Below are 53,101 nucleotides of genomic sequence, written 5' to 3' on the forward strand. Positions count from 1 at the left end.
TTAAATAGCAGACCAAGAAAACGATTGGGATTCAAAACACCAAATCAGGTATTCTATAACATCATTTAGCGTTGCACTTGGTGTGTTAATCTAGGGGGTGATATATGGCGTAAATCGTGAATTACTGTTTTGTTAAGATAATAATAAAGCCAAAATACTTAAAGATTGATGTTTATATAGTAGTTATTGAATATTCATCGAATGGAGACAGGAATTGGATCAACTACGTGCAATACGTTATTTTAGTAAAGCCGTCGGAACAGGGGGTTTTACCAAAGCAGCAAAGGTATTTGATGTGCCATTATTGGATGAGTTTGGTACGTTGTATCCCCAGATTGTTCTATTTGAGCATAAATTAACAATCACTTAGAACTCTGATATGGCGGTTTATTTGATTTATCAAAAACAGCGTTATTCAGTGCCCAAAGTAAAAGCAGCAGGATATTTTTTAGCCGAAAGAATAAAAGCAACCTATGAGCGCTAAAAGACAAAGTCACAAAACAGACTTCATTTAACATAATATACATTATGCGAAAACAAACCAACGGTCTGAGGGGGTTACTAAAAACAATTACTGTCACAAATTCATTGGCTTCTACGCAATGGCCTTTAAGATATAGCTTTTCTAAATTTATTTCACGACTAAATTATTCGTACTGTATTTTTTGAAAACTTCAAAAATACTTATCGCTATGGGCTGTCAAATATAAGAAACCAGTTTCGATTGATTGCTAACAGCTATCTAACTAAAACTGACAGTTACCTTGGCTAATAACTTACTCAGTACTTTACTTAACAGCCACTTTTTATTAACCACAAGCCTCCATTAAATAATCTTTTAATGAATTGCCTTGGTCATCCAAAATAACATCGGTTACTTGGCAATTAGAATTATCACAGGATAACTCATAATATACGTCGCTGCCTTGTGCCAAGCTGACTTTAACCAATCCTTGCTCAGTCACTGAAAACTGCTTATCTTGCTCATAATTAGGATCTTGCGAATCCCATAAAACGTCATAACCGATATGACAGGACATTTGCTCTCTATCGAAGTAATCTCGCTCAAGTTTCATAGCCGCTTGTAGCTCTTGACTGCCGTATTGCTGCAGCACCACAGGATCATCCATTCCTTGATTAATGACATCCTGTTCGTACATTTTTGTGATAGTAGCCTCTTTTATGGCGGAATTTGGCTGCGACGGCTCAGCTATATTTGCTGTGGCGGTACTTATAGCCACCAGTCCCATTATTAGTGTCAGTGTCAGCAATCCCAACTTTTGCATAGTAACCTCTATAGACCCTCAGTTATAGGCTATCAAGATCTAACCTTATGATTAATATTACTTATTGCACCGTGTCTACCTCATAAATTTTCTGCATTATCGTATGAGATCAATTTAAGGGCTAAAAACAATAGTCTACATGGCTCTATTATAAATATTCGTAAATTATTTTTATAATGATATTTAATATAGTTAACTCAACATTTGCTTTTCTATTTCTGCGGTAAGGGCGATCTTATGGCAATGTTATTTCACTAGTAACTAGTAGCTGTTTAGAGTTCCTGCTCGCAGCCACTGGCTGTCAGTCTCTAGCTGAAACTTATTATACCGACTGCTAGAAACAACACTCAGAGTAGCAATCAAAACAACGACCCACCTACTCTAGAAAATACACAGCCAACACAGCAATCGCTTACCCAGCAAGCATTACGTATTCAGCGCACATTGGCTAATAACAACTATGCCAGCATTGTTGATGATATTCATCCGACCCGTGGCGTACGATTTTCGATGTATGCTTATATACGCCCAGAAGTTGATAAGACCTTTAGCTGTGCCCAATTCGTACAATATCTGCAACAGTCAAAAACCCGCTTCACTTGGGGTGACTTGCATGGTACTGACGAGCTATTAATCGTTCCGTTACCAACATACTTAGAGTCTTGGGTTGATGGTGGTAACTATAATGATGCTTATATAACGGTCAATACCTTTGCATCTAGAGGTAATATGATTAATAACGTCAAAGATATCTATCAAAAATCAGATGTCGTTGATTTTTATTATAAAGGCAGTGATGAGTATGTGGGTATAGACTGACGTGGAGTGCTCTTAGCATTTAATAAATATCAAGGTAAGCGTTATCTGATTGCTATACACAACTTTTTTTATTGTGAACTGACTATATATATGTATTTGATATAGGCTGTGCTAACACACCTTATGAAACCTAGATCATAAACTTACGATCTCGGTCTTAATGGATTCTGAATAAAAAACTTGACCATAATATCGTAAATCTCAGGATAAGCATCAACCAACTTTTGAGGAGTCTCAAAGAACACCTCACTAAGAACTGCAAAAAACTCAGCCGGATTGGTAGTGCCATAACGATTCAATCCTGATTTTCGGTGCTTTTGAAAGTCTTCAAAATCTCGCGTCATAATCTCAGTCCATCTAGCAGGATCCATGTCAGGTTGTAGCGGCGGAAAGCCGTTGGCTCGTCCATTTAGCATGTCTAGTTTGTGTACAAACTCGTGAATGACGACATTGTGGCCATCACGCTCGCCTGAATGTTTAGCATCCTTCCATGACAGAATAACAGGGCCTCGAACCCAGGCTTCACCGCTACGATGTTGGTGACCTTCATGGACGATACCGAACTCGTCTACGGTGCTGCTTTCGCTGGTGTATGAACCAGGATAGATGATAATCGATGACCAGCCAACGTACCATTCAAGGCTTAGATTCAAGATAGGTAGACAGGCTTGCAAAGCAATGGATTGTCTTACTTTATCTGTGATTACAAAGCCTTGAGCACCGGTGATCGACTTATCATCCAAAAACAAGGTTGCCAACTCAAACAGCCGGCTCATCTCTTCCTCGTTCAGCCTATCCAGTATCACAATGCGCTTGGCAGCTTGCATCCAGTCGGCATTGGTAAATTCACTGTTGTCCAATACACGCTGCTCGCGCCAGTCTTTTATCATGCTGAACATTGGTCTATTTTTCCTCTAATATTGACGTTTAGATCGCATTTTTTGCTGCTGTTGCAACGCTATACGTAGAGAGCGCCCAGCACACCTATTTTATAATAGGTGTATATTATAATGCTACGTAGGGCGTACCCTACCCAATTGCTTAAAACACATGTCTTAAAATACAATATAATCAGCTATCTAAACAATCTTTATCTCATCAATCTGCTGCATAATCTTATCAGTTAGACTCAGTACAGCGATAATATTCATATAGTGTTTGATATCTTTGAGCAGACTTGATGGTCTGACCACCGTAAACACAAAAATCGCGTAGTAGCTCAACTAAGCGCGCAAATTCACTGTCATAAGATGTGACCACGCCAGCAACTAACTCACCGACGCACACCTCATGAACGCGATCGCCATTGACATAAAATTCGAAGTGCAAGTAGTCGGTGATGATTAGATTGTCTAGTACCGCCTTATAGCGGTCGAATTGCTCTTTATATGGTCTGGCGCGCAAATCTTTGCCCAGGTCTTTGGCTTCTATAAAGCCGATAGGAATGTCTTTTTTGCTGATTAAAAAGTCAGGGTTGCCGCAATCAATGAAAAGTATTCTTATTGTTTGAAGAAGATTAATATTATAACCAAGAAGTCAAAGCTTCCAGCCGAGTGACTGATTTAAATTAATCTAAATGTACCACAGCGTGATGACCCTATTCTACACCTTCACCTACTGCGATTCTTAAAAAGCATCAGCTTACCTTTAACCGCTTATTCTCAGTTTATCAGAACCTATTACCTAAAGCTTGTTGTGAAGGACACTATAGACGATGTATAGTTTATTTCAGACATAGGCTATACATTGGAGGTATTGCCTACCTTATAATAAGGTCAGTCTGATAATTATAATCAATAACTTTACCAAGGATGCGTGAGGTATTTATGAATCAGAAATCAGCCCAGTCTCAAAGTCAGTCCCAGAATCAGACTCAAAATGACAATAAAAATGGTGGCCAAAGCCAAGATCAGGCTCAAGGACAAACTAAACATACAGCCACAGATGCTACCAAGTCCACTGCAAAAGACGCCCCGCAAAAAAATATAAAAAAGCTGCCAAGCTTTGATGAGTTGCAAACCGCCAAAGGTCAATATCGACCCGTGGCTCAAATGGTTGGCAACTGGTTAGACAATATCAATATTGATGCCCTCAACCATCTAAACGAACAAGCAGAAAACATCTTTTACCGCAAAGGTGTCACTTTTACCGTCTATAGCGATGCTAAAAATATCGAGCGTATGATACCGTTTGATATTATTCCACGGATCATTGCTGCTAGCGAATGGCAACTGATAGAAAAGGGTTGTAAGCAGCGAATCACTGCACTAAATGCTTTTCTTCATGACATCTACCATGACCAAGCTATTATGAAAGCTGGTATCGTGCCAGCCAGCTACGTCTATGCCAGCGGCTGCTATGAGCCTTGGATGATGGGCATTGAGCTGGACAAGCCTATCTACTCGCATATTAGCGGTATCGATTTGATTCGTGATGAGACTGGTAGATTCTGTGTATTAGAAGACAATTTACGCACCCCTTCTGGTGTCTCTTACATGCTTGAGAGCCGCAATATATCAGAGACATTATTGTCTGATATGTTTACCCATACCCCTATTTTGGGTATCAGTGATTACCCAACGCGTCTCAAAAAATGCCTCGTCAGCTCAACCAGTAAATATGACCCACAAATTGCAATCTTGACTCCAGGGCGTTTTAACAGTGCTTATTATGAGCATGCCTTTTTAGCACACGAGATGAATGTACCGCTGGTACATGGCTATGACTTGGTGGTTGAAAACAGCAAAGTTTACATGCAAGGCATTCGCGGTAAAGTTCAGGTCGATGTTATTTATCGGCGCATTGATGATCCTTATATTGACCCACTAGCGTTCCAATCCAGTTCTATATTGGGTGTGTCAGGGCTAATGAGTGCTTATCGAGCCGGAAATGTGGTTATCGTCAATGCTCCGGGCACTGGTGTAGCAGATGACAAAAGCCTATATCCATTCGTCCCTGACATGATTAAGTTTTATTTAGATGAAGACCCTATTTTACCTAATATCGAAACTTATCAATGTCGCAAGCCTGATGAGTTGAGCTACGTTCTCGATAACCTAGACAAGCTGGTGGTCAAAGAAACCCAAGGCTCAGGTGGCTACGGGATGTTGATTGGACCCACTTCTACCAAACAAGAAATCAGCGATTATCGTAAGCGTTTACTTGACAATCCATCTGGTTTTATTGCCCAACCGACCATCTCACTCTCCACTAACCCTACCGCTGTCGCTGATGGTATCGCGCCGCGTCACATCGACCTGCGCCCATTCATACTCAGTCATGGTGACGGCTCAGTAGATATTGTGCCTGGCGGCTTAACTCGGGTGGCAATGGTTGAAGGCTCCTTGGTGGTCAACTCCTCCCAAGGTGGCGGTATCAAAGACACCTGGGTCATTGATGACAGTAATTTAGACACTGTTAATTCAAATAATGCCTTGTCAGCGTCTGCCAAAACACCGCCACATAACCACTCATCACTAGAGAATGGTGCCACTGATCACGCCAACTACTATGATCGTGTACAGCCTATAGAGGCTGGGTATGAGCATTTGGGTGATGCCTCGATGATACTGCTATTATCCACCGCCAGTCATCTAATCTGGCTGGGTAGATATAGTGAGCGGCTCTATTATTACGACAGCATACTGAAACAGCTGATCAAAGGCGATCTCAAAAAGTCACAAGTACAGCATCTAATAAGCCGTTTGGGCTTTGAGGCGGATGAAAATGAATCATTAAAAGTGATGAAAGCGCAGATGATGACTGATTTGGAACAAAAAATAATACCCAATGTGGTCCAGTCGATTGAGACCAATGTTCAAGAGGCTAAGGGCGTGATCGGCAAAGACACCGCTGAGCTGTACAACCTAATTAAAAGACTTTCAAGCGCGGGCACTTATCGGGCGGCAACCCTGCAACTTTATGCGTGTAATGCCGCTATGAAACAAGAGCATGCCACGGTTACTTGTTTTTGGCAGTTAGGACGACACTTTGAGCAGTTGGAGCGTGCTGTTTTATTAAATGAGGACTCAATGGCAGCCAGTCTTGAGTTTAAACATTGGATTAATGAGCTACCAGAGAATACACGCTGGCGTGAGCTGACGCGCCTGACCAACCAGATGATCAGATCAAAGCGGTTTAGTGACTTTAAGCTTATAAGCCAAGAGTTTAATATTATATTGCGGCAAGGTGTTTAGCAGAAGATAGATCATAAATGTCCCGTGATGAACACTAGACATTAGAATGTTCGACCAGACAATATAAATAGCTCGGATAGCAGACCAAACAATGGCTACGATAAAAGGATGATATTATGAAACTTCAAATCAGCCACCAAACTAATTACTATTATGATGAGTTGGCGCAGCGCAGCGTACAGTATATTCGTATGACCCCCATGCAACTACCGCACCAAATTATTCATCGGTGGGATGTTATGCTGCCTAAGGTAGCCACCAATCAAAAAGACGGTTTCGGCAACGATTGGCTAACCCTCAGCCGCAACGAGGCGCATAACAACTTACAAATGCAGGCTTCAGGTATCGTTGAGATTAATACCGATACCGAGCGATTAGAGGATATGGACAACGTCCCCTACTTGTTATTCACCGTACAAACTCCCTTGACCAAATGCTCAGAGGCAATGCGTGAATTTGCAGCGCCTTATCTAAAAGACCCCACCCATGACAGCCTAAAAGCGATGGCTAATGCACTTATCATGAAAATGCCTTTTGTTAAAGATGTGACTAATGTGGGTACAACCGCTGCTGAATCTTTTGAGACAAGTGCTGGCGTGTGCCAAGACCATACGCATGTGTTTTTGAGTCTCTTACGAGATCAGCAGATTCCAGCACGCTATGTGTCGGGGTATCTATATGATGATTCCGAAAACCATATGGCCAGTCATGCGTGGGCAGAAGCTTGGTTAGAGGGCTACTGGTATACTTTTGATATCTCCAATCAGGCGTTTCAACCAAACTCGCATGTCTATGTGGCCATTGGACGCGATTATTTGGATACCGCACCGGTACGTGGTGTCAGAATGGGCGGCGGTTATGAAAATCTTTACAGTCAAGTGCTAGTCACACGATTATCATAGGTCCGGATATTCTAGTGCCAGATACTTGAGTATCAGATATGTTGTTGTTTATTAATCTTATCTTCCTTAAGGATACGTTATGACTTATTGTGCGGCTATTCGTCTAAAAGACGGTATGGTCTTTGCTAGTGACACCCGTACTAATGCTGGTGTTGATCACATATCGACATTTAGAAAGCTGTATCAATATGGTATCGAGGGCGAACGCTTTATAGTCTTACAAACTGCCGGTAGCTTGGCCACTTCGCAGGCGGTGTTCACTAAATTACAGAACGATATTGACCAGCGTACAGAGAGCAACCTCAATACCGTATTGACCTTATTTGACGCCGCGCAAATGGTTGGCGAATGTATGCGTGAAAAGATGAACCATGCAAAATCGGTCGCTAATACTGATGTCGACGGCTCCTTTACTAGCTCGTTTATGCTCGGCGGCCAAATAAAAGGCCAACCGCCTGAGCTGTATATGATTTACCCTGAGGGTAACTGTATCAAAGCCACTGAAGATACGCCGTTTTTTCAGTTGGGCGAGAGCAAATATGGCAAGCCTATTCTTGATCGTTCTGTCAACTATAATACTGAGGTCAGGCATGCTGCGCGCGCGTTGATGCTGTCATTTGACTCTACGATTCACTCAAACCTATCAGTAGGTATGCCGATAGATTTTGTGCTTTATCAAAATGACAGTTTAACCCTACCTAATGGCCGCCGTGTCGATGAGCGTGATGAGTACTTTAATACCATTCGTCATCAGTGGTCAGAGGCGCTACGTCGCACTTTGATTGAATTACCCAAGTGCCCTGATGGCTATTGGGAATAGATGACTTTTGAGAGCGAAGTAATGTAGATCATGGCTGCACGCCTTTGCGACAAATGCTTCTTTATCTAGCTCTCCTTCTTTAAACACATTATTCATGTGCTTACCCAGCGTTTTTGCATCACGGTCAAACAACTCAGATAGCTGCTGACGGTTTAGCCAAACACTGTCATTTTCGATATGTACACGGATATCAGACCGCCCATCTGCTAACTTATATATCTCTATTTTCGAGTTTTCAGCAGTTTTATCATTTTCAGTAACTTTCATTTATTCACCCCCTATTTATACAGAGTTGGTATTGACCGACTATTGCTTAGCTCTATAGATAGTACATGACGTTAAGCGCAGTTGACACCGTAGCTATTTCAAGGTTTTGGACGATATTTATAGCGCGTTGCTTGTGCTATTTTATTCAGGTTAAGTCACGACTAAACGCATCAACTGAGTGCTGATATAACCGCCTATCGTGCCCATCGCATAACCTAGAATCCCCAAAAATACCCCAACTGGTGCCAGCGAAGGATGAAAAGCAGTGGCAACAATCGGTGCTGAGGATGCGCCGCCAGTATTGGCATTAGAGCCGACCGCTAAGAAGAAGAAAGGTGCACGAATAATCCTTGCGACTATAAATATAATCACTATATGAATGCTCATCCATACCAAACCAATCAGTAGCAGTCGCCACTGCGATACGATACCCGCCAAATTAATTTGCATACCGATAGCGGCAATCAAAATAAAAATAAATACCGTACCGATTTTGGACGCGCCCACGTGATCCAGACGACGTATCTTAGTAAACGAAAAGCCCACACCTAATAAAGTGACAATCACTACCATCCAAAAGAAGGAGCTGGCAAAGCTATATTGCACTGCCCAATCATAGGGCGCAAAAAGTCCAGCAATCTGTCCGCCGGCAAAATGTGCCAATCCTACCATCGCAAAACACAGCCCAAACATCACCATCAAATCGTTTAAGGTTGCCGGACGTGCATGATCACGCTCATAGCTTTCAACGGCTTTGATGACTTTATCAATGCTGCTGGTATCGGCCTTTAAAAATCGGTCTATTTTATCGCTATGCTTGGCCATGACTAATATTGCCAGCAGCCACAATGACGCATTGGTGGTATCAACCAAAATCATCATGCCGAACAAGTCATCACTGACCCCAAATAGCTCTTTCATGGCCGCTTGGTTGGCAGCCCCGCCTATCCAGCTGCCGGCCACTGCCGAAAACCCGCGCCATAGCGTATCATCAGTAAACATCTCTGGTGATACCCATTTAGCCAACCCCAAACTAATAGGCCCACTAATAACAATCGCGACACTAGCGGCGACAAACATGGCAATGGCCTTCCAGCCTAGGCCTAAAATCTTAGGTACATCCATAGATAAGGTCATAAGCAGCAAACTTGCTGGCAGTAGATAAGTGGCGGTAAAGCCATATATCTGCGAGCCGATACCATCCGCGAACACCCCAAGGCTGTTTAGCGTTGCGGGTATAAAGCAGCACAGTACAATACCCGGCAATACGGCATAAAAACGCCGCCAAAACTTACCAGGTAAGCCTTGAGTATAGAATACCAACCCAATAATGGCCATAATTACGCCAAACGCTACTGGTAGACTATCAATAGCTAAATGAGAAATAACAGGCATCTCATGACTCCAAATCGTTGTAAGTATAATGAATAACTACAGACCTGATATGGTATTGGACTCGTTTATTGAGCCTACTTTGATAAGCGAGCTACTATTCACGTTCAATACCCTACTATAGTTAAAACACCTTAAAAACGCGACGGTACTGCGGGTATCAGCTTTTTGCAGCCTCTGTCTGCGTAGGCACAGCAAGCAAGAAAAACGTATGCCAGCAGTAGGTTATGTATCGATATTACTTTTCATTGACTATACTTGCGCTCAATACCCTACTACCAGTGTTATGTGTGATGCACCTTAATGAAGGGTTGCCAGTATAAACAAGGCCAAAATTACGCGCAAGTAAGGGTTTTAAAAAATTCTGGCATAAATAATGATGCCTTTAAACCTAACAGACACAAAAAAGCCAGATAACAAGTATCTGGCTTTTTTTGTTCATTTTATAAGCTATTTTTTAGTCACTAAACTGATGTTAGTAGCTAAGCAATCGCTTATTATGAATTTTTGTTGCGATTACCGCCAGTTGGACGGCCGCCTTGACTGTTACCTGAACCTGAACCAGTACGACCTTGGCTGCCACTTGGACGACCACGACCGGTTGCAGCGCGTTCACCACGTGGGGCGCTTGCGCCGTCACCACGGCTAGGAGCACGTTTGCCTTGATACGGCTTGCCACCTGAACGCTCATTCGGCTTACCAGATGAGTCACGTGGCTTACCTTGATAACCGCTGTCATTACTGGCGCGTTGACCAGTACCAGTGCTGCTATCGCTTGAACGACCACGGCCTTGACCATTGCCACTAGGCTTGCCAGCATAACCACCCGCTGAACGACCACGGCCTTGACCGTTACCGCCGCCGTTAGAGCGACCACGGCCACGACCGCGTGTGTTGCCTTTATTTTCGCTTGGGACATAAGTCTTTTTAGGCTCCATGCCTTCAATGACACATACTTCCATTTTGCGATCTAAATAACGATTAATAGCGTTTAGCTGTGGACGATCATCCATGCTACATAAGCTGATGGCCACACCAGTACGACCGGCACGACCACAACGACCGATACGATGCACGTAATCTTCAGTTTGGCGTGGCAAGTCATAGTTAATGACATGTGATAGTGCTGGCACGTCAAGACCACGAGCGGCAACGTCAGTAGCGACTAGGATTTTGCATTTACCATTACGTAGGTCTTGGACAATGCGGTTACGTTTGCTTTGTGGCAAATCACCATGTAGGAAGCTGGCTTTATGACCGTCTTCTTGTAGCGATTTAGCAAGCTTTTCAGTGCTACGCTTGGTGGCAGCAAAGATAATGACTTGTTCCACATCTTGTTGGCAAACTACTTTGTCTAAAATTCTGTTTTTATGATCAAAGTCGTCACAGTAATAGACTTTTTCGTCGATATGTGCTGATTCTACCTTGATCGCAACGCGTTCAGGGTTCTTGGTGAAGTTTGCAGCAATCTTGCCAACAGGACCATCCCAAGTTGCAGAACACATGATGGTTTGACGATCGCTAGGCGCAGCTTTTAAGATATCGCTGATGTCATCAGCAAAACCCATGTCTAGCATGCGATCTGCTTCATCAAGTACCAACACTTCTAGTTGTGACAAATCAACACGGCCAGCATTGATATGGTCAAGTAGACGACCAGGAGTCGCTACAATAACTTGCACGCCTTTTTTCAAAGCCGTAATCTGACCATTATATGGTGCGCCGCCAACTAGAGGCACGCAGAACAAACCACGCATGTCTTTAGAATAAGTACGGACACTATCATGTACTTGCTGAGCAAGTTCACGCGTTGGCGTTAGGATAAGGGCTTTGGTATATTTATCGAAGCTAGTGGCACGGCTTAAACGATCGAGCAGTGGAATGACAAAAGCAGCTGTTTTGCCACTACCCGTTTGCGCTGACAATAATAAGTCACGACCGGCTAGAGCAAAAGGAATGGCTTGAGCTTGAATAGGAGTAGGGTTGGTATAACCACTACGCTCAAGTGCGCTAAGAATGGGCTTGGCAATATTAAGATCAGTAAAACTGACTTCATTAGCGTCAGTAGTAGCCGCTTGAGTGTCAGTACTGGTATTTTGAGTGGTATCGGTGTTTTTATTTTCAGTATCTTGAATAATACCGTTTTGTGATGCGATTGTAGATAAGATGTCAGTCATGAGTAGCCTTAGTAGTATAAGCTGCTGTGCATTCAGAAGCTTGTTGCATACCACTGATAACCGTTCACCACGTTACCTAATTATTAACAATTACCAAACTTTAATATAAATAAAAAGTATCGATAATCAGAAGTTCAGCTACCATGAGCGTATCACTTCTATAAAAGGCGTTGCGTGCTGTCTGACGTATTTTGGTGGTAGTGCCGAGTGTCTCATCCTTGTCCGTTATAGGCGATTTATCTGTGCTTTATCTAAAGCTGACAAATGCAAACAACAACCAATCTAGTCCATAATATATGGAGCCAGTAGATAAGATATGAGTCAAAAATAATAGGATTATTTAAGTACACAAAATCATCGGCAACAATTACTCTCGGTCATCCTAGACCCAAAATCGCAGGCGATGTTATCAATCTCATAATTCACGTCAGTCGAAGCTAACGTGGCGACGCAGTATAGCACAACAAAATTGCTATCTGTGTTTAATTTCTAATTTTTTATAAAGTTTCAGGTATTTGCTGCTAATAATCACTTTCTAACAATGGTAAATAATGGCGACGCCACACTTATTTGCCATAAAGTTAGTGTCAGTTAACGCGATGTGGTTACTTCAGAGACGTAGGTTGGCATCTGCCACGCGCCGCCAGCTTCTATTAAACGACAAAGTCCAGTGGTACTTTCATGACTTTTAACGAAGTGGTTGCCGGTCCATAACCAGTCAGTTCTAGAGGCACAGTCGCCAATACCGCGCCCCTTTTGTACTGAGCTTATCTTACCATTGCTATAGTCTGTTGCACTGCTAGTGACCAGTGTTGGTTTATGGGGCTTGCTGTCGTTCAACAGCCATATGCCTGTGCCGGTATTGTATGCACCCGTCCAACAACTGTGCTTCGCTAATAACTGGGCGCTGTTTAGGCGACTAACACGCCATGGTGACTTGTCAAACAGGTTTGGACAGTCACTACTCGCATCTTTCATCGTATTTTGCATCAGTGTAGACAGCTGTGAGGACTTCATACTAAAACTTTTATTGCTACTCGAGGTTGCTTTGGTATCGGGTATTACTAAACGTAACGACGGTGCAGGCTCAGAGGCTAGTATGCCATTATTAGATTTACGAGTGTTTTCATTACTAATAAAGGCGCTTGTTGTCCCTATCCGGCCTTGTGCTTCATCAGCTTTGAGCATCATGGCGGTTGCCCCTTTATCAGACAGTTGCCAACGCGAATTACGCAGTACCAGCTCGATCTTGCTGGATTTAGTTAATGCTTCTAGCAGAGCGGTTACTTGAGATGGGGTGAGATCTGCATCTCCAGCAGCAGCTGAGAAGGGCTTGGTTTCTCCCAAGTCTTTATCATTAATAAATAACGAGATGCGGTGGCGATTGCCCAATTGCATCAACGCCTTCGACGAATTCTCTTTAGCACCACCAAGCTTAACTTTGCCGTCTACGCTAGCATTAGCACCAGCGCGGCGAGTCAATAATATAGATACTGGAAATTCGCTGTCATTCTCAGCCTGATAGCCAGCCAGCCGGCATGTGCGTGTATTATCACAGACTACTTGCCAGTCTTGATAGTTAAACGCAACAGGCGCCGCTGCAATACTCATAGGGCTGATTAAAGACATGCCCATCGCAGTAAAAATAGGCAGCAGGAGTTTATTTTTGAATATCGATTTTAGTGTACTATTTAAATCAAAACAGCTATCAACATGATTATAGTGGTCAGCATTATTATCGTTTGTTAGTAACGGTACCTTTACAAGCTTATTATAGTCATTTTTTCTTATCATCAAACATCCTCATTAATCGAAGAGATATGAACGTCTACCCCTTATGATGGCAGGCAGCCATCTTAGCTTACCTATGTAAGCTATCTGTCTAAGCCATGTATCGCTATATAAGTAGCAATGTAAGTAATGACGTAAGTAATGACGTAATTTGTAAATTTATATTCTTTTATATGGATATAATTACCATAAAAATTAATAAAAGTGAAGGTTAATAAGTAACTTACTTATTAACCTTATTATTCGTATTACTTTTATTATCGACGTTTATTAACTGGTTGCCAATTAATCAAGGGGTTTCAACGTTAATGCTGCGGCTCGTTTTACCGCTGGGCGTTCAGCTATTTTTTTCGCCCAACGTTGTACATGTTCATAACTATCAACCTGTAAAAATTCAGCTGCATTATAAAGTTTGCCAAGTACCAGCTGGCCATACCATGCCCAAATAATGATGTCAGCAATGTTGTAGTCGGTTTCCTCGTTACCACACATATACTCATGATCTTTTAAATGGATATCTAATACATCGAGTTGACGTTTAGTCTCCATAGCGTAGCGATTGATAGGGTATTCCATCGGTTCGGGTGCATAAGCATAAAAATGCCCAAATCCGCCACCTAAGAAAGGCGTACTACCCATCTGCCACATAAACCAAGACAAGCATTCTGCCCGCGCCTCACCTTGTGACTCATTATGCATGGGGACAAATTTGCCAAATTTTTCAGCTAGGTACCATAAAATGGCACCCGACTCGAAAAGCCTGATAGGCTTGCCAGATTCAGAGTGATCCACTAGTGCAGGAATTTTAGAATTAGGATTAATAGCAACGAAGTCTGAACCAAACTGATCGCCTTGAGAGATATCGATTTTGTAGGCATCGTAGGCCGCCTCTTTTATGCCAAGTTCAGCCAACTCTTCTAGTAGAATATTGACCTTAACGCCATTCGGCGTATTCAACGAATAAAGCTGTAGCGGCGCCTCACCTACTGGCAAGTCTTGCTGTTGGCGTGAACCGGCCGTTGGACGATTGATACTAGAGAACTGGCCTCCATTTTCTTTATCATTGGTCCAAACTTTAGGTGGCGTATAGTTATTATTCTGTGCACTGGTATTCGTTTGGTTACTATCATTACTCATAAGATATCCTGTAGCTTGATGGGTGCCCTACTATAGTTAACGGTTAGCTACTTCATAAAGCCCTCTCATGTAATTAATGTATCTATTTTTAAACTGAGTTTTACAACAGACGGTAATCTAGGTTTTAAATGGCGCTTTTCTTACCAACTTTTTGAGCCCACTGCGTTACAATGTGCTGTTAGTGTTTATAAGCGTGAGGTCATTAGAGATGTTGTTAGCTGTAGCAATCTCTAAACAGACATAGCCTTTGGTATGAGAGATAGAGATGATGATTTCAGTATGGTGACATTAACAGCAACCCAAACTAAATACCTGCCATACGTGCTAGCAGTGGCGCTGTTTATGCAGATTCTAGATGCCACTATCTTAAATACGTCACTGCCGCAAATGGCGCAAGCGCTTGGTGAGTCGCCACTCAAAATGCAGTGGGCGGTGATCAGCTATGCCTTGACCTTAGCTATATTTATTCCTATTAGTGGGTTTTTAGCGGATAAATATGGGACGCGGCGGGTATTTTTATCTGCAATTATTATCTTCTGTATTGGCTCACTATTATGTGCCGCCTCTCCTACCTTAGACTTTCTGATTGGTTCGCGCATTGTACAAGGCATCGGTGGCGCAATGATGACACCGGTCGCACGTCTAATTTTGGTCAAGTCCTATCCGCGCAATCAGCTGTTAACGGTGATGAACTTTGCAGTGATTCCAGCCTTGATCGCGCCTTTAGTTGGGCCGTTACTAGGCGGTTACATAGTGCAGTATGCCAGTTGGCATTGGATATTTTTGATTAACATTCCAATGGGAGTATTGGGCTTTGTGTTAGGCAGAAAGCTGGTACCGGCACTATTTGAGGATACCAAACGTCTGGATTGGACAGGTTTTGTGTTATTTGCAGCAGCGGCTTGTGGGTTTACACTAGCGGTTGAGTTCGGTGCGCAGACTGGTCGTGGGCTATATGGCTTACTGCTTGCCCTAACAGCCACCGTCCTAATCGGGGTTTATGTTTGGCACGCCAAACGTCAACCAGCACCGCTATTTCCCTTAAGTTTGTTCGACATCCGTACTTTTCGCATTGGTATTACCGGTAACTTGTTTACGCGCCTTGGCATCAGCGCAGTGCCTTTTCTACTGCCGCTATTACTACAAGTGGTGTTTGAATATTCTCCCTCGCAAGCAGGTTGGCTACTCGCTCCTATCGCTGTGGGTGCGATAGGAATCAAACCTTGGGTGAGTAAACTTATTCAGCGCTATAGCTATCGTACTGTGCTGGTCTATAACACCTTTTTGATGGGTGTTTTGATTATCGTGTTGGCACAGTTTAGCGACTCATCACAATGGCCGTGGTTCATACCTATTTTGACGATAATGGGCGCTTGCAACTCCATGCAATTTAGTGCGATGAACACCATTACTATTGGCGATCTAGAAGGCACGCAAACCAGTAGCGGTAACAGTCTCATGGCGGTCAATCAGCAGCTGGCCATTAGCTTTGGTATTGCGTTTGGTGCCGCAATGCTTATTTTACTGCGTGAGCGGCTACAGTTTGATACCTTAATGGCATTTCAAACCACTTACTGGATATTAGGTAGTCTAACCATTCTATCAGGACTGTATTTTCTACGTCTCAAACCAGAAGATGGACGCGGACTTTATTGATACAGTTTGGCAATGATAGACCATTAACAAATAATAACTTACAGCAAGTTACTGAATCTCGGCCACAAAAAAGCCAGTGAGCACTCTATATAAAATAAAGCATTGGCTGGCAAGTTTAAGCAATATTATCCGGTTTAAACGACCTGAGACATTTCGATATTTTATTATCTAAGGCGCGCTATCATCATCAATTTGCGATTGGATGTAATTCTGTACCCCAAGATCTTGAATCAAGTCTTCTTGAGTCTCTAACCAATCTTGATATTCTTCATTACCATCTTTAAGTATGATCAGTAACTTACGTGATACATAGTCATGACGCTCTTCACATAACGTGATGGCATCAGTAATGATATCGAACTTTTGCTGTTCTAAGCAGAGATTACCATTGATAATCTCTGGTACGTCTTCACCCACAAACACTTTACCCAAATCTTGTAAATTTGGCAGGCCCTCTAACAATAAAATTCGCTCAATCAAGTCATCTGACCATTTCATTTCTTGGATAGACTGATGATATAGAGAGTCATTGAGTGACTCAAGTCCCCAGTGCCTTGCTATGCGGGCATGCAAGAAATACTGGTTAATAGCTATTAGAGACTGTCCTAGAACCTTGTTTAGAGCCCGAATAACGTCTTTGTCACCTTTCATAACTTTTCTTCCTTTATGATTACCTGCTAAGCTCAATATCCCATCATACCTGTCAAGATCCATAATATTAGAATCTAAGCAAGATTAGGCGGCACTTCAGCCATTTGACTTTGTAGGTAATTAGGCAGACCAATCATATCAATCAGGCGCAGCTGCTGCTCGAGCCAATGGGCATGATCTTCTTCGGTGTCTTTGAGCTGTCCAACCAGCATTTCACGGGTCACATAGTCATGCTCTGTTTCACATATCGCGATACCATCTTTTAGATGCTGTTGTACTTCATATTCAAGATTGAGATCGAGCTGCAGCATCTCAGGAACTGTGCTACCGATATGAATGTCATTGACAGTCATCTTTGGCGTACCGCTAAGCATTAAGATACGGCGGATAATGGCTTGTGCATGCGCGGTCTCGTCTTGCATCTCATGGCTAATGCGATCGTACAGCTTGCCATAATACCATTCAGCATACATCTCAGAATGGATAAAATACTGGTCACGAGCAGCCAGCTCACCACCTAACAAGAAGTTTAAATAATCAATTACTTTTTGGCTACCTATCATAACGTACACTCCTATGGCTTTACCTGCTAGTTTACCCTGCATTCACACAATTAACTTCAAAACAGTTATTTTCTTTGAACGGTTTAGTAAAATTAATTTTAGTGAAGTCGACTAAAATTTTGTAGATATAGGTTAACATACAGGCCTAGTAGAGCCTGTAACGTTATGAACTAAGAATAAGATAACAGTTGAGAATCATAATCAACTGGCGTTATTGATAACGGTTCAATAGGGCTTTATGACAAACAGATAGGGGTTTAGACGTTACTCATATAGGCGACGACCGCCCTACTTTTAATGGACAATCAATAAGCAGTGACCATGCAGATTTACTAGGCTTCGGTCAAATGAGTACATAAGGGTGGTCTGAATAGACGATGCCTAGACGGCATAAGCTAGGACATCAAGTTTGGCATGATGTTCATCCAGGTAATCATTAACCATGGGCTCACAGCAGCCGCAGCAAGTGGCAACGTCAAGCGTATCTTTTAACCCATCAAGGGTATCGATACCTGAGGCAATGGCTGCCTGAATTTGCTTTTCTTTCACGTTATTACAGATGCATACGTACATGTGCTTGCTCCTATAGTGATTATTATTTTCACTTATGCTCATTCTTTAAGCCAAACGCTTGTATTTGGGGAGTAATGTCCCTATAAACGACTATTGGCGAATAGATAAGTTACTTAACAATCAATATGTTACCACTTTTGACTTAGTGATGATTATAATAACGATAATTATTACTATTTACAATGACTTTTAGAAAAAAAGTTACTAAAAGCAGAATCGAAAGCGTTTTTTGCTACTATCTTGATGAATCTGATATTCAAATAACAGCATGATTGCTTATTCTAATATGGATACTTGCAATAACAGAAAGTTATTACAAGCCGCCACCGTTTAATTTTATACTGAGGCTATTGTTATAAGTTATAAATAGTAGTGAAATTATGATGAAAGGTAGTAAAATTACGATAAAGTGTAAATTAAGTCGTTTATTAATCGATATCATCTGTAACTGCTGTTATATTGATCTCTTAATACTTAAAGGTCGATAGTTGTTTTAGGTATAAAACTGCGGTCTGATTATTTAGCAAGCGACTTGTTTATAGACCTCTTGTACGCTATAGGCACCACCATCCGCGATGGTCACATTTTTGTCAAAATTTTTTATGTTTCATCGCATTCTATGCGCCCTCTTCTTGAATTATTAGTTGTTGAACTGATAGACAAGAGGATTAATTATAAGTTTTTAATGGGCGTAACAATATATTTGGTATTTGGAAATATTCTATGTCCGATCATAAATTTACGATACAACCTCTTGATCTATTTAAAGTGTTGTCTGATCCCACTCGTTTGAAGCTTTTTCAGATTTTATTTAAGAAAGAAGCTCGCTGTGTGGGCGAGCTGGTTGAACTACTTGATCAGCCGCAGCCGACCATATCTAGACATTTGAACCATCTCAAAAAATTAGGCATTCTTAATTGTGTGCGTGATGGTACGTGGATGTGGTACGAAGTAGCAGATGACCTCCCAGAATGGTGTCACACTATTTTAGAAACCACCTATGATACTTTGCTTAAGCAAGTGGACAGACACTAATGACTGAATTAGAGTCGTAACTCGCTCTTTCTATAACCATAAAAAAAGACCTACAGCTGTAGGTCTTTTTTTATGGTTAAAACAAATAATAATTAAGTGCTAGAGTTAAAGTACCTTAAAAACGCGACGGTACTGCTGCTATAAACTTTTTGCAGCCTCTGTCTGCGTAGGCACAGCAAGCCAGCTTACACTATAGTTTAGGTTAGGTCTAAAAAGTCACTGACAAAGGCGTTGGATGGATTGTGGAACAATGACTCTGGAGTCCCTACTTGCTCAACACGACCCTGATTCATGACCACAATCTCATCAGATACAGCGCGCGCTTCTTCTTGGTCATGAGTAACCATAATACTAGTAATACCGAGCTCATGATGGATATCTTTTAGCCAGGTGCGCAGCTCTTTACGTACTTTAGCATCGAGCGCGCCAAAGGGCTCATCGAGTAATAATAGCTTCGGCTTTACCGCTAGCGCACGCGCCAGCGCAATACGTTGACGCTGACCGCCTGAGAGCTGATGCGGATAAGCATTGGCAATTTGCGGTAACTGTACTAAATCTAATAACTCTGCCACGCGCTTATTAATGTCGGCTTTGTTCGGTCGCTCATGTTTCGGTAATAAGGTCAGCCCAAATGCCACGTTATCCGCGATGTTTTTATGACGAAACAGCGCATAGTTCTGAAACATAAAGCCGATATGGCGTTTTTGCACAGGGGTATTAGTGACATCGACTTCGTCAAACAGTACCTGCCCTGAGTCGGCATACTCTAGCCCAGCAATAATACGCAGCAAGGTGGTTTTACCACAGCCAGAAGGGCCCAATAATGTAGTCATCTTACCAGTAGGTACGGTGACACTGATATCATTTAAGGCCGCAAAATTGCCAAACTTTTTATCAACGTTTCTAATCTCGATGCTCATAGCGGTATCTCTTATTATCTCTCATGTTGGGTCTTTTGCAGCGTGGCAATGGCAGCTTGGTAATAATAGTGCGGTAATTGCCTATTGGCTGAGCGATCTTGCAAGCGATCAGTCAATGCTATGGTTCAAATATTGTTATTTCTTTTCAACCGTCGCATTAGCACTGACTGGTAGTTTGGGTGCACTGACCAACCGTTCAGACTTGGCAAATTTGCGCTCTTGGTACTTAGTCATCACTTGTTGGACCAGTAGTGTGATTAAGGCCAAACCAGCAAGTAGGCTTGATAAAGCAAAGGCGGCGGTAAAGTTATAATCATTATAAGCAACTTCCACCAACAACGGCATGGTGTTGGTCTCACCGCGAATATGACCGGAGACCACACTAACTGCACCAAATTCGCCCATCGCCCGTGCATTAGTCAAGATCAAACCGTATAACAATGCCCATTTAATATTAGGTAAGGTTATGTGCCAAAACGTTTGCCAACCGGTGGCGCCTAGTGTCAATGCTGCTTGTTCCTCAGAATCACCTTGGGTTTGCATTAAGGGTATCAGCTCGCGCGCCACAAAGGGAAAGGTCACAAATAAGGTTGCCAATACAATACCGGGGACCGCATAAATAATCTGTATACCCATGCTTTCAAGCCAGCCACCAACAGTAGAGTTGAGACCAAATAACAGGATAAACATCAAACCGGCAACTACCGGCGACACCGAAAATGGTAAGTCAAGCAAGGTCGTGACTAGCTGTTTGCCTCTAAACTGATAACGGGTTACTAGCCAAGCAATTGCTACGCCCATCACCATATTGATAGGCAGTACAATAGCGGCAGTGAGTAGGGTTAGTTTAATCGCTTGCAGGGCCTCTGGGTCGACCAGCGAGGCAATATAAAGCTGCCAACCGCCTTTTAAGGCCTCATAAAACACCGCAAGTAGCGGCACCACTAACATGATAATCATGAATAATACGGCAATGGTGATAAAAGTGCGTCTAATCCATGGCGTATCTCTGGTCGCAGGGTTGCTTTGGTAGTCGTAGCTATTGGCTATTTGCATCTTAGCGAGCTCCTACGCGGCGCGACAGTTTCCACTGTACGATATTAATGGTCAATAGAATAACAAACGAGATCATTAGCATAAATAACGCCACCGCTGAAGCACCCTGAATATCAAACTGCTCTAATTTACTGATAATAATCAATGGCAAAATTTCAGACTCCATCGGAATGTTACCCGCAATAAAAATCACTGAGCCGTACTCGCCAGTCGCGCGCGCAAACATCATACCTGCACCCATGAGTAATGCTGGCATCAGCTCTGGTAACAGAACTTTGCGAAAAGTAGCCAGACGATTGGCACCTAATACCGCCGAAGCCTCTTCAAATTCGACCGACAACTCTGCTAATACTGGTTGAACGGCACGCACAATAAACGGAAAGCTGACCACCACTAACGCGAGCCAAATACCTATAGGGGTAAAAGCCACTTGGATGTCAAACTTTTCAAACCATTGACCAATGAGACCGTTTGGCGCATACAAGGTGGCAAGCGAAATACCCGTGACCGCCGTGGGTAGCGCAAAAGGCAAATCGACCAAGGCATTAATTAAGGATTTGCCCCAAAATTCATAACGTACCAATACCCAAGCTACCAGCGTGCCGAACACCATATTGGTCAACATCGCCAAAAAGGACATCCATAAGCTCAGCTTGATAGCCGCCATGACCTGAGGCTGACTGATAGTCTCCCAAAATCCGCTCCAGCCCATTTGACTGGTGGTATAGGCCATCATTGCAAACGGTAATACCACCAATAACGACAAGCTAAAGACGGTGATGCCCATGCTCAGACCAAACCCTGGCAGCACGTTGCGCTGGCGCATGCGGGTCAGCCAGCCCTTTTTATTACTAGGTTTGCTGGCGGGAGAAGTTGTTGCACTCATAGTGATGTCCTATTGCTATTGCCTAGCTAATAATACTTATCGTTGCGACCATGCTGTCGTATGATGTTACCTATGCGTCGAACTCGGTATAAGCTCACGGCTTAAAGGAAATAAGGACATAGCGCGGTAAGCCATGTCCTTATTAACGCGTTATTAAGTTCGATTGTTGCAGCGGGTGTATTACTGAGACGCTATCTAAATAATCGTTGCAAAAACTTATTGCGGCGCATTAATCGCTAATTGATCAAATACCCCACCATCGCTGAAGTAAGTACCCATGATGTCATCCCATGAGCCAAAAGCTTCATTCGGACTGAAGGTATCAATCGGTGGTAATTTATCACCGTTTTTGTCAAGAACGCTTTTTACACTAGGACGCAAGTAAAGATCAGCGGCCAATTGCTGGGCCGGCTCACTCCATAAGTAATCAAGATAGGCTTTTGCGGCGTCAGTGGTACCTTTTTTATCGGTAACGGCTTTCACAATAGCGACCGGACTTTCAGATTTGATAGAATACTTAGGATAAACAATGTCTACTTTACCCGCACCAAAATCAGTAGCGGCAAGGTTGGCTTCGTTTTCAAAGGTAATCAACACATCACCGATACCGCGCTGGACAAAGGTAGTGGTCGCTGCACGCCCGCCATTCTCATAAACTTTCACGTTTTTGAGCATCTCTCTAACGTATTTTTTGGCAGGGGCTTCTTCGTTATTAAAAGCATGAAGGCCATAGCCATAAGCGCCTAAGAATGCGTAGCGACCATTACCGGTCACTTTCGGGTTGGCCATGACAATCTCAAGGCCAGGCTGGGTTAAGTCTTCCCAGTCTTTAATATTCTTAGGATTGCCTTTACGGACTAAGAATACGATAGTGCTGGTAAAAGGTACCGCATTGTCCGGAAACTGCCCTTCCCAGTCGCTATCTACTAAGCCTTTTTTCTCAAGTAATTCAATGTCTGAGCCTTGGTTCATGGTCGCCACATCAGCTTGTAAGCCACTAGCAATAGACAAGGCCTGCTTGCTGGAACCGCCATGAGACTGATTGACGGTCACATTGCTGTCTGGGTTTTCAGCTTTATAATGTTCAACGAATAGTGGGTTATAGTCTTTATAAAAATCGCGAGCCACATCATAAGAGACGTTTAGTAGCTCGATATTTTGACCTGCTGTTGGGGTGCCGTCAGCATTGGTAGCTTGTTCATTATTGCTACAGCCTGCAAGCCCCAAGGTCATCGCCACGCCAGTAATACTTAATACGCCAAGCGCTTTATTTTTATAAGGGCTGGATTTTTTGCCTAGCGCTTTTCCTGCTGCGTAAGTTGTCATAAGTGCCTCAATGTAATATATGATGTAATGCCGTTATGCTAACAGCGCTAGCTTATTATGTTTAATGATGAATATGCGTATGTTATTGCCAAAATGGAATAACAAGATTGTATTAATCATCTATAAAAAATAGTGGTTATTTTGTAGTTGTCAGCCAAAAAAGACTATTGACGACGTGCCAGCCGATCATACAGTCCGCCATCGACAAAAATAGTGTCCATAATCTGCTCCCAAGATCCAAACACCGCCACCGGCTCAAAGGTATCGATATTAGGCAGTGTATTTTTATTGGCAGCCAACACTTCTTTATCACTGGGGCGTAGATACATCTGCGCCATCAGCTGTTGCGCCGGCTTATCCCATAGACCTTTTAGATAAGCGTTTGCCGCGTCTGTGCTACCGTTTTTATCGGCGACAGTTTTGACCACCGCCACCGGATTATTAATAGCGATAGAATAGCTGGGATAGACAATCTCAACCCTACCTTTAGCAAATTCCTTAACGGCTAAATGCGCCTCATTTTCGGTCGTAATGAGCACATCACCTAGCATGCGCTGGGTAAAGCTGGTGGTCGCAGCCCGGGCGCCATTGTCATAAGTGACCACATTTGCTAATAGATCTTTGATATAGGCATTAGTTTGGGTTGGCAATGGTTCCTTCATGGACATAGACTCTTTAAAATGATGCAAGCCATAGCCATAGGCACCCAAAAAAGCATAACGTGCAGTGCCGCTAGTCTTCGGATTTGGCATCACAACCTCGACACCAGTACGCGCCAAGTCTTGCCAATCTTGAATATTCTTAGGATTTCCCGTCCGGACTAGCAGCACCATGGTACTGGTATAAGGTACGGCATTGTTCGGTAGCGCCTGTTGCCAGTCAGAGGCGACCAGCCCTTTTTCTACTAACAGATTCATATCAGTATTTTGATTGAAAGTCACCACATCTGCTTGTAGGCCATTCGCGACTGACAGCGCTTGTTTGCTTGAACCGCCATGTGATTGGTTGACAGCCACTTCACTACCCGGATACTTCGCCTTATAGGCCGTACTAAATAATGCGTTATATTCTCTATAAAAATCGCGCGACACATCATAAGAGACGTTCAGTAAATCGACATCTTGATTCGTACTAGCCGCCTGATTCGCAGGGTCACCATCTTGGGTTGCTTGGGTTGGACTGCAGCCAGCCAGCAATATTACCGCGGTAACCGCGCCACTTATTGCTAAAAATCGCGGAGACATACGGGTCTGAGCGGACACTAAAGAATGCAAAGAAGGATTAGTGTGGGGTAATACTTTGATAGCTTTGGCGAGGTGTCGCATGGTAGCTCTCTATAAAGTTAAGTTTATTATATGAGTGTTATTAAACCGTTTTTTATGACAATATTTATTGAGATAAAAATTATAGGGTAAAATCTGATACCGTTATGGTTAACAATAGTCATGCTAGCAGCTTGTGTGGGTAGCGCTTAATGATAAAACCGCTTATCAAGTGATTAACTTGGCATAAGTACAGGTCATTGATATTTTTAAATATTTTATTTTGCTATTCATTCTGCTAATGGGTGATGTGCTACGATTATAGTTACATAGTGTTATGGCTTATAATTTAGACTGTGGCATACTTTAACTGTCCAAAAGCTATAGCCCGTTCAAAATAAAAGACAGTCGTTTATAGCAACGCGCTACTGGTATTTTTTTGCTTGCTGTTCGCAGGCGTGCTTCGAGCCTGCAAAAGTCTATACCAATGGTACTGTGTCTTTTTTAAATTGGATAGACTGTAGCCTTTAGCCCTGCCTTTTGATTAACTACAGACGCACTATTTTTATGATAACTTTATGATAACAAGGCCTACCTATGATCAAAAACCTACGTAGTCGTTTATCCTTTTTTACGAAAACCTCCTTTCCTATAACCATTGCCGCTCTTGTCGCTTTGACCGGTTGCAGTGCACTGACGCCAACTGGCCCAAATATAGCCAAAAATACGGCGTCAGAGACTCAAAAATCCGCCGTACTCACGACAGCCGTACAAACTGTGATCGGTGACTACGTCTCTGATGGTTATGATAAACACACACAAGGTTATGATTGGGTTAGCGTGATGGTGCGACCTTCTGGCAACACTGAAATAGATATCAAAGTACGCGCACGTGCCGATATCAAGCAGCCCAGTTGTAGCTTTGATGGCACTGCTAAATTGATGGGCCAAGACAACGCACATGGGGTCATTTTTCAGACTGTCGCTAACGATAGCCTGACTTTTTTGCAGTTTAAAGAGGGCGTGTTAACCATCGATAGCCAAGACAAGTATGCGTTGAATTATTTCTGTGCTGGTGGCGCGACCTTAGCGGGCGATTATCAAAAGCTTGCTGGTAATTTGAAACTCAGCTAAAGGCAGCAATAGACAAACCTATAACCATAAAAAAGGTGCCAGATTTATCGTCTGACACCTTTTTTGTTGATTACTACATCAAATAGCTACCGCATCTAACTATACTGCAGACGCGCCAGTTAGTTTAACTTCAGCACGTTCTTCTTTTGCAATATTGGCATAGTAGCGACGTAAGACATCCAACACTTCTGGACGGCTAAAGTTATCTGGGACGTCTTCATCTTCAGATAAGGCTTTACGCAGCTTAGTACCCGATACCTTCACATGTTGACTGGCATCGTGTGGGCAGGTTTTGCTAGAGGCCATAGCGCTACAAGCATTACACCAAAACGTCCAATCTATTTTTAACGGCTGAGTAATTAGGTCGTCTTTTTCTAACGTCTCAAAAATAGTTTGCGCATCAAAGGCACCATAATAATCACCAACACCAGCATGGTCACGACCAACAATCAGATGGCTACAACCATAGTTTTGACGAAATAGCGCATGCAATAAGGCTTCACGGGGGCCCGCATAACGCATGTCTAGTGGATAGCCGGCTTGAATGACCGTATCTTGTTTAAAGTAATTGTCAATTAAGGTCTTAATGGCTTCTTGACGCACGTCGGCTGGAATATCACCGGGTTTGAGTGCGCCTAACAATGAATGTACCAATACCCCATCACAAATCTCGATGGCGATTTTGGCCAGGTATTCATGCGAGCGATGCATTGGATTGCGGGTTTGGAAGGCCGCAACCGTTTTCCAGCCTTTGTCCGCAAAAATTTGACGGGTTTGCTCAGGGGTTTTATAAGTCTCAGGATAAAGCGTTGGAAACTCACCTTCACTTAACACCTCAACACGACCCGCAATATTGACCTGGTCTTGGTTTAACACTTGCTGAACGCCCGGATGTTCACTGTCTATAGTGGTAAATACTTGCTGACACTCATGTGCTTTATCGATGGTATAGGTTTCTTCTACCGTCAAGATGCCCATGACCTCACCATTTTCAGCAACCAACGCGACTTTATCGCCTTGATTCAAATGATCAGCAGTCGCTTGAGGTGCGGATAAGGTAATTGGAATGGGCCAAAACAGACCAGCGTTAGCGCCGGTCTGCAAGTGCATGTTATCAACCACCCCTTGCCAATCCGCCTGATTCATAAAACCGTCAAGTGGGGTGAAACCGCCAATACCAAGCATGATCAAATCACCACGCTCGCGTGAGCTTAAAGTAATTTGTGGCAAGGTGCTGGCCAGTGTCAGCGCCTGTGTATGTGCATCACCAGTTAATAGCAAGGGCTTAAGCTCGGCGCTGCCGTGTGGTGGGACTAGTTTAGGTTTTGCTACGGCTGCTATAGACTGTGTCATATTAATATCAGGGACCTCAAATAAGTGCTAGTGAAATAGGCAGTAAAAAACTGGGTAACAGGCGTATGGATTAAAGTGTCATTCAGGATGGTTAATGACTAGATATCCGTGCTGTTTTGCACGATATAGGTGTTATACATAGGCTACCTAACTTTCGTTATGAAAATTTATGCTGTGTTTGGATATGGATATGACTTAAAGGAATTTATATTTCGAGGCGCAAGCTTATATGATGTAAAGCTACGTGGTCTTAAGCTAATTTTTTGAGACCTCACTAACCTTTTTCTTAATGCTACTAGCTAGCACATGATTTTTGCCACGGCTCTTAGTGTTGCTTTATCGCATTGACATAGCGCACTTTTTGACACCACCTTCAAGTTTAAAAACAAAATTGAGATTACGTCATGTATCAATATAACTATGCTGACCAAGCTTTGGTTGAGGAACGGGTTGCGCAATTTCGCGATCAAACTCAGCGGTTTTTAGCCGGTGAGCTGCCAGAAGAGCAGTTTTTGCCGCTGCGCTTGCAAAACGGACTTTATATTCAGCGTTTTGCGCCCATGCTGCGTATTGCTATTCCTTATGGACTACTTGCCAGCTATCAATTGCGCAAACTGGCTGAAATCACCCGTTTGTATGACAAAGGCTACGGGCACTTCACCACTCGCACTAATATTCAGCTGAACTGGCCAAAAATAGAGGACGTTCCAGATATCCTAGCGCATTTGGCTTCGGTGCAAATGCATGCTATTCAGACTTCTGGTAACTGTATTCGTAATACCACGACCGACCCTTATGCCGGTATTCATCAAGCAGAGATTGCCGACCCGCGTCCGTATTGTGAAATTATTCGCCAGTGGTCGACTTTCCACCCAGAGTTTGCTTTTTTACCACGTAAATTTAAGATTGCGGTTATCGGTACGGAAAATGACCGCGCCGCGACCCAAGTACATGATGTTGGCTTGCATGTGAAAACCAATGATGACGGCGAAATTGGTTTTGAAGTGATCGTTGGTGGTGGGCTTGGACGTACGCCAGTGATTGGCAAAGTTATCAACAAATTTTTACCGCGTAAGCATTTGCTCAGTTACTTAGATGCCATTTTACGGGTCTATAACTTACATGGCCGCCGTGATAATAAATACAAAGCACGCATCAAGATATTGGTTGAAAGCATGGGCGGTCGCGAGTTTGCCAAACTGGTTGACGCAGAATGGGAGGCCCATACTAAAGATGGCGCCCTCACGTTAACGGATGATAATTTTGCCACCGCTAGCAGCTATTTTAGTGCCCCTGATTACCTTAATATCGATGCGTTACAAGTGCAATCTGAGCTGCAACAGCTATTGACCAGCAATCAAGACTTTGCCAACTGGTATACCCAAAATACGGTCGCACATAAAGTGGCTGGTTATCGCGCGGTAGTCATTTCTTTAAAAGCAGGCTTGGTTGAGGGTACTTATGTGCCCTCAGGCGACGTGAATGACGTACAAATGGATGCCCTAGCTGATTTGTCTGACCGTTATAGTTTTGGTGAGCTGCGTAGTACCTATGAGCAAAATCTAGTGTTCGCTGATGTGCAAGTTAGTCATTTGTATGAGCTATGGCAGCAATTGGCCAAGCTGAATTTAGCCCGTGCCAATATCAATACCTTAACCGACATGATTGTCTGCCCTGGTTGGGACCATTGCTCCCTTGCCAATGCGACTACCTACAATATCGCCGAACAAATCGAAAAGCAGTTCGATGACCTCGATTACTTATATGATCTAGGTGATATCCGCCTGAACATGTCGGGCTGTATGAATGCTTGCGCCCACCATCATGTGGGGGATATTGGTATTTTGGGGGTCGATAAGAAAGGCGAACACTGGTATCAAATCAGCCTTGGCGGCAACTCTAGCGATGATGCCAAGCTTGGAAAAATATTGGGCAGAGCTGTCCCTGCTGCTGATGTCGCCAGTACCTTGCAGATAATTTTAGACCTTTATCTTGAGATACGTGCTAAAAATGACAATGATGTTGAAGGCTTTGGCGACGTGATTACCCGCGTTGGTATTGCGCCATTTAAGGAGAAGGTCTATGGGTAATCACCAAGTACTCAACAACAGCGGCATTAATATCAGTAGTCAAGATACCTGGTATGCCCTCACGACCGCTGAGCTGCCTGATGGTATTGCACTGACTCATATATCGCTACTTGAACTGCTACACAAACAAGAAAAACTCAATGTACTGCTACCATTTGCTGACTTATTGAGCGCTACTAATACGTTAGTGGGTGGTTTATTGCAACAAGTATATGAGCTCTTGATTCATCATACAGGCCGGCTTGGCGTTTGGATGACGGCTGACACCGATGCCGATGCGCTGGCAGGTTTGAGCGAGTTTTTATTGGCACAGGCACTGATTGTTGTTCATGTACCCGCCTTTACTGATGGTCGCGACTTTAGCTTTGTGCAAACGCTACGCCAGCTAGGTTATAAAGGCGAGATTCGGATGGCAGGCGCATTTGGCCGCGACCAAATTGCATATCTGTTACGGGTCGGCGCGGACAGTTTTGTGCTAAGCGAACATGATATGAAATCCAGCACTGATTTTGATTTAAGCCAAGCGTTTACCGCGCTGGCTAGTGCTCATTCCGGACGCAGCGCCGCCAGCTTGCCTATGTTCAGTGGGGCTTAAAAAGCGATAGCATTCATCTCTACTTATTTTCAGTTTCTTAATTTAATCTTTTCTTAATTTAACTTTAACAAGGACACCATATGAGTCAATTACATCCAAATCTAGACCTAGATCAAGCCAATAAAGAGTTACAAGGTAAATCGCCAGAAGACATCGTTGCCTGGGCACTTAGCCAGGCGAGCAATCCAATTATCACTACTAACTTCCGCCCTTACGAATCTGCTATCTTACACTTGGTCGCCAAGCAACGCCCAGATATTACGGTGCTATGGGTAGATTCAGGCTATAACACTGACGCCACCTATCAGTTTGCTAACCAACTAATTAGTGACCTAGATTTAAACGTCATTACTTATATCCCAAAGCAAACCAGTGCTCACCGCGACGCCACCATGAACGGCATTCCTGGCATTGATAATCCACAGCATGACGAATTCACTGACCAAGTCAAACTTGAGCCATTCCGCCGTGCGCTTGACGAGTTAAAACCTGATGTCTGGTTTAATGCCATTCGTAAAGACCAAACTGAATTCCGTCAAGGTCTTGATGTGCTAAGTTTGTCTAAAGATGGCGTGTTAAAAGTAGCACCGTTATTTGAAAAAACTGATGCTGACTTAGACAGCTATTTAGCTGAAAATAATCTACCGAACGAGCTCGATTACTTTGATCCGACTAAGGTAGAAGAGAATCGTGAATGTGGTTTACATACCCAGCTATAATAGGCGAATGGTTAACTGATCATTGAAAAAGTTAATACTAAAAAATCCTGCTTAACCTCAATATCCTGCTCAACTCAATACAGGATGGTTAAGCGGGATTTTTTTATACCCTCCATTGTTTTATACTGCTATTCCTTTTCGCATCAAAAATTCCCATCGTCATATCAAAAACGAATATGCTAATGCCAATACGCTAGGTGAGCATAAGCACGCAATGCCCCATAATAGTTTCATAAATTAATTGTAATTGACTGCAACCAACTAATGGTGACGATATGAACACCTTTCCGCTATTTTTTAAATTAGAAGGCCGCAAAGTGCTTATCGTTGGCGGCGGCGATGTGGCATTACGTAAAGCAGATTTGCTCAGTAGGGCTGGCGCGTGCATCACTATTCTTGCACCCGATATTTGCCCCGAATTACAGGCGCTGCTCACGAATGCTAAAGCTGGTAATAAACATCATCTGGTCTATGAAAATTATAATCAATCTTATATGACGGGTGCGCGCGTTATCATCGCTGGAACTGATGATGAAGCGCTCAACCAGCAAGTTCATGCCGATGCCACCGAATTAAATATTCCAGTCAACGTGGTCGATACCCCGCATTTATGTGATTTTATTTTTCCCGCTATTGTTGATCGCAATCCTATCGTGATTGGCATTTCCTCAAATGGTAAAGCGCCGGTGCTGGCACGTCTATTACGGGCGCGGTTAGAGACTTTAATACCCCAAGGCTATGGCAAGCTAGCCAAACTTGCTGGCGACTTTCGCGCAGAAGTTAAAACTAAAATACCGACCTTGACTGGACGCCGACAGTTTTGGGAACGTGCCTTTGAAGGTCAAGTCAGTGAATTGATGTTTGCTGGGAATGAAACCCAAGCATCGGCGCAGTTACAAGCAGATTTAGACAGCACTGCAGCTCAAATTATTAAAGACAATACGGTCCAAACCAGCTCATCTAATCTTACGAGCCAGCATGCGGACGGGCTAGAGACCCAAGCGATATCAGCGACTGCGCCAGTAATCGCGAATGAGTCAACGTCTAATGATCACAATAGTAGCCATGACATGACGGCCAAACCTGTACAACCCGTTGGTGAAGTTTATATCGTAGGCGCAGGACCAGGTGATCCAGAATTATTAACCTTTAAAGCGTTAAGGCTCATGCAACAAGCTGATATTGTGTTTTATGATGCGCTAGTATCCCCGCAAGTGCTAGATTTGTGTCGCCGTGATGCCGATAAAGTATTTGTTGGCAAGAAACGCAGCAACCATGCCGTCGCGCAGCTGGGTATCAATGAGCTATTGGTCAATGAAGCCAAACAAGGTCGACGCGTGGTGAGGCTTAAAGGTGGTGATCCGTTTATCTTTGGCCGTGGCGGTGAAGAGATTGAGAGCTTACGTGCCCACAGCATCCCTTACCAAGTCGTTCCAGGAATTACTGCTGCTAATGCCGCTGCCAGTTATGCTGGCATTCCCCTTACCCACCGAGATCATTCGCAGTCAGTACGTTTTGTGACTGGTTTTTTAAAGGCTGGCGCGCCCAACGATAATTTCAAAAATCTACTTGATACCGATGAAACCGTAGTTTTCTATATGGGGCTACATTCGCTGCCACGTTTGACTGAAGGCTTGATTACAGCAGGACGCAGTGTTGATACCCCTATCGCTATCATCTCCAATGCCAGTATGCCCAATCAGCAAGTATTGACTGGTACGCTTGCCAGCATCGTTGCATTACAAGAACAACACCAGCTGCCCACGCCAGCGCTATTAATAATGGGTGATGTGGTCGCGTTACATCATGATTTAGCTTGGTATAATTTACACAACCAGCAGCATAATCAGAACGTTAGCGACACGGCTGATAACTGGTTACGTGAAGGTACGGCTGCTACGCCTAGAGATGACATGATATCTAGTAGTCAATCCACTCGCCAGCAAGCACATGCGCTATCGATGGTAGCCAATCTTGCTGAGCAAGAAAAAGGTGATAGTTTAGAGCAGCTAGTGATTGGTTAGCTTTACGATAAAAACAGCAATAAAAAACCACTTTAGTAGATCTATTAGAGTGGTTTTTTTATTAAAAAATTAAGTCATAAAAATACATTCTTACTATAAAGTCTTGCCCTGCTGCCGAAATTATTATCAATACTTACTATTAATAATTATTGTCAAAAACCATTGCAACACAGCAAACCCTGCCAATTCTTGCTAGAATAAAAGCCTTCTATTAACCGTAATCATAACCTGCTTATGTCTATATCTGCTGCTGCCATGCCCTTATCTTCCGTCCCTAATGTCAGGCCTTTGAATGTCCTGCATACTTCCGATTGGCATTTGGGCCGTAGGTTGTATGGGCGCATGCGTTACGACGAGTTTGAGGCCTTCTTAAGCTGGCTGCATGATGCGATTATTGCACAGCAGATTGATGTGTTGATCGTCGCAGGCGATATTTTTGATACCATGACCCCAAGTAACAAAGCCCAAGCATTGTATTATGAATTTTTGGGGAAGGTATCAAAAACCTGCTGTCAGCATACCGTTATTGTTGCCGGTAACCATGATTCACCCTCTTTTTTAGATGCACCCAGCCAAGTGCTGAAATTTCTAAACGTCCATGTTATTGGAACCGCTTGTGATGATGTAAGCGATGAAGTCTTAGTTTTAAATGACGCAGACGACGTTCCACATTGCATTATTGCTGCCGTTCCTTATCTGCGTGACCGTGATGTACGTAATAGTGCGGCTGGCGAGTCTATGGACAGTAAAGACGCTAACGTTATCTCAGGCATACACGCGCATTATGAGGCGGTTGCCACCTTTGCTAAAGCGCATCAACGAGCGCTTGCTGAGTCCCACGAACATTATATTCCTGTTATTGCCACAGGGCATCTGTTTGCTGCTGGTGGTAGCACCACTGCTGATGATGGTGTACGCGACTTATATGTCGGTAACTTAGGTAAAATATCAGCTGACATGTTCGATGACTGTTTTGATTATGTCGCGCTTGGGCATTTGCATGTGCCACAGCGGGTTGGTGGGCGCGAGCATATTCGCTATTCAGGCTCGCCTATTGCGATGGGCTTTGGCGAGGCGCGCCAACAAAAGCAAGTACTACTAATACAGTTTGGCGCAGTGACCAATAGTTCTAATGAGGAAATTTTAGAAGATAAAAACTTACAATCAAACGCGACTAACAATATAGTGACGTCACAACCTGTTGGTGTAACCGCTTTAATTACTAAGCCAGAAACTGAATATGCAAATAACCGCTTAAAAAATACAGATATAAAAGCCAAGTATATGGATGACTTATTCGGTTTTGATGAGTCAGTAGACGATACTAATAATAACAATACTGACGATAAAAGTACTGAGAATAAAATTGCTCAAAATTTAACTAACCCCAATAATCAAGCAAAGCTTCTTGATGAAGATTTAAGTTCAACTGTCCTACCCGCCTCTAAGCTATTGCATCATGACAACTTGCGTAATATGCAGGTCACCTCCCTACCTATCCCTTGCTTCCAAAAATTAGCACAAGTTTCAGGCGATTTAGAAACTATAGCGACCACTATTCAAGCGCTTACGCAGTCACTCTCGTTATCAGAAACGTTATGGTTAGAAGTTGTTTATACCGGTGCTGATATTATCAGTGATTTGCGTGAACAGGTTAATGCTATGGTAGAAGGATTATCATGTGAGATATTAATAACTAAAAATCCACGCAACTATAATAAAGTGCTGAACCAAGAAAAGTCCTCAGAAACCTTGCAAGACTTAAATGAGCTAGAAGTGTTCGAGCGTTGCTTGAGTACTCATGAGGTGACAGACGCGCAAAAGTTGACCCTACGCGACGCTTATGAGCAGATACTTTATAACATCCATCATGATGACAGTCGGGCAGAATAGTAAAACATAACGCTTCGCTTAACTAAAAACTTCAAAATACATTAATCCAAAACTATAAGACCCAATAATGCGACTGATTGAACTGCGATTAAAAAATCTAAACTCTCTCAAAGGTGAATGGCATATTGACTTCACTGACCCCGCCTTTGTCAATGAAGGCATTTTTGCGATTACTGGGCAAACGGGCGCTGGCAAGACCACGATATTGGATGCGATTTGTTTGGCACTGTACAGCCAAACGCCAAGGTTGGGAGAGATCACGGGCTCTTCTAACGAGATGATGACCCAAGGTACGGGTGAGTGCTCGGCGGAAGTTTTGATAGAGATTGGCGATAAAATTTATCGCTGTTCATGGTATCAGCATCGCGCCTATAAAAAAGCTAAAGGTAAACTATCTGGTATTAAACATGAAATTAGTGACGCGAAAACAGGCGATATTTTAGAGGATGCCAAGTCTAAGACCACGCCCTTTATCCAAGAACTAATCGGTATGGATTTTAACCAATTCACCCGCTCGATTATGTTGGCACAAGGCAGTTTTGCTGCTTTTTTAAAGTCAGATACTGGTGACAGAGCGGCTATTTTAGAGAAAATCACTGGCACAGCCATCTATGCTGAAATATCTAAAAATGTCTTTGAGAAAAAACGTTTTGAGGAAGGTGAACTGGCTAAACTTCAAGCTGGCGTTGACAGTTTACCGCTATTAAGTAGCCAAGATGAGGCGCAGCTGCTAGTAGATTTAAGTGCACATCAAGAGACGCAGTTGGCACAGCGGTTGGATTTTAAGACCGTAACCGAACAACTGCAATGGTTGGATAAAGTTGCAGACTTAAAACGACAGTCAGCGCACTATCAAACGACGGTGACGAATGCGGCGCAAGATGCACAATCATTTATCCCAGAGTTAGCACGTTTGGAGGCAGCCAATAAGGCATTGGAGATTGACAGTCCATTTAGCCAGCTAGTCTACAGCCGTAATACAGCAAAGCGCTTGAATGGCGAACATCAAGACTTGCTAGATAACATTCCTGCCCAGCAGGCAGCGCTTGATAAATCCACAATAGACCTACACGCTGCGATTAAGTATGAGGCCCAAGCGGCAGATGAGCTACACGATTCTTTACCTATTATTGCCAAGGTACGTGAATTAGATGCAGATATAAAACAGCAAGCGCATGCTTTAGCGGATGATGATCGGCGTAAAACGTCATTATCGACCAACATCCAGCAATTAAAACAAGAGATAAGCGGTCACCAAGAAAACGAAAGACAAGCCAAAAGCCAACTAACGACAATAGCAAAATATCTCAGTACGCATCATGAGCTTACTGACCTTGATACTGATATTGCCACTTTTAATAGTAGCTGTAGTCGATTAAAAACCTTGCTGCAAAACAACACCAAACTAAGCAATGATAAGCTGATCGACCAAAATACTGCCCGCCAGCTAAAAGATGAACTGACACAATTATATAATAAGCAAGCGAAGGACAAATCACATACCACAGAGAAGCGTGAGCAACTTAGTGGTTTGCAACAGCAACAAGCAGATTTACTACAAGATAACTCGCTGAATGAGATGCGCGACCAGCAAGAGCAAATAGATACGGTTGCTAGCCAGTTGGATTCGGTCAGTTTTAAGCTGCAATCGTTAAATGAGCTTGCGACTCAAATTAAAAACATAAATTCAGCGCTGCCTACTATCAAGCAAGCACTGATTAGCCTCAAAGGTTTCATTCGTGATGATGAGGGTAGAATTAAAGACATAAAGCTCAAGCGTGAAGAAAAACAGGCGCACCTCAATCTACTACAAAAAGTCGCTAAGCTTGAAGACTATATTGCCGCGTTAGAAGACGATAAACCTTGTCCATTGTGCGGTGCAACAGAGCACCCTTATGCTCGTAACCATCCATTATTGGATAGCGATGCTCAAAATGAGCACTCTATCACTCAGCAAACTCAACAACAGCTTATTGAGCTGGACGAACTTATTGATGGATTGGAGAAAACGCTAGCGCAACATCGTATTGAGCAGGCAACCAAACAAAATAACCTTGAGCGTGAGCAACAGCAACTCACATCTTTGACCAATCAAGCTAAAGCGCTTTGCCATGATATTCAAACCCACATGAAGACAGTATTGGATTCGAATAATTCTTATTGCGCTTCAATCAGTACTATTATCAAGCCCTTTAAACAAATCAGTGCTGATATAAATACCTTTATAGACACCCTCGATCAGCAGATTAATTTGAACGAAGGTACTATAAACATCGAAATCATTACTAATGCTCTGTCTTTAATAAGTGCTGGCAAGCAAAATCTCACTCAAGAAAAAGCGACTCGTAAAGTTAAGCTGACTCAATACGACACGTTTAATCAGACTATTACTGAGATAAACAAAGCACTTGAAGCTAATGAGCGTCAGCAACAGACACTTTCTGACGAAATCAGTAACTTGTCGACTGATATAAAGCTGAATACTCAAAAGGTAGAAGGCACAGAGAGTACGTTGGCTGCTAATTTCTCTGAACTAGCAGAAGTGATCGCCGCAGTGGTCTCTGTAGTACATAAATATCCAATCAGTAAATATGAGGATGATTCAAACACTGCGCACACCGACAGTACGACCAAGCAGTCGTTGGAATTATTAGTACATAGCATCGATGATCAAGCTGTGCTTAATGAAATCGATTGTAATAATCATATAGACGGACTCCGGCAACAGCGTAGCGCCTTACTGCAATTGAAGCAGAATTTTATTGCCCAAAAAGACAATCAACAAACGTTGCAAACCACCCTCAACGGCTTAAGTGCCCAAATTACTACCAAACAAGCGCAGTTAGACGGTATAGCAGTTGATTTTCAACACCTCGTTACTGTTGTTACAGATAAAAAGGCTGCGGTTGAGCAACTGCGGCAAACCAGAATCGCACAGTTTGCTGACAAAAACTCAGATGACGAAGAAAACCGATTGCGTGCGCTACTTGATAAGGCAAAAACTGTACGAGCAACCATGCAAAGACAGCAAGATAATGCCAAGCAAGCACTTGAGCAACGACAAGACCGTGTGCAACAGTTAGCCAATCAGCTTGATGCTACTAGCGATACGCTTAAGGCGCAGGAAGATACTTTTGTAACTTTATTGGCACAATCACAGTTCACCACTGAAGCTGATTTTGAAAGCGCCCGTCTACCAAAAGAGTCGCGCGATGAATTAAAACAACGCCAAACTGCCATTGACTATGCACTTAATCAAGCTAAAACTCAGCTAAACAGTGTTCAACACTCATTAAACGAGCAGCTTGCCAATCCACTAACCAGCGAGCAGAGAGAAACGCTTGCCAGCAAACATCTGCAATTACAAACCGATATAGAGACGCGCCTTGGTGAGACCGGTGCTATTGAGCAACAGCTAAGAGCCAATGAGCAGCAAAAAGGGGCGCAAGCATCGCAGCATATCGCTATCAATGCCCAAAAAGAAAACATGCAAGTTTGGCAACAGCTATACGATTTGATTGGTTCTGCGGACGGCAAAAAGTATCGAACTTTTGCACAAGGCCTAACTTTTCAAGTCATGATCAGTCATGCCAATACCCAATTACAAAAGATGAGCGACCGCTACTTACTGATTCATGATGACAACAATCCGCTGGAGCTTAATGTTATCGACAACTATCAAGGTGGCGATGTTCGTAGTACCAAGAACCTCTCCGGTGGCGAAGGTTTCATTATTAGTCTTGCATTAGCACTTGGGCTATCGCAAATGGCCAGTCAAAACATTCGTGTCGATTCGCTATTTTTGGATGAAGGTTTTGGTACTTTAGATGAAGAGTCACTGGACATTGCCCTCGATACCCTCACCAGCTTACAACAAGAAGGCAAGCTGATTGGTATCATCTCTCACGTACAAGCGCTAAAAGAGCGCATCATGACCCAAATTCAGGTGACAAAAATATCTGGTGGTTTTAGTGAAATCACTGGTCAAGGCTGCTATAAAATTACAAGTTAACTATTACTGCGACTGGTATGACTGAGGATATCAAAGACGACATTGTTAATGCCCAAATTATTAATGCCCAAATTATTGATACTACTGGCAAACTGCGCTTGTCTACGGCGCCTATTGTAAAGCTGCTATATCATCATTCTTATGCCTACCAGCAGGCTGGCAAGTTCGGCTTTATTAATGGTCAAGGTACGATAGTATTAAAGCCACAGTTTGCTAGTTATTGCGATTTAGCAGACAATTTAGTAGGCCATAAAAAACCACTCTTAATGATTTAAGAGTGGTTTTTATTTATAGAAAGTTACCGGTCTATCTGACTATTATTTAGTCACTAAGCCACTTAACTCGCTCATCAGTACTGACAACGTTGATAGGCTGATAACGCTGTCGTCATTGTTGTCGAGCTTTTGCATTTCAGCAGTGACGGACTCAATCTGACTGTTGTGACGCGACTTCCACTCAGTAAATGCTTGCTTAGTATTTTCTTGTGATAGTACCCCATCCATCAATAAGCGCAAGCTACGCGATACCTCATTGAACAGCGCATGGCGGGCGCGGCGATCCCAGTAGTCTTGCTGCGGTAAGTTGGCGATGTTGTCCACCATCCAATCGAGTTGCAAGATTTGATAGGCTTCAAAGTATAATTCGGCAATGGCATCAACAGGACGCTCATACTGCTCAGCAAGTCGCGCTGCATCTAGCGCATCGACATGATAAGGGAGCATGGCAAACAATATGGCTTCGCTCTCTGATAAACCGTCTTGAATTAAGCTGGCGGTATCATCTTGTAGGTATTGTGCGAATTGCTGCTCAATAAATCCGCCATTTTTAGTCAACTGCTCAACACTGTCTGTAAAGCGACCAATTAAATCTTTCACTTGTAAGTCTTGACCAAAGGCATTGATGAACCAGACCACACCACGCTCAAGCGCATCCCGCAAGCGTATTTCAAGCTCTAGTAAGCGCGTGGCATCGACCTTGTTATCAAGAGACTCAAGCAACTCCCACACCGCTGAGACTTCAAACACCTCACGGGTAATGGCATAAGCACGAATGATGATAGCTAGCGTCTGACCCGTTTCTTCATAGAGACGGAACAGTGCCTCGATACCTAAGCGGTTAACCACACTATTGGTTAGATAGGTACTGATGATTTCGCGGTGCAAACGATGCTCAGTCATTTCATCAAAGAAACGCTCAACCAACTCATTGGGGAAATATTTACGCAGCTCGTTGATAAAGTACGGGGCATCCGGTAAGTCAGATAACAACAGGTTGTCATAAACCCACATTTTGCCATAGGCCATGACCACTGCTAGCTCAGGATTGGTCAAGCCAGTTCCTGCTTTTTGACGTTTGGCAATCTCTTCATCTGATGGCAAATACTCAATGGCGCGATCAAGGCGCTGCTCAGACTCTAACATTTGAATAAAGCGCTGATGATCACTTAAGTTTGCTGCAGCACGAATATGACTGAGTTCAATGGCTTGTGGTTGCAGATAGTTTTGGCGCAACACCAGCTCAGCGACGGTGTCAGTCATACTTTCTAACAGCTCATTACGCTGCTTTAAAGTCATATCACCCTGCTCAACTACTTTGCCAAGTAAGATTTTGATATTGACCTCATGATCTGAGCAGTTGACGCCGCCCGAGTTATCGATAGCATCAGTATAGATGCGCCCGCCCGTTTGTGCATATTCAATGCGCCCTTGTTGGGTAAGGCCTAAGTTACCGCCTTCACCGACTACTGCCGTACGTAACTCACTACCATCAACGCGCACGGCATCGTTGGCACGATCACCAACATCAGCATGAGTCTCGTTAGCACTTTTTACATAAGTACCGATACCACCATTCCAGAGTAGATCAACAGGTGCACGTAGCAAGGCGCTAATAAAGGCATTAGGCGCTAAGCTGTCTTCGCTGATAGCAAAAATCTCTTTCATCTCAGGGCTGATAGCAATGGCTTTATCTTGCCGCGAAAATACCCCGCCACCTTGGCTAATAAGCGATTTTTCGTAATCGTCCCACGTTGAGCGTGGTAAATTAAATAAACGCTCGCGCTCGGCATAAGAATCCGCAGTGTCAGGATTAGGGTCGATAAATATATGTAAGTGGTTAAAGGCCGCGACCAGTTTAGTATGGGTTGAGCGCAGCATACCGTTACCGAAGACGTCACCGCTCATATCACCAATACCAATGACGGTGAAATCATCACGTGCTTGGATGTCCATGCCGCGCATGCGGAAGTGGCGTTTTACCGACTCCCAGCCACCACGCGCGGTAATGCCCATAGCTTTATGGTCATAACCGACTGAACCCCCTGAGGCAAAGGCGTCATCAAGCCAGAAATTATATTCAGCAGATAAGGCGTTGGCAATATCAGAAAAGCTTGCTGTGCCCTTATCTGCAGCAACCACTAAATAAGGGTCGTCTTCATCATGGCGTACGGTATTGGCTGGCGGGACAATATTACCATCGACGATATTGTCAGTGATGTCGAGCATGCCGCGCAGGAAGGCTTGATAACAAGCGATACCTTCAGCTTGGAAGGCGTCACGGCCATCTGCCATGGTCTTGGTTTTAACAATAAAACCACCTTTTGAACCAACGGGCACGATCACTGCGTTTTTGACCATCTGTGCTTTGACCAATCCGAGTACTTCAGTACGAAAATCTTCCATGCGGTCTGACCAGCGCAGGCCACCACGAGCTGCTTTACCGCCGCGCATGTGCACAGCTTCAACTCGTGGTGAATAAACAAATATTTCAAACATTAACTTTGGTTTTGGCAAATTAGGAATATCTTCGGCTAAAAACTTAAATGACAGTCGATCTTTACGTTGACCATTGTTATCTGTTTGATAAAAGTTTGTTCGTACCATCGCATTAATTAAGTCCAGGTACCAACGCAAGATACGGTCTTCATCCAAACTATCGACACCTGCCAGTGCGCTGGCAATTTGTTCTCTAACTTGATTCGTTTTCTCTAAACGTTCCTGGCTATCAGGGGCGCTATGTTTAGGATTCATACGCGCATCGAATAAATCGGCTAGTAGCATACTGATGGCGCTATTTTTGACCACTGTTTGTTGAATATATACACTAGAGAATGGCGCACGAGCTTGGCCCATATAGCGTGACAGTGCACGTAGTACCACCACTTCATAAGTATCAAGCTTGGTGGTTAATATCAGCTCGTTAAAGGTATCGCTTTCAATATTACCTGCCCATATTTGCTTGAGACTGTCTTCAAATTGACCGCGCACCACTTGCATGTTGATCGTATCTACGTGCTCTAACGTCAGCTCATATTCTTGCATCCAGATAGCCTGTTCAGGCAAATCAAACTCATAAGTTTGCGCTGAAACCACTGAAACGCCAAAGTTTTCTAATACTGGCAACACCTTAGATAATATAACGGGCTGCTGGCGACCGTATAGTTTGAGGTGCAACTGGTTACTGACATCACCTGTAGATTGATACAAGTGCCAAAATATAGGTTGCTCGTCGGTCAAATTCGCCAATCGCTTGGTGTCTTCAACGGCTGTTCGCGCATCAAAACGTTCTTGATAAGCGGCGGGAATATAACTTAGGAATCTGCGCGTTAGAGCATTGGCTTGCTGCTCGCCAACATCGTCCAACAGCATTTTTTGATAGTTGTCCCCCCATGACTGCATCAATGCTGACAGCTCAGACTCAAGAGTATTGTTATCGACATCATTGACATGACCGGGTTCTGTCCGCACGTGCACATGGACGCGGGCGTGATCGGACTCATTGAACTCGGTAGTAAAGCCAGATGACATGCCGCCATAAGCCTCTTTTAGCACGTTTTGTACTTTAATGCGCAGCTCGGTATTGAACTTATCGCGCGGAATATAAACCAAGCAGGAGACAAAGCGATGATAGTGATCAATGCGGCTAAATAGGCGCAAGCTCTTCTTGTCTTGTAACTGAGTAATACCAGAGACGATAGGATATAGCTCTTCGACGCTGGCCTGAAATAAGTCGTCACGCGGCAAAGTATTAATCACATGCATCATTTTATGGTGGGCATAACCATCGCGCGGTAGATCTGCCATCATCATTATCTTATTGGCTTTTTCACGCAATAGCGGGATTTGTTGCACGCTAAGTTGATAAGCTTGTGACGTGAATAATCCAATAAAACGATATTCACCGACCAGCTTACCATTATCATCAAATTTGTGAATGCCCAAAAAATCCATATATACCGGACGATGAACCGGTGATACCCGGCTTGATTTAGACAGCATTAATACGCGTGGTTCGGTTAATAGCTTTTTAAGGTTACCAGGTAACTCGTTAAAACTCTTCGAAAGTGTATCTTCGTTAACGCCTCGCAGTAAGCCAAGCCCACTATTACCAATTGAAAACAAGTCTAAATCAGTGTTTTTATTTGCATCGTTGTCGATACCATTATCCTCTAGACGGTATTCTCGATACCCTAAAAAGATAAAGTTTTCATCGGTTACCCAGTCCAAAAAGTCTTGAATCTCTTGCCGTGAATAGAAAACTTCGGGTAGTGGCTTTTCTAATAATTCAGCTTTTATTTCAGTGAGGCGTACTTGCATCTGTTCCCAATCACCGACCACTGTATCAAGTGTATCAACCTTGTCTAATAGCAACTGCTGTAGTACCGCCAACTGATCATTATCTTGGTAAGCGATTTCGCATTGAATCAAGGACAAGTGCGAGGTGGCACTCTCGTGCGCGCTTTCGATAGTAGTGATGTTATCTTCATCATCGCGCTGAACGCTGACGATGATGTTATAAGTACGATGTACATCAATACCTTGTGTTTCAAGGGTCATTAATAGTGTGTCTACTAGAAAAGGACGATCATACGCCACCATTTGAATGACCGTATGTGAGCTATGAAAATGCTGCTCCTCGGCGACTGGATTTAGAATAGCCACCTGCGGTTTGCTACCGTCATAAGATCTTAGTAGCGTAAAGTGATGTAGCGCCATCCCTGCTAAATCCGCGTCACTAACTGCATCTGCCGTCCCTTGGTGCAGAGGCTGATAGTAGCTATGAATAAAATGATCAAGCAGCGATTTATCCTTTTGTACATAGCTGGTGGCAATATCGCTGATTTGGCTAATGCGCTCTTCTGTGATACTTAGGGAGTGTGACATAGCGTTTGTGGTCCTTTTTTATAAGTTTAATTCTTATGAATATGTTTAAGAGTTACGGTTATTTATCATTTTTTGTATTAGCAGTCATTTTTATATTAGTAGTCATATAGATACAAACTCATCACTAACTTTAATTAGTAATGAGTTTGTATAAACCTAATAACGGATTCTTCTGTGTTTTATCTGTTTTGTGCTGACAAGCGATTGACTGTCGTTATACTTCTCGTCTGCTAAAGTGTAACGCACCTGCTCGCCCAGCAACAGCATAATCATTTTATGAATTAATATTAGAGCGATAACCTTTACTAATGGAACAGCTATTTTCATTAACAGCTAACTAATTACCATCGATTAGGTACCAACTAGCTATTTAGCTTGTCTACAATAAGTAGTTTAACTTGATACTGAACCTCTCGAGTTATGGTTATGGTTGCCTTTTGATTGCTGGCAGGTGGATACTCATGGCAATCGGTGCAACTTTTTTGCTAGAATACGGCATTATGTGTAACAGTACTTTATTGACTCGCTATTAATGATTAATGCTAAGGGCAAGATGTATGATGAATATTTTGGTGATTGGTTCAGGTGGTCGCGAACACGCATTAGCGTGGCAATGTGCAAAAGATGACAAGGTACAACACATCTATGTCGCCCCAGGCAATGCAGGCACTGCCCTTGAGCCTAAGTGCCAAAACGTCATTTTAGACAATGTATCTGGTGCTAGCGAACATAGTGCAGTCATAGAATTTTGCCAAAGTAATGCTATCGATATAGTCATTGTTGGCCCTGAAGCGCCACTGGTTACGGGTATCATTGATGCTTGCCGCGAAGCTAGTATTCAAGCTTGGGGACCAACGGCATATTGCGCGCAGTTAGAAGGTTCAAAAACGTTTGCCAAAGAATTTATGGCGCAAAATAAAATTCCTACTGCTGCTTATCAGGGTTTTACTGAAGTCAGTAATGCCAAAGCTTATGTTGATAAGCAAGGGGCACCAATCGTTATTAAAGCCGACGGACTTGCAGCTGGTAAAGGCGTTATCGTTGCCGAAACTATTGAACAAGCACATGCTGCCATTGATGACATGTTGGCTGACAATAAATTTGGCGATGCCGGTAGCCGTGTGGTCATCGAGCAATTTTTGCGTGGTGAGGAAGCCAGCTTTATTTGTATGGTTGATGGTGAGAATATACTACCAATGGCCACCAGCCAAGATCATAAGCGGGCTTTTGAGGGTGATACTGGCCCAAATACGGGTGGCATGGGCGCATACTCCCCTGCTCCAGTGGTTACCACAGCGGTTCATGATAAGGTGATGGCACAAGTCATTCAGCCGGTCGTCGATGCTATGAAAGCAGCAGGTCACCCCTATACTGGATTTTTATATGCTGGATTGATGATTGATAACAATGGTAATCCATCGGTAATTGAATTTAATTGTCGTTTTGGAGACCCTGAAACCCAGCCGATTCTAATGCGTTTGCAATCTTCCATGGTGGATTTGGTTGTTCAAGGATTAGCGGGCAAATTACCTAGTGAAGCCAATTGGGACTCGCGTCCTGCATTGGGTATTGTAATAGCATCGAAGGGCTATCCTGAAACATCTTCTAAAGGTGACGTTATTGCTGGATTACCAGAAATTCATGCGAAAGACAGCAATCATGGTCGTTCTAGCAATATCACTGACACTGACGATAACAGCCTAGCAGCCGTAAAGGTTTTTCATGCAGGAACTACTTTTGCCCATGGCAAACAGTCAGACAATGTCGATGCCGATGTGGTGGTAGGTAATGACAAAGAAATCGTTACTGATGGTGGCCGCGTATTGTGTGTCACTGCGATGGCAGATAGCATATCAGAGGCGCTACAAACCGCATTAGTCGTAACTGGAGCAATTAGTTTTGACGGTGCACAGTATCGTCGCGACATTGGTCATCATGCTATTACCCGCGAGAGTATTTAATCATTAAGCTGTTTTTGATTATTAACCGTTCATCTACAATAATATTTATAAAATTAGTCCCGAGTTCACGGCTAAAATACTATTGGTATGATTGACGCCGTAGCTACTTTATTGTGAGATTACTATACATTGTAGAACTCGACCTAGTGTTATACTAAGTCGAGTTTTTTGCTATCTCATCAATTGTGTTATGATTTACTCTAATCTGAATGGTAAAATTTAAGCTTACAAAGCAGCTATTATAAGCCGCCTAAGGCCAATCAATTAATATCACTGTGTATGATACAATTTCCTACACGAACATCACATCTTCTTTGTATTGCTGGCTTGTATTGCTGGTCTGCAACCCGCAAATCAATAACAACTCAATGAATGATTATATTTATGGCAAATGAATCGTCTAAACCTTCTAATAATAAACAGTCAATTGACAACCTAAAAACATCAGGGTTTGAACGTCGGTTGTCGATTGCCAAAACTTCGTTAAATATCGGACGTCGCTGGGCAGGTAATAGTGTGTCTGGCATGTTTTTGGACAAAAAAACCCGCACCGCGCGCAATCAAGTGTTTATGGAAGCGCAGGCAAATTATGTAGCAGAAGAGCTTGGTAAGCTCAAGGGTTCAGTAGTCAAGATCGGCCAGATGTTGTCTCTATATGGCGAGCACGTATTGCCGCCCGAAATCACTCGCGCGTTGCAAACCCTTAATAATGATACTGCGACTTTGACATGGCCAAGGATAGAACAGACTTTACAGCGTATTTTAGGTGATAAGCTAAATGAGCTAGAGATTGATCCTGTTCCCATTGGTACCGCCTCCCTTGCACAAGTTCATCGTGCAACGGTGATTGCAACTGGTGAGCAAGTGGTCTTGAAAGTCCAGTATCCAGGGGTGGCAGATGCTATTGATTCAGATCTGGCATTGTTTAAACGTTTACTAAAAGTAAGTAACATCGTTCCGCAGACTCGTTCACTTGATACCTGGTTTGAGGAAATACGCGACCTACTCCATAACGAGGTCGATTATAAGGTAGAAGCTGCGACCACAGAACGCTTCTATGATCGTCTACTTGATGACCCACGCTATATTGTACCAAAAATCAATCGTACCTATTCGAGTAAGCGTCTGCTGTGTATGTCTTATGAGCCAGGCGTTTCCGTGGTTTCCGAAGCGCTAAGTTCGTTACCTCATGAGCGCCGTAACGCTATTGGTCAAGCTGCCATCGAAATTATGATGCAAGAAATTTTTGTATGGGGCGAGATGCAAACCGATCCAAACTTCGGTAATTATCTGGTGCGCATTAGTGATGACGATGACTATAGTAATGGCGAAATAGATAAGTTGATATTATTAGATTTCGGTGCTATTCGTCAGTTTGATAATACCCTACTGACTATCGCGCATGGTCTATTACGAGCAGGCTACTATCATGATCGTAAAGCGATGACGATAGCGATGACCGGTTATGACTTCTTTGATAGTATGAATGATAAGGTCTGTAATGATGTGGCGTCGTTATTTCTACTTGCCACTGAACCTTTTAGCAACCCTGAGACCAACCCTGCTATTCCTATTAATTGTCTAGACGATCAACAACGTTATATTTGGGCAGGTAGCAAGCTACATTCACGGCTCTCAGCGACTGCGTCCCGCGCTATGCAATCGTTTGAATTCAACCTGCCTCCCAAAGAGTTCATGTTCATAAGTCGCAAATTCATTGGCGCCTACACCTTCTTAACAGTAATTGACGCTCACACCGACTCTAATACTCTAGTAAAACCTTTTTTATAGTATTAAAGATATCCCGACTCTCGGAACCGTCTCTCTTTGAGGCGGTTTTTTAATTAACAATTTTTACTTGCTTAGGCTATTTTATGCTATTATTCTCATCCCTCTACCTGCTAATGTCTTCCGCATTTATTTTTGCCTAGGCTATTCATAGATTCTAATGTTGGCCACTGGGGTGATCCTGCGTAGATAATTATGGCGTGGCATATTTCGATGTTGCTAGCCAGTTATGGCCTCAGCCATAAGATGAAAATGAGCGTTCTAAAGTGGCCACCCAGGCATATATTTATATTCTACTCATATTTGTCTTTTAATAACTGCGTGCTATTATAAAAGCTCTTATTCGCTGATAACGCTTTCTCTAATAACCCTTTTTTTAAGAACTATGAGGATATTCTCCCTTCTATTATGACGCAACCAGCCCCCAATCCCCTACCCAAAACCTATCCTTGCCCACGCTGCGGTACAAAAACAGCCTGGCAAAACAATAAATCTAAGCCTTTTTGTACTGAACGCTGTAAGCTTATTGACTTAGGCGCCTGGGCAAACGAAGATTATACCCTACCTGCTGATACCACCCCCTTTTCCGACGAGCTATAACGGTTATTAAAACAGCATCATCGAAAGCCGCGCGCTTAGCCCTGTTTGCTATTATTATTATTGTATGACTTACTTCATTTTACTATTTAAAGGATGTCACTATGTCAGCTACCTATCTGATGCCTACCTATAATCGTCAGCCAATTGGCTTTACCCGTGGTGCGGGCAGTTGGCTTTATACTCAGAACGGAACACCCTATTTAGATGCACTCACGGGTATTGCAGTATGCGGGTTGGGACATTGCCATCCTGACGTTACGGATGCTATTCAGCAACAGGCGGCCACTCTGGTGCATACCAGTAATTTATTCGGTATCGACTGGCAAGAGCGCGCTGGTAAAGCCTTGTGTAGCGCGGCGCAAATGGACAGTGTGTTCTTCGCCAATAGTGGTGCTGAAGCCAATGAAGCGGCTTTGAAAATGGCACGCTTATATGCCTATCAGCAAGGTTTTAAGCGTCCCAAAGTACTTGTGATGGAGCAGTCTTTCCATGGTCGTACCCTATTATCATTATCAGCGACCGCCAACCCCAAAGCGCGTGAAGGCTTTTTTACTTTAGACGATGATTTTATTCGTGTACCTTTTGGTGATATCGAAGCGGTCAGACAAGCTGCTAAAGACCACAGTGATATCTGTGCATTATTTGTAGAGCCCATTCAAGGTGAAGGGGGTCTCAATACCGCTGCCAATGGTTTTGCCTATCTCGAACAGTTACAAGCTGAATGTGATGCTCATAATTGGTTGTTTGTGCTTGATGAAGTGCAGACCGGTAATGGACGGACAGGTAAATATTTTGCTTATCAACATAGCAATGCTCGGCCTGATGTACTAACCACAGCAAAAGGTCTTGGCAATGGTTTCCCAGTCGGTGCCTGCATGGTGCGAGGACGCGCTAATGGCTTGTTTGGTGCCGGTAGCCATGGTTCTACCTATGGTGGTACACCGCTAGCAAGCCGTGTGATTCATAGTGTCTATGACGTATTAACAAACAGTACTATTATGGATAATGCGGTGTCTGAAGGACAGTTTATCCGTAGCAGTATAACCGATGTGCTAGAGCAACATGGTGTTAGCACTCGCGGCGCTGGGATGATGATTGGTATTGTGCTACCTGAAACCATGGACTGCAGCAAGCTGGTTGATCATGCCCGTGATGAGCAAAAGCTGATTATCAATATCACTGGTGGTCATGTCATTCGTCTGCTACCACCACTAAACATGAATCGTGATGAAAGTGAGCAAGTAGTCGAGCGTTTACTAAATTTGTTAAAGCCACTCTTATGAACTACCCACTACCTAAGAGGTAGGGGTTTCTTGGGTAATACCCATACTTAGTACGATGTTCAGCACCAGCGGTTAAGTAAATTTACCAAGCTAACACCCTTGAACCAAGGGTTTTTTGAGCGTTTGCAAGCATCGCAACCCTTCATTTAGGATATTGATGCTGGCGTTAATGTCGCGATCATTTTTGATTTTACAGCTTGGACAACACCACGCTCTATCACTTAGCTTAAGCTCACCTTTGCCAAGGATATGACCACAGCAAGAGCAGGTTTTAGACGAGGGATACCATCTATCAACCTTGATAACTGTCTTGCCGTACCAGTCCGCTTTATAGGTCAGCATATTAGTAAAGGTTGACCATGAGCTGTCAGCGATTGCTTTAGCAAGCTTATGGTTTTTGAGCAACCCTTTGACGTTCAAATCCTCAATCGCAATAATGTCGTGGTTTTTGACGATATTGAATGAGGTTTTATGTAAGAAGTCAGTGCGGGTGTTTCTGATCCGCTCATGAATTTTAGCGACGTTGGTATTCTGCTTTTGGTAATTGCAACTTTCGGATAATTTACGATTGGCCGCCTTTGCCACCCGCGCCCGCTTGGATAAAATACGTTGCGCCTTGGCAAGCTTGCCTTGAAGTCTCGCTAGAAACTTAAGATTAGCAACTTTTGTGCCGTCCGATAAGACGATAAAGTCTGTTAATCCTAAATCAATACCGATATTTGATTGGGTCTTAGGTAGATCGACGGCTACCGTTTCAACCAAAATACTGACAAAGTATTTACCAGTCGCGGTCTTGGTAATGGTGGCGCTTTTAACCAGCCCTGTAATTTTTCTCTCAATGGTCGCTTTGATATGACCGATTTTTGGCAACTTAATGCGGTTCAAGCCAACCGCAATCGTGCCTTTTTGATTGTTGGTGGTATAACTGTCTTTTTTACCTTTGTGTTTGAAGTTTGGGAAGCCAAAAGTAGGTGATTTGAAGAAGCTCTGGAAGGCTCTTTGCAGGTTAATTTGCACATTGGCCAATGCCAAGCTATCCACTTCTTTCAACCATTCAAACTCTTTTTTATACTGAGCGGGTGTGTTTGTTAAGCTTTCTTTATGACAGTCATAATGTTTTATTTTATCAGCAAGCATTCTATTCCATATAAAACGAGCGCAGCCGAATGACTTAGCAAAGTACACTTGCTGGTCATCAGTCGGGTACAGCCTGAATTTGTAGGCTTTAAGAATGGGTTTGCTCATTTTGAACCCTGCTCAGTAATATATTTTTTAATAACCTCTAGTGGTGCACCGCCTGTCGTAATCAAACAAAAAGACTGCGCCCAAAACTTATCTTTCCAGAGTTTTTGTCTGATCTGAGGAAATTCTTTTTTAAGTAGTCGGCTGCTTGCTGATTTATAGCTGTTAATAAACTTGCTTATCTCGGTTTTTGGGTGCGCTTTGAATAAAATATGCACATGGTCTTTATCGTGATTCCATTCAATACACTCAATCTTATAATTAGGGGAAATAGCATCAAAAATAGCGTTGGCTCTATTTGACACCTCGTCATCAAACACCTCTCTTCGATACTTAGTAACCAGTATTAAGTGGTAGCTGAGCAAAAAGACTGAATGAGAATTTGTGTCTAAGACCATCTTATTGCAATCCCTTTGTCTTTTTAGACTGAGTTGATATTACCATAGTGATTTATATCGTCATAGTCAATAACGCGTTCATCCCGCTACTTTAGAAGTAGGGGATTTCTGTGGAACTTTTGTTTAAATATATTTTTTAAAGTAATGAGTGCTATGGTTGAAATACCTTAAAAACGCGACGGTACTGCTGGTATACGCTTTTTGCGGCCTCTGTCTGCGCAGACACAGTAAGCAAGAAAAACGTATGCCAGCAGTACATTATGTATCGATATTACTTTTCATTGACTATACAGCAATCATTAAAGCTAGTGGTCACTAAAAGTTAGTCCAAAAAAAGCCCCTAAATAAAAGTTATCTAGGGGCTTTTTTTAGCTGTCTTTTTTACTCTTAATTATTAATATAACTCTTGAATTAAGCGGTATCTATTATTAGCTAGCATGAAAATATTTTTTCAATACTTCTAAGCAGCGAGTAATTTTTGCTGGCTGTTGCTCACGGTTCAAAGTGACCGCGTATAACACAAAGCTAGGCAGCTGAAAGCCAGTCAACACTTCAACTAGTTCACCACTTTCTAATTCTTTTTTGACATCCATTTCCATCATTCTAACCAAACCATGACCTTCTTTAGCCAGGGTGGTTGCCATAAAGACATTATTGGTATGAATACGTGAGGTCATTTTTGTCCGTGTTTTTTTGCCTGTTTCTGTCTGGGTCATGTCCACCTGATTGGCATCTTTCATGATATCAATACAAATCAGGTGATGGTCAACTAAATCTTTCGGGCTTTCTATTTTTTCGCTGTGACGTAAATATTGCGGTGAGGCAACGAGCACTTGACGTACATCGGTCAGCGGATGACTGCTTAACGACGAATCATTGATGTTTGGGCTCATACGAATCGCAATATCGATGCGTTCATCAATCATATCAATATAATGATTGTCTGCCAAATAATTAATACTCAAGTCATCATGAGCCGCCATCCAAGTAGATAAGGCGGGTAGAATATGGTTAACTCCTAGCTCAGGCGTAGTAGCAATACGCAAGCTACCAGCTAGCTCGTCACGCAGCTGGTTAACTTTAATTCTGCCTTGCTCAGCCGCACTCACAACGTCTTTTGCTGCTTCATAAAAGCTAGCACCAGCTTCTGTTAAGCTCAACTTACGAGTTGAACGATGTAACAACACCACCCCTAGCTCATTTTCTAATGCTCGAATTTGTTGACTAACGGCACTGGTTGTGATGCCAAGCTCGCGCGCTGAGCCACTAAAAGAACCGTGTCCGACCACACTGGCGAACACCGCCATACCGCGTAAATTATCTATCATACTCTCACCTAAGCTATCCTACAGTTTTTAATATAACTTAACCATTATAGCTGATTTTTATTAATTTTAAAGTTTTAAAACACGTCTTTTCTATCAGATGTATTTGAATTCATAGTTAATAAAGTCAGCAATATCAAGGATATAGAATAATATAGGCCTGTTGTAATGATAAGTCTTTACGTTTATTCACAATTGATTTCTAATAATATTGTGATAATAATTTTTTTTGACTGTTTAATACAACTGAACTTTGCCCATTTTTCCTTCGCCACGATCAAGCAGATATTGCATTACTGGCGAATTCGTTAATCTTGATTCTGCTACCGCTGTTGCTTTTACTAGTCGCTGCTTCTGACGACGTTCGGGCGTCTTGTCATCGGCTTGCATAACGCTACTATCAACCTGCAAGACAATCTCTGCCTGCATAAACTGCTGTTGCAACTTAGCCGCGAGCTGCTGAAAAGTTGCTTGCAGATGTTTACTATCAACGCCCGTAATAAAAGTAGCTTGCCCATTGCAGGTGCCAGTCATCAACCCTTGACGAGCCAGCGCGCGCTCATCTTCCGCCAGACGGTCTCCTTCACGCGCTGTTTGTAGCCAGTAATCCCATTTTTCTGGCGTCCACTCACCCGTCAATTTTTGCGGCGAGCAACGCAATAAGGTACGCGGGTCGTCAGATACTGCTGTTAATTGAGAATCATTTCGGTCGGGTTCTGCAATTGGTTCTGCAATTGGTTCTGCAATTGGTTCTGCAATTGGTTCTGCAATTGGTTCTGCAATTGGTTCTGCAATTGGTTCTGCAAT

General features: G+C 43.1%; 39 protein-coding genes and 2 pseudogenes. 19 read left to right on the forward strand and 22 right to left on the reverse strand.

Features of this window, described 5'->3' with window-relative positions:
- Positions 1-214: 214 nt before the first annotated feature.
- A complete protein-coding gene (locus RCH20_RS10615; protein ID WP_327193557.1) occupies positions 215-370 on the forward strand; it encodes a hypothetical protein in 156 nt (51 codons plus the stop codon).
- Positions 371-809: 439 nt separating this feature from the next.
- Here RCH20_RS10615 and RCH20_RS10620 read toward each other — a convergent pair whose 3' ends face one another.
- Positions 810-1,286, reverse strand: a complete 477-nt coding sequence (locus RCH20_RS10620) for a hypothetical protein (protein WP_327193558.1) — start codon at positions 1,284-1,286, stop codon at positions 810-812.
- Positions 1,287-1,730: 444 nt separating this feature from the next.
- Here RCH20_RS10620 and RCH20_RS10625 point away from each other — a divergent pair, with 444 nt between their 5' ends.
- A complete protein-coding gene (locus RCH20_RS10625) occupies positions 1,731-2,105 on the forward strand; it encodes a hypothetical protein (RefSeq protein ID WP_327193559.1) in 375 nt (124 codons plus the stop codon).
- 143 nt (positions 2,106-2,248) lie between these two features.
- Here RCH20_RS10625 and RCH20_RS10630 read toward each other — a convergent pair whose 3' ends face one another.
- Both RCH20_RS10630 and RCH20_RS10635 read right to left on the reverse strand, forming a co-directional pair.
- On the reverse strand, positions 2,249-3,004 hold the full coding sequence (locus tag RCH20_RS10630) for a zinc-dependent peptidase (protein ID WP_327193560.1): 756 nt from the start codon (positions 3,002-3,004) through the stop codon (positions 2,249-2,251).
- A 220-nt stretch (positions 3,005-3,224) separates the two neighbouring features.
- Positions 3,225-3,509 (reverse strand): hypothetical protein, encoded by a 285-nt coding sequence (locus RCH20_RS10635; RefSeq protein WP_327193561.1) that lies wholly within the window; start codon positions 3,507-3,509, stop codon positions 3,225-3,227.
- A gap of 422 nt (positions 3,510-3,931) precedes the next feature.
- Here RCH20_RS10635 and RCH20_RS10640 point away from each other — a divergent pair.
- From RCH20_RS10640 to RCH20_RS10650, 3 genes and pseudogenes are all read left to right on the forward strand, one after another.
- Positions 3,932-5,506, forward strand: a pseudogene (locus tag RCH20_RS10640) (circularly permuted type 2 ATP-grasp protein); the annotation flags it as partial.
- A 911-nt stretch (positions 5,507-6,417) separates the two neighbouring features.
- Positions 6,418-7,203: a transglutaminase family protein gene (locus RCH20_RS10645; protein WP_327193562.1), complete on the forward strand. Its 786-nt coding sequence runs from the start codon at positions 6,418-6,420 to the stop codon at positions 7,201-7,203.
- Between the two features lie 79 nt (positions 7,204-7,282).
- On the forward strand, positions 7,283-8,023 hold the full coding sequence (locus RCH20_RS10650; protein WP_209957382.1) for a peptidase: 741 nt from the start codon (positions 7,283-7,285) through the stop codon (positions 8,021-8,023).
- Here RCH20_RS10650 and RCH20_RS10655 read toward each other — a convergent pair.
- The 5 genes from RCH20_RS10655 to yghU all read right to left on the reverse strand — a co-directional run bounded on the left by RCH20_RS10655 (position 7,991) and on the right by yghU (position 14,787).
- Positions 7,991-8,290: a hypothetical protein gene (locus RCH20_RS10655; protein WP_327193563.1), complete on the reverse strand. Its 300-nt coding sequence runs from the start codon at positions 8,288-8,290 to the stop codon at positions 7,991-7,993. The two genes, RCH20_RS10650 and RCH20_RS10655, sit on opposite strands and share 33 nt — an antisense overlap.
- Before the next feature lie 150 nt (positions 8,291-8,440).
- Entirely contained in the window at positions 8,441-9,685 is a 1,245-nt protein-coding gene (locus RCH20_RS10660) for a DUF819 family protein (RefSeq protein ID WP_327193564.1), read from the reverse strand.
- 494 nt (positions 9,686-10,179) lie between these two features.
- Positions 10,180-11,859, reverse strand: a complete 1,680-nt coding sequence (locus RCH20_RS10665; protein WP_209957376.1) for a DEAD/DEAH box helicase — start codon at positions 11,857-11,859, stop codon at positions 10,180-10,182.
- Between the two features lie 591 nt (positions 11,860-12,450).
- Positions 12,451-13,653 (reverse strand): DUF1176 domain-containing protein, encoded by a 1,203-nt coding sequence (locus RCH20_RS10670; protein ID WP_327193565.1) that lies wholly within the window; start codon positions 13,651-13,653, stop codon positions 12,451-12,453.
- Positions 13,654-13,935: 282 nt separating this feature from the next.
- On the reverse strand, positions 13,936-14,787 hold the full coding sequence (yghU, locus tag RCH20_RS10675; protein ID WP_327193566.1) for a glutathione-dependent disulfide-bond oxidoreductase: 852 nt from the start codon (positions 14,785-14,787) through the stop codon (positions 13,936-13,938).
- A 279-nt stretch (positions 14,788-15,066) separates the two neighbouring features.
- Between yghU and RCH20_RS10680 the strand changes: the two genes are divergently transcribed.
- Positions 15,067-16,443 carry a DHA2 family efflux MFS transporter permease subunit gene (locus RCH20_RS10680; RefSeq protein WP_327193567.1) on the forward strand — a complete coding sequence of 459 codons (1,377 nt, stop codon included), beginning with the start codon at positions 15,067-15,069 and terminating at the stop codon, positions 16,441-16,443.
- A gap of 168 nt (positions 16,444-16,611) precedes the next feature.
- Here the strand turns inward: RCH20_RS10680 and bfr (RCH20_RS10685) are convergent, their stop codons facing one another.
- The 3 genes from bfr (RCH20_RS10685) to RCH20_RS10695 all read right to left on the reverse strand — a co-directional run bounded on the left by bfr (RCH20_RS10685) (position 16,612) and on the right by RCH20_RS10695 (position 18,230).
- Complete coding sequence (gene bfr / locus RCH20_RS10685) at positions 16,612-17,094, reverse strand: bacterioferritin (RefSeq protein WP_209957367.1); 483 nt, start codon at positions 17,092-17,094, stop codon at positions 16,612-16,614.
- A gap of 74 nt (positions 17,095-17,168) precedes the next feature.
- The gene (gene bfr, locus RCH20_RS10690) at positions 17,169-17,657 is read right to left on the reverse strand and encodes a bacterioferritin (RefSeq protein ID WP_209957365.1); all 489 of its coding nucleotides are present in this window, start codon (positions 17,655-17,657) and stop codon (positions 17,169-17,171) included.
- A gap of 381 nt (positions 17,658-18,038) precedes the next feature.
- Positions 18,039-18,230, reverse strand: a complete 192-nt coding sequence (locus RCH20_RS10695) for a (2Fe-2S)-binding protein (protein ID WP_209957362.1) — start codon at positions 18,228-18,230, stop codon at positions 18,039-18,041.
- A gap of 723 nt (positions 18,231-18,953) precedes the next feature.
- Between RCH20_RS10695 and RCH20_RS10700 the strand changes: the two genes are divergently transcribed.
- A complete protein-coding gene (locus RCH20_RS10700) occupies positions 18,954-19,265 on the forward strand; it encodes an ArsR/SmtB family transcription factor (protein ID WP_209957360.1) in 312 nt (103 codons plus the stop codon).
- A gap of 197 nt (positions 19,266-19,462) precedes the next feature.
- Here the strand turns inward: RCH20_RS10700 and RCH20_RS10705 are convergent, their stop codons facing one another.
- The 5 genes from RCH20_RS10705 to RCH20_RS10725 form a co-directional block, all read right to left on the reverse strand.
- On the reverse strand, positions 19,463-20,185 hold the full coding sequence (locus RCH20_RS10705) for a sulfate/molybdate ABC transporter ATP-binding protein (RefSeq protein ID WP_209957358.1): 723 nt from the start codon (positions 20,183-20,185) through the stop codon (positions 19,463-19,465).
- 135 nt (positions 20,186-20,320) lie between these two features.
- Positions 20,321-21,241: a sulfate ABC transporter permease subunit CysW gene (gene cysW, locus RCH20_RS10710; protein WP_327193568.1), complete on the reverse strand. Its 921-nt coding sequence runs from the start codon at positions 21,239-21,241 to the stop codon at positions 20,321-20,323.
- Between the two features lies 1 nt (position 21,242).
- Positions 21,243-22,127 carry a sulfate ABC transporter permease subunit CysT gene (cysT, locus tag RCH20_RS10715; RefSeq protein ID WP_442793133.1) on the reverse strand — a complete coding sequence of 295 codons (885 nt, stop codon included), beginning with the start codon at positions 22,125-22,127 and terminating at the stop codon, positions 21,243-21,245.
- Between the two features lie 216 nt (positions 22,128-22,343).
- Complete coding sequence (locus RCH20_RS10720; protein ID WP_327193569.1) at positions 22,344-23,453, reverse strand: sulfate ABC transporter substrate-binding protein; 1,110 nt, start codon at positions 23,451-23,453, stop codon at positions 22,344-22,346.
- A gap of 164 nt (positions 23,454-23,617) precedes the next feature.
- Complete coding sequence (locus tag RCH20_RS10725) at positions 23,618-24,697, reverse strand: sulfate ABC transporter substrate-binding protein (protein ID WP_442793134.1); 1,080 nt, start codon at positions 24,695-24,697, stop codon at positions 23,618-23,620.
- Positions 24,698-25,312: 615 nt separating this feature from the next.
- On the opposite strand from RCH20_RS10725, the gene RCH20_RS10730 reads away from it, so the two are divergent.
- Positions 25,313-25,849 carry a hypothetical protein gene (locus tag RCH20_RS10730; RefSeq protein WP_327193571.1) on the forward strand — a complete coding sequence of 179 codons (537 nt, stop codon included), beginning with the start codon at positions 25,313-25,315 and terminating at the stop codon, positions 25,847-25,849.
- A 99-nt stretch (positions 25,850-25,948) separates the two neighbouring features.
- Here RCH20_RS10730 and sat read toward each other — a convergent pair whose 3' ends face one another.
- Entirely contained in the window at positions 25,949-27,202 is a 1,254-nt protein-coding gene (gene sat / locus RCH20_RS10735) for a sulfate adenylyltransferase (protein ID WP_327193572.1), read from the reverse strand.
- Between the two features lie 404 nt (positions 27,203-27,606).
- Here sat and RCH20_RS10740 point away from each other — a divergent pair, with 404 nt between their 5' ends.
- From RCH20_RS10740 to RCH20_RS10770, 7 genes are all read left to right on the forward strand, one after another.
- Entirely contained in the window at positions 27,607-29,292 is a 1,686-nt protein-coding gene (locus RCH20_RS10740) for a nitrite/sulfite reductase (RefSeq protein ID WP_209957344.1), read from the forward strand.
- A complete protein-coding gene (locus RCH20_RS10745; protein ID WP_327193573.1) occupies positions 29,285-29,887 on the forward strand; it encodes a DUF934 domain-containing protein in 603 nt (200 codons plus the stop codon). Before RCH20_RS10740 ends, RCH20_RS10745 begins: the two co-directional genes overlap by 8 nt.
- An 80-nt stretch (positions 29,888-29,967) precedes the next feature.
- Entirely contained in the window at positions 29,968-30,606 is a 639-nt protein-coding gene (locus RCH20_RS10750; RefSeq protein WP_327193574.1) for a phosphoadenosine phosphosulfate reductase domain-containing protein, read from the forward strand.
- Between the two features lie 275 nt (positions 30,607-30,881).
- Positions 30,882-32,630: a uroporphyrinogen-III C-methyltransferase gene (gene cobA / locus RCH20_RS10755; RefSeq protein WP_327193575.1), complete on the forward strand. Its 1,749-nt coding sequence runs from the start codon at positions 30,882-30,884 to the stop codon at positions 32,628-32,630.
- Positions 32,631-32,864: 234 nt separating this feature from the next.
- Positions 32,865-34,523 (forward strand): exonuclease SbcCD subunit D C-terminal domain-containing protein, encoded by a 1,659-nt coding sequence (locus RCH20_RS10760; protein WP_327193576.1) that lies wholly within the window; start codon positions 32,865-32,867, stop codon positions 34,521-34,523.
- A gap of 67 nt (positions 34,524-34,590) precedes the next feature.
- Positions 34,591-38,535 (forward strand): AAA family ATPase, encoded by a 3,945-nt coding sequence (locus tag RCH20_RS10765; RefSeq protein WP_327193577.1) that lies wholly within the window; start codon positions 34,591-34,593, stop codon positions 38,533-38,535.
- Between the two features lie 17 nt (positions 38,536-38,552).
- The gene (locus RCH20_RS10770; protein WP_327193578.1) at positions 38,553-38,810 is read left to right on the forward strand and encodes a hypothetical protein; all 258 of its coding nucleotides are present in this window, start codon (positions 38,553-38,555) and stop codon (positions 38,808-38,810) included.
- Between the two features lie 42 nt (positions 38,811-38,852).
- Here RCH20_RS10770 and RCH20_RS10775 read toward each other — a convergent pair whose 3' ends face one another.
- Positions 38,853-43,697 carry an NAD-glutamate dehydrogenase gene (locus RCH20_RS10775; protein ID WP_327193579.1) on the reverse strand — a complete coding sequence of 1,615 codons (4,845 nt, stop codon included), beginning with the start codon at positions 43,695-43,697 and terminating at the stop codon, positions 38,853-38,855.
- Between the two features lie 560 nt (positions 43,698-44,257).
- Between RCH20_RS10775 and purD the strand changes: the two genes are divergently transcribed.
- The 4 genes from purD to RCH20_RS10795 all read left to right on the forward strand — a co-directional run bounded on the left by purD (position 44,258) and on the right by RCH20_RS10795 (position 49,329).
- Positions 44,258-45,658, forward strand: a complete 1,401-nt coding sequence (gene purD, locus RCH20_RS10780; protein WP_327193584.1) for a phosphoribosylamine--glycine ligase — start codon at positions 44,258-44,260, stop codon at positions 45,656-45,658.
- Between the two features lie 384 nt (positions 45,659-46,042).
- On the forward strand, positions 46,043-47,449 hold the full coding sequence (locus tag RCH20_RS10785; protein WP_327193580.1) for an ABC1 kinase family protein: 1,407 nt from the start codon (positions 46,043-46,045) through the stop codon (positions 47,447-47,449).
- Between the two features lie 405 nt (positions 47,450-47,854).
- Positions 47,855-48,046: a DNA gyrase inhibitor YacG gene (locus tag RCH20_RS10790; RefSeq protein ID WP_209957328.1), complete on the forward strand. Its 192-nt coding sequence runs from the start codon at positions 47,855-47,857 to the stop codon at positions 48,044-48,046.
- A 101-nt stretch (positions 48,047-48,147) separates the two neighbouring features.
- Entirely contained in the window at positions 48,148-49,329 is a 1,182-nt protein-coding gene (locus tag RCH20_RS10795; RefSeq protein ID WP_327193581.1) for an aspartate aminotransferase family protein, read from the forward strand.
- A gap of 90 nt (positions 49,330-49,419) precedes the next feature.
- Here RCH20_RS10795 and tnpB read toward each other — a convergent pair whose 3' ends face one another.
- The 4 genes and pseudogenes from tnpB to RCH20_RS10815 all read right to left on the reverse strand — a co-directional run.
- The gene (gene tnpB, locus RCH20_RS10800; protein ID WP_327193583.1) at positions 49,420-50,574 is read right to left on the reverse strand and encodes an IS200/IS605 family element RNA-guided endonuclease TnpB; all 1,155 of its coding nucleotides are present in this window, start codon (positions 50,572-50,574) and stop codon (positions 49,420-49,422) included.
- Complete coding sequence (gene tnpA / locus RCH20_RS10805) at positions 50,571-50,969, reverse strand: IS200/IS605 family transposase (RefSeq protein ID WP_209956698.1); 399 nt, start codon at positions 50,967-50,969, stop codon at positions 50,571-50,573. The genes tnpB and tnpA overlap by 4 nt, the downstream gene beginning before the upstream one ends.
- Before the next feature lie 428 nt (positions 50,970-51,397).
- Positions 51,398-52,297, reverse strand: a complete 900-nt coding sequence (locus RCH20_RS10810) for a LysR family transcriptional regulator (protein ID WP_209957324.1) — start codon at positions 52,295-52,297, stop codon at positions 51,398-51,400.
- A gap of 234 nt (positions 52,298-52,531) precedes the next feature.
- Positions 52,532-53,101, reverse strand: a pseudogene (locus RCH20_RS10815) (DNA polymerase III subunit gamma/tau); the annotation flags it as partial.

The sequence above is a fragment of the Psychrobacter sp. PL15 genome (assembly GCF_035984995.1).
GTDB lineage: Bacteria > Pseudomonadota > Gammaproteobacteria > Pseudomonadales > Moraxellaceae > Psychrobacter.

What these genes read in the sequence shown, in the direction of transcription:
- bfr (WP_209957367.1), bottom strand. Translation starts at nt 17,094, where the DNA reads ATGAAAGGTGACAAAGACGTTATTCGGGCTCTAAACAAGGTTCTAGGA.
- RCH20_RS10655 (WP_327193563.1), bottom strand. Translation starts at nt 8,290, where the DNA reads ATGAAAGTTACTGAAAATGATAAAACTGCTGAAAACTCGAAAATAGAG.
- RCH20_RS10810 (WP_209957324.1), bottom strand. Translation starts at nt 52,297, where the DNA reads ATGATAGATAATTTACGCGGTATGGCGGTGTTCGCCAGTGTGGTCGGA.
- RCH20_RS10660 (WP_327193564.1), bottom strand. Translation starts at nt 9,685, where the DNA reads ATGCCTGTTATTTCTCATTTAGCTATTGATAGTCTACCAGTAGCGTTT.
- RCH20_RS10700 (WP_209957360.1), top strand. Translation starts at nt 18,954, where the DNA reads ATGTCCGATCATAAATTTACGATACAACCTCTTGATCTATTTAAAGTG.
- RCH20_RS10765 (WP_327193577.1), top strand. Translation starts at nt 34,591, where the DNA reads ATGCGACTGATTGAACTGCGATTAAAAAATCTAAACTCTCTCAAAGGT.
- sat (WP_327193572.1), bottom strand. Translation starts at nt 27,202, where the DNA reads ATGACACAGTCTATAGCAGCCGTAGCAAAACCTAAACTAGTCCCACCA.
- yghU (WP_327193566.1), bottom strand. Translation starts at nt 14,787, where the DNA reads ATGAGTAATGATAGTAACCAAACGAATACCAGTGCACAGAATAATAAC.
- RCH20_RS10695 (WP_209957362.1), bottom strand. Translation starts at nt 18,230, where the DNA reads ATGTACGTATGCATCTGTAATAACGTGAAAGAAAAGCAAATTCAGGCA.
- RCH20_RS10725 (WP_442793134.1), bottom strand. Translation starts at nt 24,697, where the DNA reads ATGTCTCCGCGATTTTTAGCAATAAGTGGCGCGGTTACCGCGGTAATA.
- RCH20_RS10785 (WP_327193580.1), top strand. Translation starts at nt 46,043, where the DNA reads ATGGCAAATGAATCGTCTAAACCTTCTAATAATAAACAGTCAATTGAC.
- RCH20_RS10730 (WP_327193571.1), top strand. Translation starts at nt 25,313, where the DNA reads ATGATCAAAAACCTACGTAGTCGTTTATCCTTTTTTACGAAAACCTCC.
- RCH20_RS10645 (WP_327193562.1), top strand. Translation starts at nt 6,418, where the DNA reads ATGAAACTTCAAATCAGCCACCAAACTAATTACTATTATGATGAGTTG.
- RCH20_RS10670 (WP_327193565.1), bottom strand. Translation starts at nt 13,653, where the DNA reads ATGATAAGAAAAAATGACTATAATAAGCTTGTAAAGGTACCGTTACTA.
- RCH20_RS10665 (WP_209957376.1), bottom strand. Translation starts at nt 11,859, where the DNA reads ATGACTGACATCTTATCTACAATCGCATCACAAAACGGTATTATTCAA.
- bfr (WP_209957365.1), bottom strand. Translation starts at nt 17,657, where the DNA reads ATGATAGGTAGCCAAAAAGTAATTGATTATTTAAACTTCTTGTTAGGT.
- RCH20_RS10630 (WP_327193560.1), bottom strand. Translation starts at nt 3,004, where the DNA reads ATGTTCAGCATGATAAAAGACTGGCGCGAGCAGCGTGTATTGGACAAC.
- RCH20_RS10680 (WP_327193567.1), top strand. Translation starts at nt 15,067, where the DNA reads ATGGTGACATTAACAGCAACCCAAACTAAATACCTGCCATACGTGCTA.
- RCH20_RS10795 (WP_327193581.1), top strand. Translation starts at nt 48,148, where the DNA reads ATGTCAGCTACCTATCTGATGCCTACCTATAATCGTCAGCCAATTGGC.
- RCH20_RS10790 (WP_209957328.1), top strand. Translation starts at nt 47,855, where the DNA reads ATGACGCAACCAGCCCCCAATCCCCTACCCAAAACCTATCCTTGCCCA.
- RCH20_RS10620 (WP_327193558.1), bottom strand. Translation starts at nt 1,286, where the DNA reads ATGCAAAAGTTGGGATTGCTGACACTGACACTAATAATGGGACTGGTG.
- RCH20_RS10705 (WP_209957358.1), bottom strand. Translation starts at nt 20,185, where the DNA reads ATGAGCATCGAGATTAGAAACGTTGATAAAAAGTTTGGCAATTTTGCG.
- cysT (WP_442793133.1), bottom strand. Translation starts at nt 22,127, where the DNA reads ATGAGTGCAACAACTTCTCCCGCCAGCAAACCTAGTAATAAAAAGGGC.
- RCH20_RS10775 (WP_327193579.1), bottom strand. Translation starts at nt 43,697, where the DNA reads ATGTCACACTCCCTAAGTATCACAGAAGAGCGCATTAGCCAAATCAGC.
- RCH20_RS10760 (WP_327193576.1), top strand. Translation starts at nt 32,865, where the DNA reads ATGTCTATATCTGCTGCTGCCATGCCCTTATCTTCCGTCCCTAATGTC.
- purD (WP_327193584.1), top strand. Translation starts at nt 44,258, where the DNA reads ATGAATATTTTGGTGATTGGTTCAGGTGGTCGCGAACACGCATTAGCG.
- cobA (WP_327193575.1), top strand. Translation starts at nt 30,882, where the DNA reads ATGAACACCTTTCCGCTATTTTTTAAATTAGAAGGCCGCAAAGTGCTT.
- tnpA (WP_209956698.1), bottom strand. Translation starts at nt 50,969, where the DNA reads ATGGTCTTAGACACAAATTCTCATTCAGTCTTTTTGCTCAGCTACCAC.
- RCH20_RS10770 (WP_327193578.1), top strand. Translation starts at nt 38,553, where the DNA reads ATGACTGAGGATATCAAAGACGACATTGTTAATGCCCAAATTATTAAT.
- RCH20_RS10740 (WP_209957344.1), top strand. Translation starts at nt 27,607, where the DNA reads ATGTATCAATATAACTATGCTGACCAAGCTTTGGTTGAGGAACGGGTT.
- RCH20_RS10745 (WP_327193573.1), top strand. Translation starts at nt 29,285, where the DNA reads ATGGGTAATCACCAAGTACTCAACAACAGCGGCATTAATATCAGTAGT.
- RCH20_RS10650 (WP_209957382.1), top strand. Translation starts at nt 7,283, where the DNA reads ATGACTTATTGTGCGGCTATTCGTCTAAAAGACGGTATGGTCTTTGCT.
- cysW (WP_327193568.1), bottom strand. Translation starts at nt 21,241, where the DNA reads ATGCAAATAGCCAATAGCTACGACTACCAAAGCAACCCTGCGACCAGA.
- tnpB (WP_327193583.1), bottom strand. Translation starts at nt 50,574, where the DNA reads ATGAGCAAACCCATTCTTAAAGCCTACAAATTCAGGCTGTACCCGACT.
- RCH20_RS10720 (WP_327193569.1), bottom strand. Translation starts at nt 23,453, where the DNA reads ATGACAACTTACGCAGCAGGAAAAGCGCTAGGCAAAAAATCCAGCCCT.
- RCH20_RS10750 (WP_327193574.1), top strand. Translation starts at nt 29,968, where the DNA reads ATGAGTCAATTACATCCAAATCTAGACCTAGATCAAGCCAATAAAGAG.